This is a genomic window from Streptomyces sp. T39, from assembly GCF_008042045.1.
GTDB lineage: Bacteria > Actinomycetota > Actinomycetes > Streptomycetales > Streptomycetaceae > Streptomyces.
Window position 1 is genome coordinate 2,379,446 of sequence record NZ_RDBP01000012.1, and the last position, 41,346, is coordinate 2,420,791.

33 protein-coding genes and 4 pseudogenes are annotated in these 41,346 nt (G+C 72.3%); 24 read left to right on the forward strand and 13 right to left on the reverse strand.

The window, feature by feature from the left end; translation table 11 throughout:
* From EAO77_RS11865 to EAO77_RS11885, 5 genes are all read right to left on the reverse strand, one after another.
* A partial coding sequence (locus EAO77_RS11865; RefSeq protein WP_147989087.1) for a TPM domain-containing protein occupies positions 1 to 2,182 on the reverse strand: 2,182 nt, incomplete at its 3' end.
* Between the two features lie 45 nt (positions 2,183 to 2,227).
* The gene (locus tag EAO77_RS11870) at positions 2,228 to 3,013 is read right to left on the reverse strand and encodes a succinate dehydrogenase/fumarate reductase iron-sulfur subunit (RefSeq protein ID WP_147987973.1); all 786 of its coding nucleotides are present in this window, start codon (positions 3,011 to 3,013) and stop codon (positions 2,228 to 2,230) included.
* Positions 3,010 to 4,935, reverse strand: coding sequence for a fumarate reductase/succinate dehydrogenase flavoprotein subunit (locus EAO77_RS11875; protein ID WP_147987974.1), 1,926 nt, complete (start codon positions 4,933 to 4,935; stop codon positions 3,010 to 3,012). Before EAO77_RS11875 ends, EAO77_RS11870 begins: the two co-directional genes overlap by 4 nt.
* Positions 4,936 to 4,961: 26 nt before the next feature.
* Complete coding sequence (locus tag EAO77_RS11880) at positions 4,962 to 5,786, reverse strand: hypothetical protein (RefSeq protein WP_147987975.1); 825 nt, start codon at positions 5,784 to 5,786, stop codon at positions 4,962 to 4,964.
* 51 nt (positions 5,787 to 5,837) lie between these two features.
* Entirely contained in the window at positions 5,838 to 6,080 is a 243-nt protein-coding gene (locus EAO77_RS11885; protein ID WP_147987976.1) for a hypothetical protein, read from the reverse strand.
* Positions 6,081 to 6,377: 297 nt separating this feature from the next.
* Here EAO77_RS11885 and EAO77_RS11890 point away from each other — a divergent pair, with 297 nt between their 5' ends.
* From EAO77_RS11890 to EAO77_RS11955, 14 genes and pseudogenes are all read left to right on the forward strand, one after another.
* Positions 6,378 to 8,771 carry an ABC transporter family substrate-binding protein gene (locus EAO77_RS11890; protein ID WP_147987977.1) on the forward strand — a complete coding sequence of 798 codons (2,394 nt, stop codon included), beginning with the start codon at positions 6,378 to 6,380 and terminating at the stop codon, positions 8,769 to 8,771.
* A 275-nt stretch (positions 8,772 to 9,046) separates the two neighbouring features.
* Positions 9,047 to 10,954 (forward strand): translational GTPase TypA, encoded by a 1,908-nt coding sequence (gene typA / locus EAO77_RS11895; RefSeq protein ID WP_147987978.1) that lies wholly within the window; start codon positions 9,047 to 9,049, stop codon positions 10,952 to 10,954.
* Positions 10,955 to 11,440: 486 nt separating this feature from the next.
* Positions 11,441 to 13,063, forward strand: coding sequence for an ABC transporter substrate-binding protein (locus EAO77_RS11900; RefSeq protein WP_147987979.1), 1,623 nt, complete (start codon positions 11,441 to 11,443; stop codon positions 13,061 to 13,063).
* Between the two features lie 128 nt (positions 13,064 to 13,191).
* Entirely contained in the window at positions 13,192 to 14,121 is a 930-nt protein-coding gene (locus EAO77_RS11905; protein ID WP_187283189.1) for an ABC transporter permease, read from the forward strand.
* Positions 14,114 to 15,091 carry an ABC transporter permease gene (locus EAO77_RS11910; protein WP_147987980.1) on the forward strand — a complete coding sequence of 326 codons (978 nt, stop codon included), beginning with the start codon at positions 14,114 to 14,116 and terminating at the stop codon, positions 15,089 to 15,091. Before EAO77_RS11905 ends, EAO77_RS11910 begins: the two co-directional genes overlap by 8 nt.
* Before the next feature lie 11 nt (positions 15,092 to 15,102).
* Entirely contained in the window at positions 15,103 to 16,161 is a 1,059-nt protein-coding gene (locus tag EAO77_RS11915) for an ABC transporter ATP-binding protein (protein ID WP_147987981.1), read from the forward strand.
* Positions 16,154 to 16,687, forward strand: a pseudogene (locus tag EAO77_RS11920) (ATP-binding cassette domain-containing protein); the annotation flags it as partial. The gene EAO77_RS11915 and the pseudogene EAO77_RS11920, both read left to right, overlap by 8 nt.
* A pseudogene (locus EAO77_RS11925) lies at positions 16,687 to 17,601 on the forward strand (ABC transporter ATP-binding protein); the annotation flags it as partial. The pseudogenes EAO77_RS11920 and EAO77_RS11925, both read left to right, overlap by 1 nt.
* A 120-nt stretch (positions 17,602 to 17,721) precedes the next feature.
* Positions 17,722 to 18,678 carry a GNAT family N-acetyltransferase gene (locus EAO77_RS11930; protein WP_147987982.1) on the forward strand — a complete coding sequence of 319 codons (957 nt, stop codon included), beginning with the start codon at positions 17,722 to 17,724 and terminating at the stop codon, positions 18,676 to 18,678.
* Positions 18,679 to 18,746: 68 nt separating this feature from the next.
* Positions 18,747 to 20,378 carry an ABC transporter substrate-binding protein gene (locus EAO77_RS11935; RefSeq protein ID WP_147987983.1) on the forward strand — a complete coding sequence of 544 codons (1,632 nt, stop codon included), beginning with the start codon at positions 18,747 to 18,749 and terminating at the stop codon, positions 20,376 to 20,378.
* Between the two features lie 78 nt (positions 20,379 to 20,456).
* Positions 20,457 to 21,380, forward strand: a complete 924-nt coding sequence (locus EAO77_RS11940) for an ABC transporter permease (RefSeq protein WP_147987984.1) — start codon at positions 20,457 to 20,459, stop codon at positions 21,378 to 21,380.
* Positions 21,373 to 22,353: an ABC transporter permease gene (locus EAO77_RS11945; RefSeq protein WP_147987985.1), complete on the forward strand. Its 981-nt coding sequence runs from the start codon at positions 21,373 to 21,375 to the stop codon at positions 22,351 to 22,353. Before EAO77_RS11940 ends, EAO77_RS11945 begins: the two co-directional genes overlap by 8 nt.
* A gap of 9 nt (positions 22,354 to 22,362) precedes the next feature.
* Complete coding sequence (locus EAO77_RS11950; RefSeq protein ID WP_147987986.1) at positions 22,363 to 23,373, forward strand: ABC transporter ATP-binding protein; 1,011 nt, start codon at positions 22,363 to 22,365, stop codon at positions 23,371 to 23,373.
* Positions 23,366 to 24,736 (forward strand): ABC transporter ATP-binding protein, encoded by a 1,371-nt coding sequence (locus EAO77_RS11955; protein WP_261993872.1) that lies wholly within the window; start codon positions 23,366 to 23,368, stop codon positions 24,734 to 24,736. Before EAO77_RS11950 ends, EAO77_RS11955 begins: the two co-directional genes overlap by 8 nt.
* 40 nt (positions 24,737 to 24,776) lie before the next feature.
* On the opposite strand, the gene EAO77_RS11960 is transcribed toward EAO77_RS11955, so the two are convergent.
* Positions 24,777 to 26,939 (reverse strand): prolyl oligopeptidase family serine peptidase, encoded by a 2,163-nt coding sequence (locus EAO77_RS11960; RefSeq protein ID WP_147987987.1) that lies wholly within the window; start codon positions 26,937 to 26,939, stop codon positions 24,777 to 24,779.
* A 168-nt stretch (positions 26,940 to 27,107) separates the two neighbouring features.
* Here EAO77_RS11960 and EAO77_RS11965 point away from each other — a divergent pair, with 168 nt between their 5' ends.
* From EAO77_RS11965 to EAO77_RS11985, 4 genes are all read left to right on the forward strand, one after another.
* Entirely contained in the window at positions 27,108 to 27,302 is a 195-nt protein-coding gene (locus EAO77_RS11965) for a hypothetical protein (protein ID WP_018845651.1), read from the forward strand.
* Positions 27,303 to 27,453: 151 nt separating this feature from the next.
* Positions 27,454 to 28,434: an N-acetyl-1-D-myo-inositol-2-amino-2-deoxy-alpha-D-glucopyranoside deacetylase gene (gene mshB / locus EAO77_RS11970; RefSeq protein ID WP_147987988.1), complete on the forward strand. Its 981-nt coding sequence runs from the start codon at positions 27,454 to 27,456 to the stop codon at positions 28,432 to 28,434.
* On the forward strand, positions 28,431 to 28,841 hold the full coding sequence (locus EAO77_RS11975) for a DUF6113 family protein (RefSeq protein ID WP_147987989.1): 411 nt from the start codon (positions 28,431 to 28,433) through the stop codon (positions 28,839 to 28,841). Before mshB ends, EAO77_RS11975 begins: the two co-directional genes overlap by 4 nt.
* 267 nt (positions 28,842 to 29,108) lie before the next feature.
* Positions 29,109 to 31,184 carry a hypothetical protein gene (locus EAO77_RS11985; RefSeq protein WP_187283190.1) on the forward strand — a complete coding sequence of 692 codons (2,076 nt, stop codon included), beginning with the start codon at positions 29,109 to 29,111 and terminating at the stop codon, positions 31,182 to 31,184.
* A 75-nt stretch (positions 31,185 to 31,259) separates the two neighbouring features.
* On the opposite strand, the gene EAO77_RS11990 is transcribed toward EAO77_RS11985, so the two are convergent.
* Both EAO77_RS11990 and EAO77_RS11995 read right to left on the reverse strand, forming a co-directional pair.
* Positions 31,260 to 32,096 carry a transglutaminase-like domain-containing protein gene (locus tag EAO77_RS11990; RefSeq protein ID WP_147987990.1) on the reverse strand — a complete coding sequence of 279 codons (837 nt, stop codon included), beginning with the start codon at positions 32,094 to 32,096 and terminating at the stop codon, positions 31,260 to 31,262.
* Positions 32,097 to 32,113: 17 nt separating this feature from the next.
* Complete coding sequence (locus EAO77_RS11995; protein ID WP_147987991.1) at positions 32,114 to 33,154, reverse strand: GNAT family N-acetyltransferase; 1,041 nt, start codon at positions 33,152 to 33,154, stop codon at positions 32,114 to 32,116.
* Between the two features lie 114 nt (positions 33,155 to 33,268).
* Here EAO77_RS11995 and fdxA point away from each other — a divergent pair, with 114 nt between their 5' ends.
* Together fdxA and dapC are read left to right on the forward strand one after the other, a co-directional pair.
* Positions 33,269 to 33,589: a ferredoxin gene (gene fdxA, locus EAO77_RS12000; RefSeq protein ID WP_105869511.1), complete on the forward strand. Its 321-nt coding sequence runs from the start codon at positions 33,269 to 33,271 to the stop codon at positions 33,587 to 33,589.
* A gap of 107 nt (positions 33,590 to 33,696) precedes the next feature.
* A complete protein-coding gene (gene dapC / locus EAO77_RS12005) occupies positions 33,697 to 34,791 on the forward strand; it encodes a succinyldiaminopimelate transaminase (RefSeq protein ID WP_147987992.1) in 1,095 nt (364 codons plus the stop codon).
* 127 nt (positions 34,792 to 34,918) lie between these two features.
* On the opposite strand, the gene EAO77_RS12010 is transcribed toward dapC, so the two are convergent.
* Together EAO77_RS12010 and EAO77_RS12015 are read right to left on the reverse strand one after the other, a co-directional pair.
* Positions 34,919 to 35,341: an ATP-binding protein gene (locus tag EAO77_RS12010; RefSeq protein ID WP_147987993.1), complete on the reverse strand. Its 423-nt coding sequence runs from the start codon at positions 35,339 to 35,341 to the stop codon at positions 34,919 to 34,921.
* Between the two features lie 300 nt (positions 35,342 to 35,641).
* The gene (locus tag EAO77_RS12015) at positions 35,642 to 36,562 is read right to left on the reverse strand and encodes a hypothetical protein (protein WP_261993873.1); all 921 of its coding nucleotides are present in this window, start codon (positions 36,560 to 36,562) and stop codon (positions 35,642 to 35,644) included.
* A gap of 153 nt (positions 36,563 to 36,715) precedes the next feature.
* On the opposite strand from EAO77_RS12015, the gene dapE reads away from it, so the two are divergent.
* Together dapE and EAO77_RS12025 are read left to right on the forward strand one after the other, a co-directional pair.
* Entirely contained in the window at positions 36,716 to 37,795 is a 1,080-nt protein-coding gene (gene dapE, locus EAO77_RS12020; RefSeq protein ID WP_147987995.1) for a succinyl-diaminopimelate desuccinylase, read from the forward strand.
* A gap of 164 nt (positions 37,796 to 37,959) precedes the next feature.
* Positions 37,960 to 38,712: a TIGR00730 family Rossman fold protein gene (locus EAO77_RS12025; protein ID WP_147987996.1), complete on the forward strand. Its 753-nt coding sequence runs from the start codon at positions 37,960 to 37,962 to the stop codon at positions 38,710 to 38,712.
* Between the two features lie 56 nt (positions 38,713 to 38,768).
* Here EAO77_RS12025 and folP read toward each other — a convergent pair whose 3' ends face one another.
* A complete protein-coding gene (gene folP / locus EAO77_RS12030; RefSeq protein ID WP_147987997.1) occupies positions 38,769 to 39,629 on the reverse strand; it encodes a dihydropteroate synthase in 861 nt (286 codons plus the stop codon).
* Positions 39,630 to 39,748: 119 nt separating this feature from the next.
* Between folP and EAO77_RS12035 the strand changes: the two genes are divergently transcribed.
* Positions 39,749 to 40,102, forward strand: a complete 354-nt coding sequence (locus EAO77_RS12035; RefSeq protein ID WP_147987998.1) for a DivIVA domain-containing protein — start codon at positions 39,749 to 39,751, stop codon at positions 40,100 to 40,102.
* The gene (locus tag EAO77_RS12040; RefSeq protein WP_147987999.1) at positions 40,099 to 40,680 is read left to right on the forward strand and encodes a DNA-3-methyladenine glycosylase I; all 582 of its coding nucleotides are present in this window, start codon (positions 40,099 to 40,101) and stop codon (positions 40,678 to 40,680) included. The genes EAO77_RS12035 and EAO77_RS12040 overlap by 4 nt, the downstream gene beginning before the upstream one ends.
* A gap of 128 nt (positions 40,681 to 40,808) precedes the next feature.
* Here EAO77_RS12040 and EAO77_RS12045 read toward each other — a convergent pair.
* Together EAO77_RS12045 and EAO77_RS41285 are read right to left on the reverse strand one after the other, a co-directional pair.
* Positions 40,809 to 41,267 (reverse strand): annotated as a pseudogene (locus EAO77_RS12045) (enoyl-CoA hydratase/isomerase family protein); the annotation flags it as partial.
* A pseudogene (locus EAO77_RS41285) lies at positions 41,259 to 41,336 on the reverse strand (DNA-3-methyladenine glycosylase I); the annotation flags it as partial. The pseudogenes EAO77_RS12045 and EAO77_RS41285, both read right to left, overlap by 9 nt.
* Between the last annotated feature and the right edge of the window lie 10 nt (positions 41,337 to 41,346).

Sequence of the window (41,346 nt, forward strand, 5' to 3'; positions counted from 1 at the left end):
GCGCACCAGCCGGGAGGAACTCGGCTTCGCCGTGGCCCAGTTCGGCGAGGAGGCGGCGAAGCCGTTCACCTCGGCGGTCGACCACGCCCAGACGGAGCTCACCAGCGCCTTCCGTGTGCGCCAGCAGCTCGACGACGCGTACCCCGAGGACGAGGCGAGCCGCCGGGCCATGCTGGACGAGATCCTCGCCCGGTGCGCCGAGGATGATCCCGCCGAGGACCGCGCCGCCGAGTCCGCCGCCGCGCCGCCCGCCGGCGCCGCCGCCGAATCCGCCCGGTCCCCCGAACCCGCCGGGGCCGCCGAACCCGGAGCCGTAGCCGCGCACGTCGTTCTCGGCGAGGGTGCGCGCCTGCTGGGCCATCGCGTCCGCGTGCTGCGCCTCCACCAGCGCCGCCTGCGGATCCCCACCGGTCCCGCCGTCGCCCGACAGCGCCTGGGCCCGCTCCAGCCGGCGCTGCGCCTCGGCGAGCCGGGTGCGTGCCTCGCTGCCGACGGCGCCGCGGTGGGTGGCGACGTAGTCGGCGGCCGCGCCGACCGCCGCGCGGGCGCCGAGCAGGGCGCGCTCCAGCAGTGCCCTGGCCCGCCGGGTGCCCTGCTCGTCCTCACGGGCCGCTGCCAGTGCCTCGTCGAGCGCCGCGTCGGCCTCCTCCACCCGCCGCAGTGCGTCGATCGGGTCGTACGGCCCTGCCCCGATCTCCTGCCGCACCTCAGCGGCCACGGTCCGGGCCCGGGCGACGCGCCCCTGGAGCGCCGCGGTCGACACCCCCTGCCCGGTGCCGTCGAGGAGCCCGCGGGCCTCCGCGAGGTCGGTCTCCGTCTCGGTGAGCGCGCCGGGCAGCCGGCCCGCCGCCTCCGCGAGCTCCACCGCCCTGCGGTCGACGGCCTCGACCAGCAGCGCGGCCTGGGCGATCGCACCCTCGGCGGCGCGTACCTGGACGGCTGCCGTGCCGCGCTCGTCGGCACCGAGCGCCCTGCCCGCCTCGTCGAGGGAGCGGGAGGCGAACTCCAGTCGGTCCCCGGCCTCGTCCACGGCCCCTCCGACGGGCGCGGACGCGCTCGGCGCGTAGCGTTCGCGCAGCACGCCGAGGGCCGCCTCCGCGCTGATCATGCGTCCGTCGACGTCGTCGAAGGCCGCCCGGGCCGCGGCCAGGGCGTCCGGTGCGTTCCGCTCCAGGGCGCGCAGCCTGTCGAAGTCGGCGGACTCGGCGTCGAGGCGGCGGTTGGCCTCGGCGCACCGGGCGAGGATCTCGTCCAGCATGGCCCGGCGGCTCGCCTCGTCCTCGGGGTACGCGTCGTCGAGCTGCTGGCGCACACGGAAGGCGCTGGTGAGCTCCGTCTGGGCGTGGTCGACCGCCGAGGTGAACGGCTTCGCCGCCTCCTCGCCGAACTGGGCCACGGCGAAGCCGAGTTCCTCCCGGCTGGTGCGCAGCGCGTCGTCCGTGTCGACGAGGGCCTGCTTGGCGCGGGTGTCGAGCTCCGCGAGCGGGACGGGGGGCGGTTCGCCCCATCCCTCCCGGCCGCCCCGGGGGGTGGTGCGGGTCTCGGTGCGCCGCCGCCGTCGGAGCCACGCGTACGCGGCCAGTGCGCCGGCGCCGGCGACGACCGCGACGGGCAGCACCAGGTCGCCCGCCCCGGTGGCGGCGCCCCCGCCGCCGGGGTCCGCGTCACCGGGGGTGACGGCGACCTCGGGCACGGGGCGTCCGGCGAGGACGGCGTCGTAGCCGTCGGCCGCGCCGATCGCCGCGCCCGCCCAGTCGTTCTCGCGCAGCGCGGGCTCGATGCCGTCGCGTGCGACGTCGGCGAGCTGGGCGTCCGTCAGCCGGGAGGCATCGTCGACCCAGTAGGCGTAGCGGCGGTCGCCGGTGGCGACGGTGAGCAGCACGTCGCTCTCGCCGAGGCCGTTGCGTGCCGCGGTGCGGGCGGCCCACCGGGGGGCGTCGAGGCCGGAGAAGCCGTCGACGTAGACCACGAAGAGCTGGAGGCGCTGCGCGTCGTAGAGCCGGTCCAGGGCCGCGGCCACGGCGGGCTCCCGGTCGCCGAGCGCGCCGGTCCGGTCGGTGATCTGCCCCTGCCGGGAGAGCTCCACGGGGTCCTCGGCGCGCGCGTCGTCGGCGGCGGGCACGATCAGCCACCACGCCGCCACCAGTGCCGCGAGCAGGGCGTGCGTGGCTGTCCGTGTCACATACGGGAGGCTATGTCCGCCGATGGGAGCCCGCGACCGGACGTCCTACCCCTTCCGGTCCCCGTCCCCCCGCCGCCTGATCCGGCTCCCCAGCCACACCAGCGGGTCGTACCTGCGGTCCACGGCCCGCTCCTTCAGCGGGATCAGGGCGTTGTCGGTGATGGCGATGGACTCCGGGCACACCTCGGTGCAGCACTTGGTGATGTTGCAGTAGCCGAGGCCGTGCTCGTCCTGCGCGGCCGCCCGCCGGTCCAGTCCCCGCTCGGCCGCGGCGTCCAGCGGGTGCATGTCCAGCTCGGCCACCCGCATCAGGAAGCGCGGCCCCGCGAAGGCCTCCTTGTTCTCCTCGTGGTCGCGCACCACGTGGCAGGTGTCCTGGCACAGGAAGCACTCGATGCACTTGCGGAACTCCTGCGAGCGCTCCACGTCCATCTGCGCCATCCGGTACGCACCGGGCTCCAGCCCGGGCGGCGGCACGAACGAGGGGATCTCGCGGGCCTTGGCGTAGTTGAACGACACGTCCGTCACCAGGTCCCGCACGACGGGGAAGGCCCGCAGCGGGGTGATCGTGACCGTCTCGTCGCGGGTGAAGACCGACATGCGGGTCATGCACAGCAGCCGCGGACGGCCGTTGACCTCCGCGCTGCACGAGCCGCACTTGCCCGCCTTGCAGTTCCAGCGGACGGCCAGGTCGGGGGCCTGGGTGGCCTGGAGGCGGTGCACGATGTCGAGGACGACCTCGCCGTCGTTCACCTCCACCGTGAAGTCCTCCAGCCCGCCGCCCTCACGGTCGCCCCGCCACACCCGGAACCGCGCGTCGTACGTGCTCATGTGGTGAGCTCCTCTTCGGCGAGGTACTTGACCAGCTCCTCCTTCTCGAAGAGGGCGAGCAGGTCGGGGCGGATGGGCTCGGTCTCCCGGCGTTCGAGCACGACGGCGCCCTCGCCCGGGCCGGCCTGCGGCGGGGCGAGGCGGCACACGAGGTTCACCCGGCGCCAGGCCCGCTCCATGGCGGGGCGGTCCTCCCGGGTGTGGCCGCCGCGGCTCTCGGTGCGCTCCAGCGCGGAGCGGGCGATGCACTCGCTGACGAGCAGCATGTTGCGCAGGTCCAGGGCCAGGTGCCAGCCGGGGTTGAACTGGCGGTGCCCCTCCACCCCCGCGCGGGCGGCCCGCTCCCGCAGCACGGCCAGCCGTTCGAGTGCCTGCTCCATCTCGCCGGCCCGACGGATGATCCCGACCAGGTCGTTCATGGTCTGCTGGAGCTCCTGGTGGAGGGTGTACGGGTTCTCCGGGGGGCCCGCCGCGTCCGCGGCGGCGCCGAAGGGGCGCAGCGCCTCGGCGGCGGCCGCCGCCACGTCCGCCTCGTCCACCGACGGCCTCCGCGCCGGCCGCGCGGCGTGGGCGGCGGCGTGCAGGCCGGCCCGCCGGCCGAAGACCAGCAGGTCGGAGAGGGAGTTCCCGCCGAGACGGTTGGAGCCGTGCATGCCGCCCGCCACCTCGCCGGCGGCGAACAGACCCGGCACCCCGTCGGCCGCCGCGGTCTCGGAGTCGACGGCTATGCCGCCCATCACGTAGTGGCAGGTCGGCCCGACCTCCATCGCCTCCGCGGTGATGTCGACGTCCGCGAGCTCCTTGAACTGGTGGTACATGGACGGCAGGCGCCGGCGGACGACCTCGGCGGGCATCCGGGTGGAGACGTCCAGGAAGACACCGCCGTGCGGGGAGCCCCGGCCGGCCTTGACCTCGGCGTTGATCGCGCGGGCGACCTCGTCGCGGGGGAGCAGCTCGGGCGGGCGCCGGTTCGCGTCGGGGTCCTCGTACCAGCGGTCGCCCTCCTCCTCGGACTCGGCGTACTTCTCCTTGAAGACGTCCGGGACGTAGTCGAACATGAAGCGCCGGCCCTCGGAGTTGCGCAGCACCCCGCCGTCGCCGCGCACCGATTCGGTGACGAGGATCCCCTTCACGGACGGCGGCCAGACCATGCCCGTGGGGTGGAACTGCACGAACTCCATGTTGAGCAGCGGGGCGCCCGCGAGCAGCGCGAGCGCGTGGCCGTCGCCGGTGTACTCCCAGGAGTTGGAGGTCACCTTGAAGGACTTGCCGATGCCGCCGGTGGCCAGCACCACGGCCGGTGCCTGGAGGACGAAGAAGCGGCCCGTCTCGCGCTCGTAGCAGAACGCCCCGGCCACCGCGCCGTCCCGCCCGGCAGCCGGGTCCTTGAGGATCCGGGTGACCGTGCACTCCTGGAAGACCTTCAGCCGCGCCTCGGGGTCGCCGTACGCCTCGCGGTCCTCCTGCTGGAGCGAGACGATCTTCTGCTGGAGGGTGCGGATCAGCTCGAGCCCGGTCCGGTCGCCGACGTGGGCGAGGCGCGGGTACTCGTGGCCGCCGAAGTTCCGCTGGGAGATCCGCCCGTCCTCGGTCCGGTCGAAGAGCGCGCCCCAGGTCTCCAGTTCCCACACCCGCTCGGGCGCCTCGCGGGCGTGCAGCTCGGCCATCCGCCACTGGTTGAGGAACTTCCCGCCGCGCATGGTGTCGCGGAAGTGGACCTGCCAGGAGTCGTGGTCGTTGACGTTGCCCATGGAGGCGGCGATGCCGCCCTCGGCCATCACCGTGTGGGCCTTGCCGAAGAGGGACTTGCACACCACCGCGGTCCGCGCGCCCCTCTCGCGCGCCTCGATGGCGGCGCGCAGTCCGGCGCCGCCGGCGCCCACGACGACGACGTCCCACTGCTGGTGTTCGAGCTGAGTCATGCCGGAGGGCAACCTTCCGTAGGGGCCTAGAAGAAGCGCGGGTCGTCGAAGGCGCCACTGGCGAGGAGGTACACGTAGAGGTCCGCCAGCGCGACGCTGAACAGCGAGGCCCAGGCCAGCTGCATGTGACGGGCGTTGAGCCGGCCCGCCCAGCTCCACAGCCGGTAGCGCACCGGGTGCCGGGAGAAGTGCCGCAGCCGGCCGCCGACGATGTGCCGGCAGGAGTGGCAGGAGAGGGTGTACGCCCAGATCAGCACGGCGTTCACCAGCAGCACCACGGTGCCCAGGCCCATGTGGCCCCACGCGTAGTGCTCGTCGCGGAAGGCGAGCACGGTGTCCCAGGTGAGGATCGCGGCGACCGGCAGGGCGGCGTAGAAGAAGTACCGGTGGGCGTTCTGGAGGATCAGCGGGAAGCGGGTCTCGCCGCTGTAGGCCCGGTGCGGCTCGGCCACGGCGCAGGCCGGTGGCGACGCCCAGAAAGCCCGGTAGTAGGCCTTGCGGTAGTAGTAGCAGGTCAGCCGGAAGCCCAGCGGGAACACCAGGATCAGCAGCGCGGGCGACAGGCCCCACCAGCTCCCGACGATCTCCCAGTTCGGTCCGCCCCTCATCGGGACGCAGTTCTCGGCGAGGCAGGGCGAGTAGAACGGTGAGACGTACGGCGCCGCGTAGTAGTCGGCGTTCGCGAACGCGCGCCAGGACGAGTAGACGACGAACGCGAGGAGCCCCGCCGCGGTGAGGGCGGGTGCGAGCCACCAGCGGTCCGTGCGCAGATGGCGGGGGCGGATGGCGGCCCGGGTGGCTCCGCGCACTCCCGTGCCGGCGGGCGGTGGTGGTTCGGTACCTGTGGCCAACGGGGACTCCGGGTGGAGTGGGATCGGGTGAGGTCCGGGGATGTGCGCGGGTCAGGGGGCGTGACGGTCGCGGGCGCCGAGCCCTTCGTCGTCCGAGTCCGTCCACAGGGAGCGGTCGTACGGCGTGTCGGGGATGGTGACCAGGTCGCCGGGGACCGGGGGCTTCGGCACACCGGGCCGCGCCGGCGCGGCGCCCCGCAGGGCGGCCTCCAGGGCCTGCTCCAGTCTCCCGACGCGCCGGGTGAGCTCGTCGACGTGCTGCCGCATCGCCGTCAACTCGTCGTGCTGGGACATGACGTGTCCTCACTTCCGCGGAGTGCGGGTGGCATCGTTCATGCGCCTGAGAGTGTCGCGCGTCACATCCGGGGTTGTGAAGGGGACGTACGGGATTCCCGGTGTCCGCGCCGCCGGCGCGCCACTTTCCGGCCGTCCCGTCCGGCGGCTCCGGGGTGCGGGGGATTGGGCCGCCCGGGTGGCCTCGGGTGCCGCCGCCGCCGTGTCTGCGCCCGCCGGGCCGTCCCGTCCACTTCAGTGGAGGAATCGGTGTGATCATCTCCAAATTCGACAAAACAGGACTAAGAGGTACATGCCATGTCCCAGGTCGAGGCCCCCCGAGGGCGGACATGCTCCCGAAGGCTCCGCTCCGTGGCCCTGCTCACCAGCGGCGTACTGGCACTGCCCGCTCTCGCCGCCTGCAGCTCGGGCGACGAGGAGAGCAAGGCGAGGCCGCCGGCCCAGGACATCGCCCCCGCCGGCCGCGACGCCACCGCCGACGGCGGCACCGTGCGCTGGGCCGTGGACTCGGTGCCCGCCACGCTCAACGCCTTCCAGGCCGACGCCGACGCCACGACCGCCCGCATCGCGGGCGCCGTGCTGCCGGCGCTCTTCACCGTCGACGAACGCGGCCGACCCCAGCGCAACCCCGACTATCTGGAATCGGCCGAGGTCGTCGAGCGCGAACCGAAGCAGGTCGTCCTCTACAAGCTCAACCAGCAGGCCGTCTGGAGCGACGGCCGGGAGATCGGGGCGCCCGACTTCCTCTCCCAGTGGCGCGCGCTGAGCGGCAAGGACTCCGCGTTCTGGACCGCGCGCAACGCCGGGTACGAGCGGATCGACCGGATCGAGCGGGGCTCCAGCGACCTGGAGGTCAAGGTCACCTTCACCAAGCCGTACGCGGACTGGCGGTCGCTGTTCACCCCGCTCTACCCCAAGGAGATCACCGCCACCCCGGCCGCCTTCAACGAGCGGGCCCGCACCGCGCTCGCCGCCACGGCCGGGCCCTTCCGGGTCCAGAAGATCGACGCCAGGGCGAAGAGCACCACCCTGGTGCGCAATCCCCGCTGGTGGGGCCAGCGGGCCAAGCTGGACAGCCTGGTCCTCGCCGCGGTGCCGCGCGAGCAGCGGGTCGCCGCGCTGGCGGCGGGCACGCTGGACGTGGCCGAGATCGACCGGTCCGGCGCCGAGCGCATCGCCTACGCGGCGAAGGACGCCGGCCGCGGCGGCAAGCCCGTCGCGCACGGCCCGGGCTCCGGGATCACCCCGTCGGCCGCCCTCCGCTCCTGGGCCCTGGCGCACGGCTCCGACGAGAGCCTCGCCGACTCCGCCCGCGCGGCCCGCGAACGGACCGCGAAGGCGCGGCAGCGGTACGCCGAGGAGCAGTCGGCGCTGCGCGGCTTCCGCGTCCGCAAGTCGCTGGAGCCCGCATACACCCAGCTCGCCATGAACGGGGAGAGCGGACCGCTCGCCGACGAGCGGGTGCGCCGGGCCGTCGCCCGGGCGCTCGACCGGGAGGAGCTGGCCGAGACCGTGCTCGCCCCGCTCGGGCTGCCCGCCGAGCCTCCCGGCAGCCACCTCGCGCTCGCCGGCCAGCCGTTCTACAAGGACAGCAGCGGCGCGCTCGGCAAGCAGAGCACCCAGGAGGCCCAGGGGCTCCTCGCCGACGCCGGCTGGACCCCCGGCGGCGCCCGGCAGAAGCCCCGGCCGGCCGAGGCCGACGCCGGAGCGGGCGGCCCTTCGGGCAGTGCCTCGCCGTCCGGAGCGAAGGACGGCGGGAAGGACGGCGAGAAGGGCGGCAGGAAGGACAGCGGCAAGGACGGCGACGGTGGCGGCACGCCCGCCGCCCGGGCGTCGGGCAAGCCGGGCGCCTCGGACGCCGCCTCCGGCGACGGCCTCTACATCGTCGGCGACGACAAGCCCGCCGCCGACGCCCGGCTCCGCGACCGCGCCGCGGGAGCCATCCACGTCCTCGCCCCCGCCCCCGGGGCCGCCCTCCAGAGCCTGGCCCTGGAGCAGCAGGCCCGGACGGTCGCCGAGGGCCCGGTCTCCGCGGACACCGAGGCCGCAGGCGGACGGCACCGCGGCGACGGGGTGGCCGGTGCCTACGCCCCCCGCGGGTCCGCCGCCCCCGCCCCGGCCGGCGGTGCCGTCGGCAAGGACGGCAAGGCCCTGTCCCTGCGGTTCGTGCTCCCCTCGGGGCCGGGCTCGCAGGTGCTGCGCTCGGTCGGGGACCGGATCTCGGCGATGCTGCGGCGGGTCGGCATCCGCACCGAGATCGTCAAGGTCGAGGACGAGAACTACTTCAAGGACCACGTCGCCTCCGGCGACTACGACCTGGCCCTCTACTCCTGGCCGGCGAGCGCGTACCCGGCGACCGACGCGCGGCCGATCTACGCCAAGCCCAAGCCGGCGTCCGACGGATCGCTGCTGGTCGAGCAGAACTACACCCGGGTCGGCAGCGACTACATCGATCAGTTGTTCGATCAGGCCGCGGGTGAACTGGACGAGGACGCCGCACGCGATCTGATGCGCCGCGCCGACGCCAGGATCTGGGCGGCGGCGGGCTCCATCCCCCTCTACCAGAGGCCCGAGCTGGTGGCCGTGCGCAGCTCCCTGGTCAACGTCGGGGCCTTCGGTTTCAAGTCCCCGGCCCATCAGCACATCGGTTACAAGAAATCCCAGGTCAACGGGGGCCCGAAACCGCAGTAGCGCGCCGTTCGCACAAGCTCAGAAGTGGCTCAACTCTCTTGCCCGCCGGCCTCGCCGGCGGGCAAGGTCGTGATCACCCAGACCCGAGTCCCGTGGCGCCCCGCACCCCCGCGCCCGTGGCGTGATCCTCGTCCCGTTCGCCGGGCCCCGTCCGCTCCGGACGGCCCCCGCCGCGGCGGCCCCGTACCATGGACGGTAGCCGTGGCGCGTCCGCCCGGCGGGCGTAAGAGGAACCGACGCCGCATCCCACGATCCGAGAGAAGCGCTAGCAACCCATGCCCACGCGCCACGACATCCGCAACGTCGCCATCGTCGCCCACGTCGACCACGGCAAGACGACCATCGTCGACGCCATGCTCAAGCAGGCCGGAGCCTTCGCCGCCCACCAGCTCGAGTCCGTCGACGACCGTGTCATGGACTCGAACGACCTGGAGCGTGAGAAGGGCATCACGATCCTCGCCAAGAACACGGCGGTGAAGTATCACCCCAAGGCCGGCGGGGCCCCGATCACGATCAACATCATCGACACCCCCGGCCACGCCGACTTCGGCGGCGAGGTCGAGCGCGGTCTGTCGATGGTGGACGCCGTCGTGCTCCTCGTCGACGCCTCCGAGGGCCCGCTGCCGCAGACCCGCTTCGTGCTCCGCAAGGCCCTCCAGGCCCGGATGCCGGTCATCCTCTGCATCAACAAGACGGACCGCCCGGACTCCCGCATCGACGAGGTCGTCAACGAGACCTACGACCTCTTCCTCGACCTGGACGCCGACGAGGACCAGATCGAGTTCCCGATCGTCTACGCCTGCGGCCGTGACGGCGTCGCCTCGCTGACCAAGCCGGAGGACGGCACCGTCCCCGCCGACTCCACCAGCCTGGAGCCGTTCTTCACCACGATCCTGGAGCACGTCCCGGCTCCCACGTACGAGGAGGACGCGCCGCTCCAGGCCCACGTCACCAACCTCGACGCGGACAACTTCCTCGGCCGCATCGCGCTGCTCCGCGTCGAGCAGGGCGAGCTGCGCAAGGGCCAGACGGTCGCGTGGATCAAGCGGGACGGCACCGTCTCCAACGTCCGCATCTCCGAGCTGATGATGACCGAGGCGCTCACCCGCAAGCCCGCCGAGGTCGCGGGCCCCGGTGACATCTGCGCCGTGGCCGGCATCCCGGAGATCATGATCGGCGAGACGCTGGCCGACCCGGAGAACCCGGTCGCGCTGCCGCTGATCACCGTCGACGAGCCGGCGATCTCCATGACCATCGGCACCAACACCTCGCCGCTGGTCGGCCGGGGCGGCACCGGCAAGGGCGCCGACGCCAAGGCCGCGGTCAAGGACCGCAAGGTCACGGCCCGTCAGGTCAAGGACCGCCTGGACCGCGAGCTCGTCGGCAACGTCTCGCTGCGCGTCCTGGAGACCGCCCGTCCGGACGCCTGGGAGGTGCAGGGCCGCGGTGAGCTGGCGCTGGCCATCCTGGTCGAGCAGATGCGCCGCGAGGGCTTCGAGCTGACCATCGGCAAGCCGCAGGTCGTCACCAAGGAGGTCGACGGCAAGGTCCACGAGCCCGTCGAGCGCATGACGATCGACGTGCCCGAGGAGCACATGGGCGCCGTCACCCAGCTGATGGGCGTCCGCAAGGGCCGGATGGACAACATGTCGAACCACGGCTCCGGCTGGGTCCGCATGGAGTTCGTCGTCCCGTCCCGCGGCCTCATCGGCTTCCGGACCGAGTTCCTGACCAACACCCGCGGCACGGGCATCGCCCACTCCATCCACGAGGGCCACGAGCCGTGGTTCGGCCCGCTGCAGACCCGCAACAACGGTTCGCTGGTCGCCGACCGCTCCGGTGCCGTCACCGCGTTCGCGATGACCAACCTCCAGGAGCGCGGCGTGCTGTTCACCGACCCCGGCACCGAGGTGTACGAGGGCATGATCGTCGGCGAGAACTCCCGCTCCGACGACATGGACGTGAACATCACCAAGGAGAAGAAGCTCACGAACATGCGCTCCTCCTCCGCGGACTCGTTCGAGGCGATCGTGCCCCCGCGCAAGCTCTCGCTGGAGCAGTCGCTGGAGTTCTGCCGCGACGACGAGTGCGTCGAGGTGACCCCGGAGGCCGTCCGCATCCGCAAGGTCGTCCTCGACCAGCGCGAGCGCGCCCGCTCGGCCTCGCGCGCCAAGCACGGCTGACGCGCCTTCAGGCCCGTGGGCGCCCCTGTGGGGCCCCGCGGGCGCCGGGCGCCGTCCCGGTGGCCCACCGGGGTCGGCGACGGCCCGGGACAACCGCATACACCAGGCCCGGCCCCTCGCTGACACGGCGAGGGGCCGGGCCCGTTCGTCAAATCGTTTAGGCGACCCGAGTGTCCGTATATCGACCGTCGCTCTCCGGAACATGTGTTAACGGTCCGTTTCGCGGGTGTCTGTCTGTGCTCGCTTTGTCCGGATTTCGGTCTGACGCCCACCTCTGATGTTGTCAAAACGAGACCCTTTAAGTGTGGTTTACGGCCCGGACGTACTTAATAGTTGGCTCCATTGAGCTCGGGTCAATGGGTCATGCGCTGTGGGGAGCGCCGACTCACGAGCACACTCGGGGCATTGACACAGCGCCGTCAGGGGTGTCGGCGCGTCAGTAATGCCCCTCTTGTAGTGACAAAGTGGACTCATGAGGAGGAACCCATGCGTGGTGCCAAGAGCGCCAAGTGGGTCGCGGGTGCGATAGTCGTCGCCATGGCCGCGACTGCCTGTGGTGGCAGCGACAGTGGCTCGGACAAGGGCAAGGGCAACGCTTCGGGCAAGCCCGCGGGCTACGTCTCGATCGACGTCGGCGAGCCGCAGAAGCCGCTGATCCCGGCCGACACGAACGAGACCAACGGCTCGTACGTCATCCAGTCGCTCTTCACCCAGCTGCTGGACTTCGACGCTCAGGGCAACATCGTCTACACGAACGCCGAGTCCGTGGAGACGACCGACTCGAAGACGTGGACGGTCAAGCTCAAGGCCGGCTGGAAGTTCCACAACGGCGAGGCGGTGACCGCGCAGTCCTACGTCGACGCGTGGAACTGGTACGCCAACATCAAGAACAACCAGCAGAACTCCTTCTGGTTCGGCGACATCGCCGGCTACGCCGACGTGCACCCGGAGAAGGGTGACCCGAAGGCCGACAAGATGTCCGGTCTGAAGGTCGTCGACGAGACCACCTTCACGATCGAGCTCGCCGAGAAGGTCCCGTACTTCAACTACAAGCTGGGCTACGCCACCTTCGCCCCGCTGCCCAAGGTCTTCTACGACGACCCGAAGGCGTTCGGCCAGAAGCCCGTCGGCAACGGCCCGTACAAGTTCGAGAAGTGGACCCACAAGAAGCTGATCCAGGTTGCGGCCAACCCTGACTACCAGGGCCCCAACAAGGCGCAGAACAAGGGCATCCAGTTCAAGAACTACGCGACCCTCGAGGCCGCGTACCAGGACGTCGTCTCCGGCAACCTGGACATCATCCGCCAGGTCGGCCCGACGGACCTGCCGAAGTACAAGCAGGACCTGGGCGACGGCGCCATCGAGCAGCCGTACGCGGCCATCCAGTCGCTGGTCCCGGCGTTCTACTCCAAGACGTTCAAGGACATCGACCCCAAGGTCCTCCAGGGTCTGTCCATGGCGATCGACCGCGACACGATCACCAAGACCGTCCTGAACAACACCCGTACCCCCGCGACGAGCTTCACGCCGCCGCAGGTCAAGGGCAACCAGGACCTGGGCACGGACGTCTTCACGTACAACCCGGAGAAGGCCAAGCAGCTCATCACCGAGGGCGGCGGCGTCCCGGAGAACAAGCTGTTCATCCAGTACAACAGCGACGGCGGCCACAAGGAGTGGGTGACCGCGGTCTGCGAGTCCATCCGCAAGGCGACCGGTGTCGACTGCGTCGGCGACGCCAAGCCGGACTTCCCGACCGACCTCGAGGCTCGTGACAACGACCAGGTCAAGTCGATGTACCGCGGTGGCTGGGTGGCCGACTACCCGGTCAACGTGAACTTCATCAAGGAGCTCTACCACACCAACGCCGAGTCCAACAACGGTCGTTTCTCCGACAAGGAGATCGACGGTCTGATGGCGGCCGCGGACAAGGCGAACTCCCTGGAAGAGGCCGTGAAGGGCTACCAGGAGGTCGAGAAGAAGCTGCTCGAGAAGATGCCCGCTATCCCGCTGTGGTACTACCGCATCAACGGTGGCCACGGCAAGGCCGTCGACAACGTCAAGGTCGACTTCCACGGCGACCTCGAGCTGCCCGGTGTCACCGTCAAGTAACGCTTGACGGGCCCATCCCCACTCGGCCATCACCCGCCGCCGTCGGTCATCCGGCGGCGGCGGTGGTCCGGGGGCGTCGTGCTGCGCGCCGGCGCCCCCGGGTCTGAAATCCCCTCACGGAGGCACCTATGGGGCGCTACGTCGCACGACGACTGCTCCAGATGATCCCGGTGTTCATCGGGTCAACACTCTTGATCTTCGCCATGATGTACGCGCTCCCCGGAGACCCCGTCAGAGCGCTCATGGGAGAACAGCAGTTCGACCCGGCGATCCTCGAAGCGAAGCGGCACGAGCTCGGACTCGACCTGCCGCTGTGGCACCAGTACCTCAACTACCTCGGGGGGCTGGTACAGGGTGACTTCGGCACCGAGATCGCCAGCGGGCTCCCCATCGCCGACACCATCAGCCGCGCCTTCCCGGTGACGATCCGGCTGACGATCTTCGCGTTCACCTTCACGGTGGTCGTCGGCATCGGCCTGGGCATCGTCGCCGGACTCAAGCCCGAGTCGGTCCGCGACCGCGGTCTGCTCGGCCTCACGCTCGTGCTGATCTCGATGCCCTCCTTCGTGCTGGGCTACCTGCTGCAGTACCTGTTCGCCTTCCAGCTGCAGCTGATCACCCCGACGGTGCAGGACTCCGAGAGCTTCGGCGACCTCGCACTGCCGGCCATCGTCCTCGGCTCGCTCTCCCTGGCCTACGTGGCCCGTCTGACCCGCACGTCGATGGCGGAGAACCTGCGGGCCGACTACATGCGCACCGCGGTCGCCAAGGGCCTGCCGCGCCGCCGCATCGTCGGCGTGCACCTGATGCGCAACTCGCTGGTCCCCGTGGTCACCTTCCTCGGCACCGACATCGGCAACCTGATGACCGGCGCGATCGTCACCGAGGGCATCTTCAACGTGCAGGGCGTCGGCGACGCCATCTACGAGGCCCTGTTCCGCCGCGAGGGCGCCACGGTCGTCGGCATCGCCTCGCTGATCGTGCTCGTCTACCTGCTCTGCAGCCTGCTCGTCGACCTGCTCTACGCGGTCCTGGACCCGAGGATCCGGTATGCCTGAGAAGACCGCAGACACCGCGGCCGCCACCGAGACCGAGACCGGCAAGGTCACGATCACCGCCGCCGGGCCCGACGCCGCGCTCGCGGCCGGTGCGGCCAAGCCGGACAAGGCGCGCAGCCTCTGGTCCGACGCCTGGCGCGACCTGCGCCGCAAGCCCCTCTTCCTGATCTCGACGGGGCTGATCGTCCTCCTGCTGCTGATCGCGGCGTTCCCGGGCCTGTTCACGTCGGCCTCGCCGCGTGACGCCGACCTCGCCAAGCACTACCTGCAGCACCCGAACTGGGGCCACTTCTTCGCCCCCGACTGGTTCGGCTACGATGGCCAGGGCCGCTCGATCTACGCGCGTGTCATCTACGGCGCCCGCGCCTCGATCATCGTCGGCGTCGGCGTCACCGCGCTGGTGACCCTCCTCGGCACCGTCGTGGGCATGCTGGCCGGCTACTTCGGCGGCTTCACGGACACGATCCTGTCGCGCATCACCGACATCTTCATGGGCATCCCGTTCCTGCTCGGCGCGCTCGTCGTGCTGACCAGCTTCGAGAACCGCGCCATCTGGGTCGTCATCCTCGCCCTGGTGTTCCTCGGCTGGACCCAGATCGCCCGTGTCGCCCGCGGAGCCGTCATCACCATCAAGCAGGCCGACTACGTGGTGGCCGCCAAGGCACTCGGCGCCTCCACCACCCGCATCCTGCTCAAGCACGTGCTGCCCAACGCGCTCGCCCCGATCATCGTCGTCGCGACCATCGCGCTCGGCGGTTACATCGCGGCCGAGGCGACGCTGTCCTTCCTCGGTGTCGGCCTGGCCGAGCCGACCGTCTCCTGGGGCGTCGACGTCTCCAGCGGACGCGAGCAGCTCCGCAACGCCCCGTACGTCCTCATCGTCCCCTCGGTGATGGTGTCGATCACGGTGCTCGCGTTCCTCATGTTCGGCGATGCGGTCCGCAACGCCCTCGACCCGAAGATGCGCTGAGGGAGGCGTACGTGACCATCATCGACAAGACTTCTCCCGTCCCCGCGCCCCGGGGCGCCGGGGACAACGACGGTCCGCTGCTCGAAGTCCGCGACCTGCACGTGGAGTTCCACACCCGCGACGGCGTCGCCAAGGCCGTCAACGGCGTCAACTACACGGTCTCCGCCGGTGAGACGCTCGCCGTCCTCGGCGAGTCCGGCTCCGGCAAGTCCGTGACGGCGCAGGCCATCATGGGCATCCTCGACATGCCGCCCGGCCGCATCCCCAAGGGCGAGGTGCTCTTCCGCGGCCAGGACCTGCTGACCATGTCGAACGAGGAGCGCCGGAAGATCCGCGGCTCCAAGATCGCCATGATCTTCCAGGACGCGCTCTCCTCGCTCAACCCCGTGCTCTCGGTGGGCTACCAGCTCGGCGAGATGTTCCGGGTGCACCAGGGCCTCTCCAAGAAGGAGGCCAAGGCCAAGTCCATCGAGCTGATGGACCGGGTGAAGATCCCCGCCGCCAAGGCCCGGGTCAACGACTACCCGCACCAGTTCTCCGGCGGTATGCGCCAGCGCATCATGATCGCCATGGCGCTGGCCCTGGAGCCGGACCTGATCATCGCCGACGAGCCGACCACGGCCCTCGACGTGACGGTCCAGGCGCAGGTCATGGACCTGCTCGCCGAGCTCCAGCGCGAGTACAACATGGGTCTGATCCTGATCACCCACGACCTCGGCGTCGTCGCCGACGTCGCGGACAAGATCGCGGTCATGTACGCGGGCCGGATCGTCGAGACCGCCCCCGTGCACGAGCTCTACAAGCGCCCGGCCCACCCGTACACCCGGGGTCTGCTCGACTCGATCCCGCGCCTGGACCAGAAGGGCCAGGAGCTGTACGCGATCAAGGGTCTGCCGCCCAACCTGCTCAAGATCCCCACCGGCTGCGCCTTCAACCCGCGCTGCCCCAAGGCGGAGGACATCTGCCGCACCGAGGTCCCGCCGCTCGTGCCGGTGACCGAGCAGGACGGCAGCGATCTGCCCGGCCGCGGAAGCGCGTGCCACTTCTGGAAGGAGACGATCCATGGCTGAGCTCAAGAAGACGAACGAGGCCGTGGACGCGACTCCGAACGTCACCGACGTCGAGACCGTCTCGGCCCCGACCGAGGAGGCGGCCGTCGCCGCCCTGGGCGCCCGCGTCGAGCGCGGTGAGCCGATCCTGCAGGTCCGCAACCTGGTCAAGCACTTCCCGCTGACCCAGGGCATCCTCTTCAAGAAGCAGGTCGGCGCGGTCAAGGCCGTGGACGGGATCTCCTTCGACCTCTACCAGGGCGAGACCCTGGGCATCGTCGGGGAGTCCGGCTGCGGCAAGTCGACCGTCGCCAAGCTGCTGATGACGCTGGAGCAGGCGACCGCCGGCGAGGTCTTCTACAAGGGCCAGGACATCACCAAGCTGTCCGGGCGCGCGCTGAAGGCCGTGCGGCGCAACATCCAGATGGTGTTCCAGGACCCGTACACCTCGCTGAACCCGAGGATGACGGTCGGCGACATCATCGGGGAGCCGTACGAGATCCACCCCGAGGTCGCCCCGAAGGGCGACCGCCGCAAGAAGGTGCAGACCTCTACCAGGGCGAGACCCTGGGCATCGTCGGGGAGTCCGGCTGCGGCAAGTCGACCGTCGCCAAGCTGCTGATGACGCTGGAGCAGGCGACCGCCGGCGAGGTCTTCTACAAGGGCCAGGACATCACCAAGCTGTCCGGGCGCGCGCTGAAGGCCGTGCGGCGCAACATCCAGATGGTGTTCCAGGACCCGTACACCTCGCTGAACCCGAGGATGACGGTCGGCGACATCATCGGGGAGCCGTACGAGATCCACCCCGAGGTCGCCCCGAAGGGCGACCGCCGCAAGAAGGTGCAGGACCTGCTGGAGGTCGTGGGTCTCAACCCCGAGTACATCCACCGGTACCCGCACCAGTTCTCCGGCGGTCAGCGCCAGCGCATCGGCATCGCCCGCGGTCTCGCGCTCAACCCCGAGATCATCATCTGCGACGAGCCGGTCTCCGCGCTGGACGTGTCGGTCCAGGCGCAGGTCATCAACCTGATGGAGAAGCTCCAGGACGAGTTCAACCTCTCCTACCTCTTCATCGCCCACGACCTGTCGATCGTCCGGCACATCTCGGACCGGGTCGGTGTGATGTACCTCGGCAAGATGGCCGAGATCGGGACGGACGTCCAGATCTACGACCACCCGACGCACCCCTACACCCAGGCGCTGCTGTCGGCCGTGCCCGTCCCGGACCCGGCCGCCCGCGAGGGCCGCGAGCGGATCATCCTCACCGGCGACGTCCCGTCGCCGGCCAACCCGCCGTCGGGCTGCCGCTTCCGCACCCGCTGCTGGAAGGCCGAGGACCGCTGCGCCACCGAGGTCCCGCTGCTGGCCGTCCCGGAGCGCTTCGCGGGCCAGGACACCCCGGCGGCACACGAGTCGGCGTGCCACTTCGCCGAGGAGAAGGACGTCGTGCACGCCGGCTGACACCGGCTCTGTGCGTCCGGCCCCCGTTCCGCTGCCGCGGGACGGGGGCCGCTCCGTGTGCGCGGACCGGGCGGGGAAAACCGATTGCCCCGTCCGTCCGGCGCGGCCGAGAGTGTCCGCATGTCCCTCACCGTCCGTCCCGCGACGCCCGCCGACGCGCCCGCCGTCTGCGCCCTGCTGAACGCCGTCGACCTCGCCGAGATCGGCCGCCCCGAGACCGATCTGCACGCCGTCGAGGCCGATCTCGCCCACCCCGACGTCGACCTCGCCCAGGACACCTGGCTGGTGTCCGACGGGGCGGACCTCGTGGGCTACGGGCTGATCTACAGCGACTCGGGACGGGGGGACATCGGCGTCGACCACTACGTCCTGCCCGGCCGCTCCGACGCGGCGGTGCTGCTGCTGGAGCTGATCGAGGCCCGCGCCGCGCGGAAGGCGTCGGCGAACGGCGCGGAGCGCGCCGTGCTCCACCTCCATCTGAACGCCCGGCCCACCGTGGACACCGCGCTGCTGACCGCCCGGGGCTGGGCCACCGTGCGGCGCTACCAGATCATGACCCGCCCGCTGTCGGCGGACGCCGACCTCCCGCCGGCCCCGCCCGCCGGCCTGACCCTGCGCGACTGCCGCGAGGAGGCCGACCGGCGCCTCGCCCACGCACTGGTCGAGGAGACCTTCGCCGAGCACTTCGACCACCACGCCCGCACCTACGAGCAGTGGCTCGACGACGTCGACGGCGCGCGCCTGGACTGGTCGCTGGTGTGGATCGCCTCGCTGGACGGCGAGGGCGACGTCGCCGTGATGCTCAGCCGGGACGACCGCGAGGCCATGGGCTGGATCCGCAACCTCGGCGTCCGCCGCGCGGCCCGCGGCCGCGGCGTCGCGGGCCATCTGCTGCGCCACGCGTTCGCCGTGTACGCGGCCCGCGGCCGGGACACCATCGGCCTGGGCGTGGACACCGCCAACGAGTCACGGGCCCTGGCCCTGTACGAGGCGCACGGGATGAGCCTCCACTACGCGGTGGACACCTGGGAGGTCACCCGGCCGGCGGCACCGGTGGCCGCCACCCGGACGCCCTGAAAGTGCGTTAGTTCCGCAATGGGGTGATATTCGGTCCTAAGTCAGGCCTAGGACACGGGAGGAACCCCATGCGCGGAGCCACGCACGCCAAGTGGGCCGCATGCGCGGCAGCCGTCGCCCTCGCGGCGACCGGCTGCGGTGGTGGCGGGGACAGCGGGAGCGGGGGCGGCGCGGACGGGATCGTCAGCTCCTCCTGGACGGACCCGCAGAACCCGCTGGAGCCCGCCAACACCAACGAGGTCCAGGGCGGCAAGGTCCTCGACATGATCTTCCGGGGCCTGAAGCGGTACGACCCGAAGACCGGCGCCGCCACCGACATGATGGCCGAGAGCATCGAGACCACCGACTCGACGAACTTCACCATCAAGATCAAGAGCGGCTGGACCTTCAGCAACGGCGAGAAGGTCACCGCGAAGTCCTACGTGGACGCCTGGAACTACGGCGCCGATCTGAGGAACAACCAGAAGAACGCCTACTTCTTCGGCTACATCGAGGGTTACGAGGCCGTCCACCCCGAGAGCGGCGAACCCTCCGCAAAGAGCCTCTCCGGCCTGAAGGTCGTCGACGACCTCACCTTCACGGTGAAGCTCAGCCAGAAGTTCTCCACCTGGCCCGACACCCTCGGATACGCGGCCTTCGCCCCGCTGCCCCAGTCCTTCTTCGACGACCACGACGCCTGGATCGCCAAGCCCGTCGGCAACGGCCCGTACACCCTGAACTCGTACCAGAAGGGCTCCGAGGCGCAGCTGCGCCGCTGGGACGACTACCCCGGTCCCGACAAGGCGCAGAACGGCGGCATCGACCTCAAGGTCTACACCGACAACAACACCGCCTACACCGACCTGATCGCGGGCAACCTCGACCTCGTCGACGACGTGCCCGCCTCCCAGCTGAAGAACGTGCAGGCGGACCTCGGCGACCGGTACATCAACACCCCGGCCGGCATCATCCAGACCCTCGCGTTCCCGTTCTACGACGACGCGTGGAACACCCCCGACGGCGCCAAGGTGCGCACCGGGCTCTCCCGGGCCATCAACCGCGACCAGATCACCGAGACGATCTTCCAGAAGACCCGCACCCCCGCGAAGGACTGGACGTCCCCGGTGCTCGGCGAGGAGGGCGGCTTCGACGACACCCTCTGCGGCGACGCCTGCGTCTACGACCCCGCGGCGGCCAAGAAGCTGGTCGCGGAGGGCGGCGGCCTCCCCGGCGGGCAGGTCAAGATCACCTACAACGCCGACACCGGCTCCCACAAGGACTGGGTCGACGCGGTGTGCAACTCCATCAACAACGCCCTCGGCAACGAGAAGGCCTGCGTGGGCAACCCCGTCGGCACCTTCGCCGACTTCCGCAACCAGATCGGCGAGCAGAAGATGCCCGGGCCCTTCCGGGCCGGCTGGCAGATGGACTACCCGCTGATCCAGAACTTCCTCCAGCCGCTCTACTACACCAACGCCTCGTCCAACGACGGCAAGTGGACGAACAAGCAGTTCGACGACCTGGTGGACCGGGCCAACGCCGAGAGCGACACCGCGAAGGCGGTCGACCTCTTCAAGCAGGCCGAGGAGGTCGTCCGGGACCAGATGGCCGCGATCCCGCTCTGGTACCAGAACGGCAGCGCCGGCTACTCGGAGCGGATCTCCAACGTGACCCTGAACCCCTTCAGCGTCCCGGTCTACAACGAGATCAAGGTCAACTGACGGCGGAAGCCACCGGCCCGGCGACGCACCGCGAGCGCCGGGCCGTCCCCCTTCCCGCGACGACCCCCGGAGCGTGTCATGGGACGTTACGTGATCCGGCGTCTGCTGCAGATGATCCCGGTCTTCTTCGGCACCACGCTGCTGATCTTCCTGATGGTCAACATCATGGGAGACCCCGTCGCCGGCCTCTGCGGCGACCGGCAGTGCGACCCCGCGACCGCGGCGCAGCTGCGCAAGGAGTTCGGCCTCGACAAGCCCGTGTGGCAGCAGTACCTGACCTACATGGGCAACGTCTTCACCGGCGACTTCGGCACCGCGTTCAACGGGCAGGAGGTCACCGAACTGATGGCGGAGGCGTTCCCCGTCACCATCCGGCTGACGATCGTCGCCATCTTCTTCGAGATCGTCATCGGCATCACCCTCGGCGTCGTCACCGGCCTGCGCCGCGGGCGGCCCGTGGACACCGGGGTGCTGCTGCTGACCCTGGTCGTCATCGCGGTGCCGACCTTCGTCACCGGTCTCATCGTGCAACTGCTGCTCGGCATCAAGTGGGGCGTGATCGACCCGTCGGTGTCCTCGGACGCCCGTCTCGACGAACTGATCGTGCCCGGCCTGGTGCTCGCCTCGGTCTCCCTCGCGTACGTCACCCGGCTCACCCGGACGTCGATCGCCGAGAACTCCCGCTCCGACTACGTCCGCACCGCCAAGGCCAAGGGGCTGCCGCGCGGGCGGGTCATCCGGCGCCATCTGCTGCGCAACTCGCTGATCCCCGTCGTCACCTTCATCGGCACCGACATCGGCGCGCTCATGGGCGGCGCCATCGTCACCGAGCGGATCTTCAACATCCACGGCGTCGGCTACCAGCTCTACCAGGGCATTCTGCGGCAGAACACGCAGACCGTCGTCGGTTTCGTGACCGTGCTCGTCATCGTCTTCCTGCTCGCGAACCTGCTCGTCGACCTCCTGTACGCCGTTCTCGACCCGAGGATCCGGTATGCCTGAGCAGCAGCCCTTCGACGACAACGCCATCGCCTCCACCGGGGCGGGCGGCGGGACCGACCTCGCGATGAGCGAGGGGGAGACCCTGGAGAAGACCCCCGGCGGACCGCTCGGCACCGGACCGTCCGGCAAGCCCCGCAGCCTGTGGTCCGACGCCTGGCGCGACCTGCGGCGCAATCCGGTCTTCATCGTCTCCGCCCTGGTCATCCTCTTCCTGGTGGTCATCTCGATCTGGCCGTCGCTCATCGCCTCCGGCAGCCCGCTCGCCTGCGACCTGGCCAAGGCGCAGCAGGGCTCCCAGCCGGGGGCGCCGTTCGGCTACAACGGCCAGGGCTGCAACGTCTACACCCGCACCGTGTACGGCGCGCGGACCTCCGTCACCGTCGGCGTCTGCGCCACCCTCGGGGTCGCGATCCTCGGCTCGTTCTTCGGCGCGCTCGCCGGATTCTTCGGAGGCGGGTACGACGCGGTGCTCTCCCGGCTCACCGACATCTTCTTCGGCATCCCCGTGATCCTCGGCGGCCTGGTGCTGCTGTCCGTCGTGAACTCGACCACCGTGTGGCCCGTCGTCGGCTTCATGGTGCTGCTCGGCTGGCCGCAGATCTCCCGCATCGCCCGCGGCTCGGTCATCACCGCCAAGCAGAACGACTACGTCCAGGCCGCGCGGGCCCTCGGCGCCTCCAACACCCGGATGCTGCTGCGGCACATTGCGCCCAACGCGATCGCACCGGTCATCGTCGTCGCCACGATCGCGCTGGGCACCTACATCTCGCTGGAGGCGACCCTGTCGTACCTGGGCGCCGGGCTGAAGCCGCCGACGGTCTCCTGGGGCATCGACATCTCGTCCGCCTCGCCGTACATCCGCAACGCCCCGCACATGATGCTCTGGCCCGCCGGGGCGCTGGCCGTCACCGTCCTCGCGTTCATCATGCTCGGCGACGCCGTGCGCGACGCCCTCGACCCGAAGCTGCGATAGGAGCCGGCCATGTCCGTCACACCCGCCGGGCCCGCCGAGTCGGGGCCGCTGCTCGACGTCCGGGACCTGCACGTGGAGTTCCACACCCGCGACGGGGTCGCCAAGGCCGTCAACGGCGTCGACTACACCGTCTCCGCCGGGGAGACGCTCGCCGTCCTCGGCGAGTCCGGCTCCGGGAAGTCCGTGACGGCCCAGGCCGTGATGGGCATCCTCGACATGCCGCCCGGCAGGATCACGGGCGGCGAGATCCTCTTCAAGGGACGCGACCTGCTGAAACTGGGGGAGAACGAACGCCGCGGCATCCGGGGCGCCGAGATGGCCATGATCTTCCAGGACGCTCTCTCCTCCCTGAACCCCGTCCTCAGCGTGGGCGACCAGCTCGGCGAGATGTTCGTCGTCCACCAGGGCCTGTCCCGCAAGGACGCGAAGCGCAGGGCGGTCGAGCTGATGGACCGGGTGCGCATCCCGGCGGCGAAGGAGCGGGTCGGGCAGTACCCGCACCAGTTCTCCGGAGGCATGCGGCAGCGCATCATGATCGCGATGGCGCTGTCCCTGGAACCGGACCTCATCATCGCCGACGAGCCCACCACGGCCCTCGACGTGACCGTCCAGGCCCAGGTCATGGACCTGCTCGCCGAGCTCCAGCGGGAACTCGACATGGGTCTGATCCTGATCACCCACGACCTCGGGGTGGTCGCCGACGTCGCCGACAGGATCGCGGTCATGTACGCGGGCCGGATCGTCGAGACGGCCCCGGTCCACGACATCTACAAGGCGCCCGCCCACCCGTACACCAAGGGACTCCTGGAATCGATCCCGCGCCTGGACCAGAAGGGCCGCGAGCTGTACGCGATCAAGGGCCTGCCGCCCAATCTGCTGGCCATCCCGCCCGGCTGCGCGTTCAACCCCCGCTGCCCGATGGCCCGTGACGTGTGCCGGACCGACGAACCGCCGCTGTACGAGGTGAACGACGAGCGCCGCAGCGCGTGCCACTTCTGGGAGGCGACCCTCCATGGCTGAAGCGATCCTCGAAGTGCGCGACCTGGTCAAGCACTACCCGCTCACACAGGGCATCCTCTTCAAGAAGCAGGTCGGCGCGGTGAAGGCGGTCGACGGGGTCGACATCGACCTCATGGCCGGCGAGACCCTCGGCATCGTCGGGGAGTCGGGCTGCGGGAAGTCGACCCTCGCCAGGATGCTGGTCCACCTGGAGCGGCCGACGGCCGGCGCCATCCGCTACAAGGGCGAGGACATCACCAAGCTGTCCGGGCGGGCGCTGAAGGCCGTGCGGCGCAACATCCAGATGGTGTTCCAGGACCCGTACACCTCGCTGAACCCGAGGATGACGGTCGGCGACATCATCGGGGAGCCGTACGAGATCCACCCCGAGGTCGCCCCGAAGGGCAGCCGCCGCACGAAGGTGCAGGACCTGCTCGACGTGGTGGGGCTCAACCCCGAGTACATCAACCGCTATCCGCACCAGTTCTCCGGCGGTCAGCGCCAGCGCATCGGCATCGCCCGCGGGCTGGCCCTCCGGCCCGAGATCATCGTGGCCGACGAACCGGTGTCCGCGCTGGACGTCTCCGTGCAGGCACAGGTCGTCAACCTGCTGGACAGGCTGCAGGACGAGTTCTCGCTGAGCTACGTCTTCATCGCCCACGACCTGTCCATCGTCCGGCACATCTCGGACCGCGTCGGCGTGATGTACCTGGGGCGGGTGGTGGAGATCGGCAGGGACGCCGAGATCTACGACCACCCCACCCACCCCTACACCCAGGCCCTGCTGTCGGCCGTTCCCGTGCCCGACCCCGAGGCCCGTGAGCACCGGGAGCGGATCATCCTCACCGGTGACGTGCCGTCCCCGACGAACATCCCGTCCGGGTGCCGGTTCCGGACCCGGTGCTGGAAGGCCCAGGAGCGGTGCGCCCAGGAGGTCCCGCTGCTGGCCGTCCCGGCACATCTGCGGTCGGTGCCGGGGCCCGTCCAGCACCCCTCGGCCTGCCATTTCGCGGAGGAGCGGCACGTGGTGCCGGGTGGCGGCGACCAGCGCGGCGGCGGCCACCGGCAAGCGAAGGGCGGCCACGGCGACGGCGATGTGGACCAGCAGCAGTGCGGGGTCGACGATCGGGGCGACCCGGCCGCCCGGCCGGAGGTCTACACGGCCAACTCGCTGGTCGGGGACGACGGCCTGACGGCGGCGGAGACACCGCACCGGCCGATGATGATCGTCCACGGCCTCCCGCCGGACCGGCCGGCCCCGGGCTACGGCTACCCGCCGCCCCGGCCCGCCCCGGGCTACGGCTACCCGCCCGCGGATCCGTCCTCCGGCTTCGGCCCGCCGCCGTCACCGCCGCCGCCCGCGTCGCCGCCGCCGGGCTGGTAGCCGGCCGCGGCGCATCCGGGCCGGCGGCCGCCCGTGGGCGTCAGCCGCGGTCCATGCCCAGCGAGCGCTTCAGGAAGTCGACCTGGAGCAGCAGCAGGTTCTCCGCGATCTGCTCCTGCGGCGTCATGTGGGTCACCCCGGTCAGCGGCAGCACCTCGTGCGGACGGCCGGCGGACAGCAGGGCGGAGGACAGCCGCAGGGCGTGGGCCACGACCACGTTGTCGTCCGCGAGGCCGTGGACGATCATCATCGGCCGGTGCGGTGTCTCCGCCGCCGTCAGGCCGTCGTCCCCGACCAGCGAGTTGGCCGTGTAGACCTCCGGCCGGGCGGCCGGGTCGCCCAGATAGCGCTCGGTCCAGTGCGTGTCGTAGAGCCGCAGGTCCGTGACGGGCGCGCCGACGACCGCCGCGTGGAAGACGTCGGGGCGCCGCAGCACGGCCATGCCCGCCAGGTATCCGCCGTAGGACCAGCCGCGGATCGCGACCCGGTCCAGGTCGAGGGGAAAGGATCCGGCCAGCGCTCGGAGCGCCTCGACCTGGTCGTCGAGGGTGAGGCCGAAGTCGTCCCGGACCGCCTTCTCCCAGCCGGGGGAGCGCCCCGGTGTGCCCCTGCCGTCCGCGACGACCACCGCGAAGCCCTGGTCGGCGAACCACTGGGAGGTCAGATGCGCGTGGTGCGAGGCGAGCACCCGCTGGCCGTGCGGACCGCCGTACGGGTCCATCAGCACCGGGAGCGGGCGGCCGTCGTCCGCCGCCCGGTCCGAGGGCAGCAGCACCGCGCACGGGATGCGGTGGACGCCCGCCTCGACGAGCCGCGGGCGGGCGGTGATCGACGGCTGCTCCGCGTACGAGGGGACCTCGGCCACGACCCGGCCGCCGCGCAGGACCCGTACCGCCGTCCCGGCGGCGTCGAGTCCCGCCGAGGCGAGCACGGTCACCTCCCCGCAGCGGACCGCGGAGTGGATCCCCGGACCCTGCGAGAGGCGTTCCGCGCCCCTCGCGCCGACCCGGTACACGTGGATCTCGCCGGTCTCCGGCGCTTCGGCCGCCTCCCCCGCCGACGCCGACACCAGCACGTCGTCCGCGCCGATGCCGAGCACCGCGCGGATGTGCAGGTCCGCTCCGGTGAGCACCCGGTCGCCGACCGCCAGCACCCGGGCCCCGCCCTCGTCCGCGATGCGCACCAGGCGCCCGCCGCCCGCGCCGCCGGGCGCGGAGTCCGGGGCCCAGGCCGGGACGCCGGGGAAAAGTTCCAGCCAGACCGGGTCCTCGTCGAGGTGCACCGCCTGCGTCCCGCCGGTCTCCGGGTCGACCTCCAGGCAGACCTGGGTCCGCTGGTCCCGGGACTGCACGAGGAGCAGCGGCGGTCCGTCCGGCGACCAGTGCACCCGGGCGAGGTAGGGGTAGCGGTCCCGGTCCCAGCCGACCTCGGTGCGCTCACCCTCCAGGGTGATCAGCTGGAGGCGGACCTCGGCGTTGGGGGTGCCGGCCGCCGGGTAGGCGACCCGGGCCGGCTCACGGCCGGGGTGCGCCGGGTCGCTGATCCACCAGCCCTGCACCGCCCGGTCGTCGACCCGGGCGACCAGCAGACGGTCCGACTCCGGCGCCCACCAGTGTCCCCGCGAGCGCCCCATCTCCTCGGCGGCGACGAACTCGGCGAGCCCGAAGGAGACGTGCGCGTCCTCCGGTTCGGCGAGTGCCCGGTCGCCGTCGCCCTCGGCGCCCGTCACCCGCAGCGCCCCGCCGGCGACATAGGCGACGTACCGGCCGTCGGGGGAGGGCCGGGGGTCGATCACGGGGCCCGGGACGGCCAGTTCGCGTGCCGTGCCGGCGCGCAGCTCGGCGGTGAACAACCGCCCCGACAGGGTGAACGCGGCCAGCTCCACGGCCTGGTCGACGGCGTAGCCGACGATCCCCGCCGAGCCCTCGCGGCTCCGCTCGCGCCGCGCTCTCTCCTCGGCCGGCAGTTCCTCGTCCGCCCCGCCGAGCAGTTCACCCGGATCGGCGGCGACCCGTTCGCGGGGCGCGGGGCCGTCGAGGTCGAGCACCCGGAGCAGACCGGACCGTTCCGTGCCGGAGGACGAGCGCAGGAACACCACGCGTGCGCCGTCCGGCGAGACGGTGAAGGCGCGGGGCGCCCCCAGGGTGAAGCGCTGGGTCCGCGCCGACTGACGCGGGAAGGAGAGCTGCTGCGTCGCTGTCATGGGGCGAACCTATGGCACGGGCAAGGGCGTTGTGCGCCCCCGTGTGCTGCCGTGCACCGATCGATGCGTGGGTACGGATAGTTATGATCCGTAGCGCAAGGTGGGTATGAACCTACCGGCACATGCAACTGGACCGTCCCCGTCGAATATCTGTGGAGGTGAACCGCCGTGGCACTCTCGATTTCGGCGGTGGTGCTGCTGGCGATCGTCGTCTTCCTGCTGATCCGGAAATCCGGGTTGAAGGGCGGACATGCGGTGGTCTGCGTGCTGCTCGGGTTCTACCTCGCCAGTTCGTCGATCGCGCCGACGATCAGCGAGCTGACCACCAACGTGGCGGGCATGATCGGCGGCCTCAAGTTCTAGGGCGTGCGGTGGCGGCCCCGAGTTCCGGGGCGTGCGGTGGCGGAGCGCGCCCCGGGCCGGGATCGTCCCGCCCCGTCCGCGGGCCCGCCCCGCGGACGGAGGCCGGCACTTCGCGGACACCCGGGGGCCTGCGCGCTCTAGGCTGTGCCGTATGAAGGATCTACCCGCCCGTCGTCTGCTCCTGGTGCACGCACACCCGGACGACGAGTCGATCACCAACGGCGCCACGATGGCGCTGTACGCGGCAGCCGGCACCCACGTCACCCTGGTGACCTGCACGCTCGGGGAGGAGGGTGAGGTCATCCCCGCGGACCTCGCCCATCTGGCGCCCGACCGCGAGGACCGCCTGGGGGCGCACCGCGCCGGTGAACTGGCCGACGCGATGAAGGAGCTGGGCGTCACCGACCACCGCTTCCTCGGCGGGCAGGGCCGGTTCCGCGACTCCGGGATGATGGGCGTCCCGCAGAACCACCGCGAGGGCGCCTTCTGGGGCACCGACGTGGACGAGGCGGCCGCCGAGCTGGTCGAGGTCATCCGGTCCGTCCGCCCGCAGGTGCTCGTCACCTACGACCCCGACGGGGGATACGGGCACCCGGACCACATCCAGGCGCACCGGGTCGCCATGCGGGCCGCGGACCTCGCCGGCGAGCGCGCCTACCGCCGCGACCTCGGCGACCCGCACACCGTCGCCAAGATCTACTGGACGCGGGTCCCGCGTTCGCTGGCCGAGGAGGGCTTCGCCCGGCTGCGGGCCACGGCGGCGGGGGACTTCCCGGGAATCGCGGACATCGGCGACATCCCGGGCGTGGTGGACGACGAGCTGATCACCGCCGAGATCGACGGCACCGCGTATGCGGAGCAGAAGGCCGCCGCCATGCGGGCGCACGTCACCCAGATCGCCGTGAACGGCCCGTTCTTCGCACTCTCCAACGACCTGGGGCAGCCCCTCTTCACCACCGAGTGCTACCAGTTGGCCGTCGGCGTCTCCGGCGCGGCGCCCGGTGAGCGCGAGCACGACCTGTTCGCCGGGATCGTCCCGGCCGCCGGGCCGGCCGGCGCCGGGCGGCTCGCCGGACCCGCCGCGGGCGGGGCCCGTGAGGGAGTCGGGGAGATTTCGGGAGGGGCCGCATGAGCGGGTCGCCCGTGCCGGGCTCCTTCCTCACCGGGACGCCGAAGCCCGGCCGCATCGCCGTGTACGTCCTGCTCGCCGCCCTGGGGGCGCTCGTCGGCATCGCCGGCTCGCTCGTCCAAGCGGGCTTCTTCCCGGGCGGGTTGGCCCTGGCGCTGCTCGCCTCCGGGGCGCTGTTCGCCGCCGGCCGGCGGGCGACCGGCACCCAGCTCGGGGCCGCGGCCCCGGCCGCGGGATGGCTGCTGGCCGTCGTCGTGCTCAGCATCGGCAGACCCGAGGGCGACGCCGTGTTCGCCTCCGGGATCGGACCGCTGGTCTTCATGCTCGGGGGTACGGCGGTGGCTGTGATGTGTGCCACCATGTCGCGGCCGCGGCAACCGGACGGCACTACCGGCCGACTTGGCGGGTAGAAGGCGCCGGTACGGCCCGCCGGACCGCCGCGGTGCGGGCGTTCCGGCCGGTCCCCGGCGCCGGGTGGCCGCACGGCCGGCGGACGGGCCGGGTGCGCGGCCGAACTGACCGTGCCCGTACGGTGCGCCGGTGGGCCGAGGGGCCGCTTCCGGCGGTCCCGGGGTGTCGGTCCGTGGCGGACAGTATGGTGGTGCGCGCCGCCGAGCCGCCCGCAGCAGCAGCTGTCCAGTAAGAACGGGCGGCGACGCCAACCGGGAGAACCTGCTTTGAGTCGTGAAACTGACAGTTCGTCCGCCGGCCCCCAGGGGCGCGGTGGAGCCGCGTACCCCTCGGGCACACCGCCGTACGGATCCCGCCAGTATCCGTCGCTGCATCCGACGCAGGACGCTCCGGACGACGCCGCGGGAGCGGCGCCCGAGCGGCAGGCCGAGGAGCCGAAGACCGAGACCACACTGACGACCCGCATCCGGATCAACATCCCCGGTTCGCGGCCGATCCCGCCCGTCGTCATGCGCACGCCCATGAGCGACACCGACGCCGGGACCAGGCCCCCGGCGTCCGGCGGTCCGGCGTCCGGCGGACCCCCCGCCCCCGGCGGATCCGAGAGCGAGCGCACGGGTGGCGTGCCGCGTCCCGCGGCACCCGCCGAGGGCGACGGCCGGCCGCAGGCTCCCGCGGCCGAGGAGAAGCCCGCCGCGAGCGACTGGTTCGCGCCGCGCAAGGCCGCCGCGCCCGGCCCGGCTCCGGCCCCGACACCGCCCCCCGCCGCGGCCCCGCCGCAGCAGGGCCGGCCCGGCGGGCCCGGGCCCGGCCCGGGCGGCCCCGCGGGCCAGGGCGGTCCGGCCGCGGGCGGGTTCGCCCCCGGTGGCGCCCAGCAGACGTCCGGCCTCTCGGCGCTCGTCGACGAGACCCCGGCCGCCGGGCTGCCGACCCGGCCGCCGGGCGGCGGCCCCGACCGCTCCCGACAGGGCGACGGCTTCGCCCCCGGTCCCCGGACGCCGCCGACCGGTGTGCGCCCGCCCGGCCCGGACCGCGGCCCCGCGGGGCCGACGTCCGGCCCGGTCACCGGTGACATGCCGCTGGGCCCCGGCCCCGGCGGCCAGGCCGGCCCGCCCCGGATGTCCGACGACACCGCCGTCCTCACCCCGCAGAAGCCGGCTCCCGAGCCCGTCGGCGGCCATGTCTCCGGTGACACGCTCACCAGCGGCATCCCGGTCGTCCCGAGCGACGGCCGCTCGCCGTTCGCCCCGGGCGGGCCCGCCCGGTCCGGCCCGCCCGGGGGCCCCGGCGCCGACCAGGCCGACCCGGCGTTCCCGGGCGGCCCCGGCGCCGGTCCCACGGCGGCCGTGCCCGCGCCCGACCCGGCGCCCCGTCCGGCGGCGCCCCCGCGGGCCCGCAAGGGCCGCTCCAAGCTCGTGCTGGCGGGCGTCGGCGCGTTCGGCCTGCTCGCCGTCGCCTACGGCGCCGGGCTGCTCCTGAACCACTCCGACGTGCCGAAGAGCACCACCGTCCTCGGCGTCGACATCGGCGGCGGGACCCGCGACGAGGCCGTCAACAAGCTCGAAGCGGCCTTCGGCAAGCGGGCCGCGGCCCCCCTCCAGCTCGCGGTGGGCGGCCAGAAGGCCGAGCTCGCCCCCGACAAGGCCGGGCTCTCCCTGGACAGCCAGGCCACCGTCCGCGGGGCGGCCGGCAGCGACTACAACCCGGTCTCGGTGATCGGCTCCCTCTTCGGGGGCGAGCGGGTCGCGCAGCCGGTGATCGTCGTCGACGAGGAGAAGCTGGGCGTGGCCCTCTCCGACCTCGCGGGCACCGCGGGATCGGCCTCCGACGGCACGATCCGCTTCGAGCCGGGCAAGGCCGTCGCCGTCCCCGGCAAGCCGGGGGAGTCGCTGGACGTCGCCCGCTCGATGGTCACGGTCAAGGACGCCTACCGCGCCCAGGTCGAGACCGGCAAGCCGAACGTGGTCACCCTGCCGGTGGCGACACGTGAGCCGACGATCAGCCAGGCGGAGATCGACCGGGCGATGAAGGAGTTCGCCGAGCCCGCGATGTCCGGCCTGATCACGATCCGGGCGGGTGGCAAGGAGATCCAGTTCGGCCCGGCGAAGTCCCTGCCGAAGATCCTGTCGATGAAGCCGGTCGACGGGAAGCTGGTGGAGTACTACGACAAGGCCGCGATCGAGCAGCTCCTCGACGGCGTCTTCGACGGCATCATGATCACCAAGGGTGACGGCAAGCAGCACGAGGTCTCCGCCGACGACGTCGCCCAGGCCATGGGCCCGGCGCTGCGCGGCAAGACGCCCGCGGAGCGCACGGCGGTCATCCCGCTCGACCCGAGCTGACCCGCCCCCGCCGACGCCGAACCCCCGCCCGGGCACCCCGGGCGGGGGTTCGGCCGCTCCGTGGGCCGCGCCGGGTCAGTTCAGCATGGCGCGGGCGGCGCGGGCACGGCCGCGCACCAGGTCGGCGGTGGTGGGCTCGACCGCCGACACGACGTCGGCGTAGGCGTCCATCTCGGCGGCGCCCTCGGTGAAGGCACCGCGCTGGACGAGGAGCTGGGCGCGTTCGTAGCGCAGCCTGGCCGGGTGCGCGGGCAGCAGGAGCAGCAGGTCGAGGGCCCAGAGGGCCACGTCGGAGCGTTCGGGGCGCGGCGCGGCCCAGGCGCGGATGTTGTTCAGGACGCGCGAGACGACCGCGAGCGGATCCGCGGGCCGGAGCATCGACGGGCTCGGCGGGGACCCGGTCGCACCGGTCACCAGCAGTGCGGTGTCCTCGGCCGTGAGCAGCCGGCCCGCGCCGAACGGGTCCGCGAGGACGAGGGACTCCGGGTCGCCGAAGCCGACGACGAAGTGGCCGGGCAGCGCGACGCCGTACACCTGGCCGCCCGCCCGGCGGGCGACCTCCGTCCACAGGACGGAGAGGAGGATCGGCAGTCCGCGGCGGCGCCGCAGCACCTCGTGGAGCAGCGACGACTCCAGCCGCTGGTAGTCCCCCGGAGTGCCGTGGAAGCCCTCGCGGCCGCCCAGCAGGTCCCCGAGCGCCCGCGCCCACGCGTGCGGCCCGGACAGTCCGTAGGGGAGCATCCCCGCGAGCCGGTCCAGTTCGATCTGGGCGGAGTCGATGCCGGCCTGGTCCAGGGCGGGGTCCGCCTGGGTGCCGACGAGCAGGCAGAGCGTCGCCAGGTCGGGTCGCGGGGAGCGGGCCTCGTCGGCGAACCGCTGCCGCCATGCGGGCCGCGGGGGCTCGTGGTGCATGTCCTTCTCGTACCCGTCTATACGGCGCGGAAATGGTGGTAGTGGTGATGGACCGCGAAGCCCATGCGCGTGTACAGCTCGCGCGCCGGTGCGTTGTCCGACTCCACCTGGAGCCAGGCCGCCGACGCGCCCTCGTCCAGCGCCCGGCGGGCGAGGGCGGCCATCACGGCCGTGGCGAGCCCCTGACGCCGGTGCGCGGGGTCCACCTCGACGGCCATGAAGCCCGCCCAGCGGCCGTCCACCACGCACCGCCCGATCGCCGCGGGCGCCTCCTCCGGCGCGCCGGGCGCCGGGCCCGCCGCCGCGTCCGGGTCCTGCGACGGCGCGGGCACGGTCGCGAACGACACGGACGGGCCCGCGGTCAGGACCGCCCGCACCTGGGGGCCCGGCTCGGAGAAGCGCTGGTAGCGGCGGGTCCAGGTGTCGCCGAGCGCCCGCTCGACGCGCACCCGGGCGTCGTCGACCGCCAGGTCGGCCACGGGGGCGAGACCTCCGGTCCACACTTCGGCCGAGACCTCGCGCCGCCAGCCGCGCCCGGCCAGCGCCGCGCCCAGTTCCTCCTGGGTGCCCGCCGCGCCGGTCGCGACCTGGACGTAGGCGGGCAGTCCGCGCTCCGCGTACCACCCGCGCACGCGGCTCAGCGCCTCGTCGAGCGGCATCCCCGGATCGCCCAGCGGGAGCACCGAGTTGGCACGCCGGGTGAAGCCGCCCGCCGCGCGCAGCTCCCAGTCGCCGAGCCGCTCGCTCTCGACCGGCTGCCAGGCGCGCGCCGTCACCCGCGCCAGTTCGGCGAAGCCCGCCGAGGGGCCGCGCCGACGCGCCGGCTCGGCCGGCACCTCCTTCCCGGCGACCAGCGAGGTTTCCGGGATGCGGACGATCTCCCCGGTGCGGCGTGTGATCAGTAGCACACCACCCGTCCAGGATGTGAGAACGCCGACCGTGTCGGTGAACTTCGAGCCGGGCGCCCCCGACGGGACCGCCGCGCGGACCGACACCCGTTTGCCCACGTCAGCCGGTGTCACTCGGACCTCCAGCCGTGCTGCGACAGTGAATTCCACGGTTCTGCCCGCCCCTCCTGTTCGGATCGTCCCCGAGAACGGAGATACTAGGGGCGGGCATCGACGACGCCGCGCTCCCGCGCAAGCCAGCCCTTACCGAGGAGGAACGACAGCGTGACCTACGTCATCGCGCAGCCTTGTGTCGACGTCAAGGACAAGGCGTGCATCGAGGAGTGCCCCGTCGACTGCATCTACGAGGGCTCCCGGTCCTTGTACATCCACCCGGACGAATGCGTCGACTGCGGTGCTTGTGAGCCGGTCTGCCCGGTGGAGGCCATCTTCTACGAGGACGACACCCCGGACGAGTGGAAGGACTACTACAAGGCGAACGTCGAGTTCTTCGACGAGCTCGGCTCGCCCGGCGGCGCCTCCAAGCTGGGCCTGATCGAGCGGGACCACCCGTTCGTGGCCGCCCTGCCGCCGCAGAACGGCTGATCCGGCCCGGCCGGTCCCGTCATCCGCGTTTCCCCGGTCCCGTACGGCTCGTCGTCCGTACGGGACCGCGGTGTTCAGCACGACGTACGCAGAAAGTGAGCCCCGCAGTGGCCGCAGTCTCATCGCGCCTTCCCGTCTTCCCCTGGGACAAGCTCGAGCCGTACAAGGCGACGGCCGCCGCCCACGCCGACGGCATCGTCGACCTCTCCGTCGGCACGCCCGTCGACCCGGTGCCCGCGCTGATCCGGCAGGCCCTGGTCGAGGCGGCGGACTCGCCCGGCTACCCGACCGTGTGGGGCACGCCCGCGCTGCGGGACGCGCTCACCGGCTGGATCGCGCGCCGGCTCGGGGCGGTGGACGTCGGTCACCGCAACGTGCTGCCCGTCGTCGGCTCCAAGGAGTTCGTGGCGTGGCTGCCGACGCAGCTCGGCCTGGGGGCGGGCGACCGGGTCGCGTACCCCCGCCTCGCCTACCCGACGTACGAGGTGGGCGCCCGGCTGGCCGGCGCGGAGGCCGTGGTCTACGACGACCCGACGGAGCTCGACCCGGCCGGGCTGAAGCTGCTGTGGCTCAACTCGCCCTCCAACCCGACCGGGAAGGTGCTCCCCAAGGACGAGCTCGTCCGGATCGTGGCCTGGGCCCGCGAGCACGGGGTGCTGGTCCTCAGCGACGAGTGCTACCTGGAGCTGGGCTGGGAGGCCGAGCCCGTCTCCGTGCTGCATCCCGACGTGTGCGGGGGATCCTACGAGGGCGTCGTCGCGGTGCACTCCCTCTCCAAGCGCTCGAACCTGGCCGGCTACCGCGCCGCGTTCGTCGCCGGCGACGAGGCGGTGCTGGGCGAGCTGCTCCTGATCCGCAAGCACGGCGGCATGATGACGCCCGCGCCGGTGCAGGCCGCCACGGTGGCCGCCCTCGGCGACGACGCGCACGTCGGCGAGCAGCGGGCCCGGTACGCGGCGCGCAGGGCGGCGCTGCGCACCGCCCTCGAGGCGCACGGCTTCCGGATCGAGCACAGCGAGGCGAGCCTGTACCTGTGGGCGACCCGGGACGAGCCCTGCTGGGAGACGGTGGCGTACCTCGCGGAGCTCGGCATCCTGGTGGCGCCCGGCGACTTCTACGGCGAGGCCGGCGCCCGCTTCGTCCGGGTGGCGTTCACGGCCACCGACGAGCGGGTCGAGGCGGCGGTCAAGCGCCTGGGCTGACCGCCGGGGCCGCGGCCCCCGCGCGACGGGGGCCGGGAGCCGGTGGCCGCCGCGCCGCCGGACGGCGACGGACGCACAGGGCCCGGGAGCGGACGCTCCCGGGCCCTGTGCGTGTGCGGGGGTGCCGTCAGCCGCCGAGCGGGAGGCCGCCGCCGAGCGCCCCGGTGGCGCCGCCGGTCAGGGAGTCGGTCGGCAGGCCGCCCTTGGTCGCGCCGCCGACCAGGCCGCCGGCCTCGCCCGCCGTGTCGCCCGCGGCCTGCTTGGCCACGGGGGTGGCCTTCTTGGCCGTCTTCCCGACGGTCTGGGCGGCGGCGGGGGTGGCCTTCTCGGCGGTCTTGCCGCCGACCTGTCCGGCCACCTTGGTGGTCTCCTTCGAGACGCCGTCGACCGTGCCGTCGACGTTCGCGGTGTCGAGGGCGGTGAGGCCGTCGACGGGGGCCTGGGGGAGGGCCACGGCGCCCGCGGAGCCGGCCGCTCCGACCACAGGAGCTGCTCCCGCCGCGATGATCAGCGCGGCACGGGCGATCCGACGGGTCAGGGGGAGGGACATGATGCTCCTTGAAGCGAGAGGACGTTCGGGCTGTGCGTGAGGTGCTGCCCGGTGTGCGGACGTCCTGACAACCGGCCGGAGGGCGGGGGAAGTTGCGGTGCGACGAGGTAAAGAATTGGTAACGCGTCGCATTATCGGTTTCATCCGAAAAGGGGCGGACGGGGCAACGCGTCACTCCCTGATGAACCGTCACTTCGCTGCTGCCGGAACGAAGTTGCCGCTCCGCCGGGAGGCCGGCGGGGGCCTGCGGGAGCGGTCGCCCGAGGCGACCGGAGCAACACGTTCGAGTGTGTGGGCGCCCTAGTGTGCGATCCGGATGCGGACGTTGCCGGCGTCACCGGGCTCGGCCTCCCTGGTCCGCCAGCCCTCGGCGGACCGCTCCACGCTCCACACCCGGTCCCCGTACGCGACCTCCGTGATGCGCAGCGCCTCCGCGCGCGCCAGCGCCCAGTGCGCCAGCTCCCAGCCGCGCCTGTCCGCCCTGCCGCCGCCCGACTCCCGCGCCGACGCGACCGGCACCGTGAGGACCGACGACGCGACCCCGCCCGCGGTGCCCGGGCCCACGCCGCCGGGCAGGGCCTCGGCACCGAAGGCGCGCACCAGTTCCGCCCGCACCTTCGCCGGATCGCCCGCGCTGCCCCCGGCCCGTACCGAGCAGGTCAGCGTCGCCGGCGCGCCGCCGGTGAGTGCCGCCGCCAGCAGGGTGGCGTCCGGCTCGTGCTTCGCGTACGCCTGGGGGAAGCCGCTGCGCTGCACCTTCTGGGCGGCGACCGTCAGCGGCATCCGGGAGTAGCCGGGGACCTCGGCGAGGTGCTCGTAGAACTTCCCGGCCGAGTAGACCGGGTCCAGGACCTCCTTCGGTGTGCCCCAGCCCTGCGAGGGCCGCTGCTGGAAGAGTCCGAGCGAGTCGCGGTCGCCGTAGTCGATGTTGCGCAGCGCGGACTCCTGGAGGGCGGTCGCCAGGGCGATGGTGACCGCGCGCTGCGGCATGCCGCGGGTGGTGCCCACCGCGGAGATCGTGGCCGCGTTGTCCGCCTGCTCGGGCGTCAGCTCGTACGCCGAGCCGCCCTCCTCCGAGGTCCGCACCACGCACCGCGGAGCGCCGCCGCCCCCGGTGACGTACTGCACGACGACGTACCCGGCGATACCCAGCAGCACGAGCAGCGCGGCCGTGAAACGCAGGAAGCGGCCGCGCCGGACGGGGGAGGCGTTCTCGGACACGCCCCACACGGTACTGGAGGGCCGGTCCGGCCCCCTTCCCGGACCCGGGGCCCGCTCGAACCGGACCCGGTCCCTGCCCAAACGGCTCCCCGTCCCGCGTCCCTCGGACGCCCGGCGGCCCGGCCCCGGACGGGAAGCCATAGGGTCGAGGCCATGTCCGACACCGTGCTCGACCTCACCCTCGACGGCCCGGCCCTGACCGCCGCGCTGGTCGACTTCCGCTCGGTCAGCGGCGAGGAGAAGCCCCTCGCCGACGCCATCGAGCAGGCCCTGCGGGCCCTTCCCCACCTCACCGTCGACCGTCACGGCAACAACGTGGTCGCGCGCACCCGGCTCGGGCGCGCCGAGCGGGTCGTCCTCGCCGGTCACATCGACACGGTCCCGATCGCGGACAACGTGCCCTCGCGGCTGGACGACGACGGCGTCCTGTGGGGCTGCGGCACCAGCGACATGAAGTCCGGGGTCGCCGTCCAGCTGCGCATCGCGGCCACCGTCCCCGAGCCCAACCGCGACCTCACGTTCGCCTTCTACGACAACGAGGAGGTCGCCGCCCACCTCAACGGCCTCGGGCATGTCGCCGAGGCCCACCCCGACTGGCTCGACGGCGACTTCGCCGTGCTGCTGGAGCCGTCGAACGGCCAGGTGGAGGGCGGTTGCCAGGGCACCCTGAGGGTCCATCTGAAGCTGACCGGGGAGCGTGCGCACTCCGCGCGGAGCTGGATGGGGTCCAACGCCGTCCACGCCGCCGGGCCTCTCCTGGCGCGTCTCGCCGCGTACGAACCGCGCCGGCCCGTCATCGACGGCCTGGAGTACCGGGAGGGCCTCAACGCGGTCGGCATCGAGGGCGGCGTGGCGACCAACGTCATCCCCGACGCGTGCACGGTCGTCGTCAACTACCGCTACGCCCCCGACCGCAGCATGGCCGAGGCCGAGGCCCATGTGCGCGAGGTCTTCGCGGACTGCGGGGTGAGCGAGATCGTGGTGGACGACCACACGGGCGGAGCCCTGCCCGGCCTGTCGCACCCGGCGGCCGCCGCGTTCATGGCCGCGGTCGGCGGCACCGCGCAGCCGAAGTTCGGCTGGACCGACGTCTCGCGGTTCAGCGCCCTCGGCGTCCCGGCCGTCAACTACGGTCCGGGCGACCCCCTCTACGCGCACAAGCGGGACGAGCACGTCCACGTGGACCTGATCACCCGGTGCGAGGAGCGTCTGCGCGACTGGCTCACCGCCTGAGACCGGCCCGCGGCGCGGACCCCGGCACGCGGCCCGAGCGTGCCGGGGACGGTGACGGACGACACAACGGCACTCCGTCGATCGCCCGGATTTCGCCATTCGTCACCTTCACCGACCTACCCTTGCACCGGATACGTGATGTTGTACGGCGGAGGGAGTGGGTCATGAGCAGCAACTCCGAGGGTCTGCGCGCGTTGGAGGAGCAGCGACTGGGACCGGTACTGCGCCGCAGGGATCAGGTGCAGCCGGGCACGACGGACCAGCGACTGCTGGACAGCGAGGGCGACTCGCAGTGGGTGCACACCGACCCCTGGCGGGTCATGCGCATCCAGTCGGAGTTCGTGGAGGGTTTCGGCGCGCTCGCCGAACTCCCCAGCGCCATCAGCGTCTTCGGCTCGGCGCGCACCAAGCCGGGCAGCCCCGAGTACGAGACGGGCGTACGGCTCGGCCGCGCCCTCGTCGACGCCGGCTTCGCCGTCATCACCGGCGGCGGGCCCGGCGCGATGGAGGCGGCGAACAAGGGGGCGCGGGAGGCCAAGGGCATCTCGGTCGGCCTCGGCATCGAACTGCCCTTCGAGCAGGGCATCAACCAGCACGTCGACATCGGCGTGAACTTCCGCTACTTCTTCGTCCGCAAGACGATGTTCGTGAAGTACGCGCAGGGCTTCGTCGTGCTGCCCGGCGGGCTCGGCACCCTGGACGAGCTCTTCGAGGCGCTCACCCTCGTCCAGACGCGCAAGGTCACCCGCTTCCCGATCGTGCTCTTCGGCACCGCGTACTGGAGCGGTCTCGTGGACTGGCTGCGGGACACCGTGGTCGCCCAGGGCAAGGCGTCGGAGCACGATCTCCTGCTCTTCCACGTCACCGACGACGTGGAGGAGGCGGTGGCCATGGTCTCCAAGGAGACGGGCCGGTAGGGCCCGTCCGGCGGCCGCACCGTCCGGCGGCCGCAAGCCCCCGCCGGGGCCGGCCCTCAGGCCAGGCCCCGGCGGGCGACCGCCGGCGGGCGGTGGCCCGCGATCGAGGCCACCATGTCCAGCACCTGCCGGGTCTCCGCCACCTCGTGGACCCGGTAGACCCGCGCGCCCAGCCAGGCGGAGACCACGGTGGTCGCCAGTGTCCCGAGGACCCGCTCCTTGACCGGCCGGTCCAGGGTCTCGCCGACGAAGTCCTTGTTCGACAGGGACACCAGCACCGGCCACCCCGTCCGGGTCATCTCGTCCAGGCGGCGGGTGGCCTCCAGACTGTGGCGGGTGTTCTTGCCGAAGTCGTGACCGGGGTCGATCATGATCGCGTCACGGCGCACGCCGAGTTCCACCGCCCGCTCGGCCAGCCCCGTCGTCACCCGCAGGATGTCCGCCATCACGTCCTCGTAGACGACCCGGTGCGGACGGGTACGCGGTTCGGCGCCTCCCGCGTGGGTGCACACCAGCCCCGCCCCGTACCGTGCGGCCACCTCCGCGAGCTTCGGGTCCACCCCGCCCCAGGCGTCGTTGAGCACATCCGCCCCCGCCTCGCAGACCGCCTCCCCGACCTCGTGCCGCCAGGTGTCGACGCTGATCACCACGTCCGGGTGGCGCCGGCGGACCTCGGCCACGAAACCGACCGTGCGGCGCGTCTCCTCCTCGGCGCTCACCTCGTCCCCGGGCCCCGCCTTCACACCGCCGATGTCGATGATCGCCGCGCCCTCGGCGACGGCCTGCTCGACCCGGTCCAGCGCCGGCTCGTCGAGGAACGTCGCCCCCTGGTCGTAGAAGGAATCGGGGGTCCGGTTCACGATCGCCATGATCACCGGTTCATGCGTGGCGAACTCACGCCGTCCCAGCCGCAGCATCCGCAGTTTCCTCCTCGGGTCGTCCGCCTGCGACCCTACTGTCCGTCGTCCGTGGCACGATCGGCACGGGACGGTTTCCACCCGGGTGCGTCCCGGGGCCTGTGGGGAGAGGGTCGCTCGTGTTCTTTTTCTTGCTGATCACGATGGTCGTGGTGGTCGCCGCGGTCACGCTCGCCGTGATCGGGGGCACCGACAGCACGGCCCTGCCCGACGCGGCGCCCGAGCGGCTCGTCGACCCGCTGCCCGCGCACCGGCCCGTCGCCCGGGCCGACATCGACGCGCTGCGCCTTCCCGTCACCCCCCGCGGATACCGCATGGAGGACGTGGACGACGTGCTCGACCGGCTGAGCGCGGAGCTCGCCGAGCGGGACGCCCGGATCGCCGAGCTGGAGTCGGCGCTCGCCGGCGCGCAGGCCACCGCGGTGGCACGGCCGGACCTGTTCACCAAGCCCGGCGAGGAGCAGGACCGGTGAGCAGCGGTCCCGTACCCGGCCCTGACGGCCGCCTGCGCTGCCCCTGGGGCCTGTCCACCGAGGACTACGTGGCCTACCACGACGAGGAGTGGGGCCGTCCCGTCCACGGCGACGACGCGCTCTTCGAGCGGCTGTGCCTGGAGGCCTTCCAGTCCGGGCTGTCGTGGATCACCATCCTGCGCCGCCGGGAGGGCTTCCGCAGCGCCTTCGCGGGCTTCGAGATCGCCGCCGTCGCCCGGTACACGGAGGCCGACGCGGCCCGTCTGCTCGCCGACGAGGGCATCATCCGCAACCGCGCCAAGATCGACGCCACGCTGGCGAACGCCCGGGTGCTCGCCGGGTGGCGGGCCGGCGAGCTCGACGCCCTGATCTGGTCGTACGCCCCGGACGCCGACGGCCGCCCCGTCCCGAAGACGCTCGCCGACGTGCCGGCCGTCACCGACGCGTCGACGGCGCTGTCCAAGGCCCTGAAGAAGCGCGGCCTGCGCTTCATCGGGCCGACCACGGCCTACGCGCTGATGCAGGCCTGCGGTCTGGTCGACGACCACCTCGCGGGCTGCGTCGCCCGCAGGACCTGACCTCCGGCCGGCGCGCGTCCCGCCCCGCCACGGGGCGTGAGCCTCCCGCCGGCGCGCGTCCGCCCGCAGACCCGTGATCCGGACGGGGCCCGTCCCGCCCGGAGCGGCCGCGGCCCGTGCGGCGGGCGTCAGCGGCCCAGGTAGCGCGGCGGCTCCTTCGCCAGGAAGGCCTTCACCGCGATGGTGTGGTCCTCGGAGGAGCCGGCCCTCGCCTGGAGCTCCTCCTCCTTGTCGAGCGCCTCGTCCAGCGAGTGGTCCGCCCCGTACGCCAGGGACTCCTTCAGCGCCGCGTAGGCGACGGTCGGCCCCTCGGCCAGTGCCCGGGCGACCTTGAGCGCCTCGGCCGCCAGTTCCGCGGCGGGTACGACCCGGTTCGCGATGCCCCAGTCGTACGCCTCCTGTGCGGAGAAGGAGCGCGGGAAGAGCAGCAGGTCGGCCGCCCTGCTGGGCCCGACCAGCCGCGGGAGCGTCCAGGAGACGCCCGAGTCGGCGGTCAGGGCCACACCGGCGAACGACGTCGTGAACGTGGCCGYGTCGGCCTCCGTGTACCGGGCGACGGCGGCGATCTCGAAGCCCGCGAAGGCGCTGCGGAAGCCCTCCCGGCGGCGCAGGATGGTGATCCACGACAGCCCGGACTGGAAGGCCTCCAGGCACAGCCGCTCGAAG

Excerpts from the sequence above, each read along its gene's own strand:
- EAO77_RS11870 (WP_147987973.1), bottom strand. The coding sequence starts at position 3,013 with ATGAGCACGTACGACGCGCGGTTCCGGGTGTGGCGGGGCGACCGTGAG.
- EAO77_RS11875 (WP_147987974.1), bottom strand. The coding sequence starts at position 4,935 with ATGACTCAGCTCGAACACCAGCAGTGGGACGTCGTCGTCGTGGGCGCC.
- EAO77_RS11885 (WP_147987976.1), bottom strand. The coding sequence starts at position 6,080 with ATGTCCCAGCACGACGAGTTGACGGCGATGCGGCAGCACGTCGACGAG.
- EAO77_RS11890 (WP_147987977.1), top strand. The coding sequence starts at position 6,378 with ATGTCCCAGGTCGAGGCCCCCCGAGGGCGGACATGCTCCCGAAGGCTC.
- typA (WP_147987978.1), top strand. The coding sequence starts at position 9,047 with ATGCCCACGCGCCACGACATCCGCAACGTCGCCATCGTCGCCCACGTC.
- EAO77_RS11900 (WP_147987979.1), top strand. The coding sequence starts at position 11,441 with ATGCGTGGTGCCAAGAGCGCCAAGTGGGTCGCGGGTGCGATAGTCGTC.
- EAO77_RS11905 (WP_187283189.1), top strand. The coding sequence starts at position 13,192 with ATGGGGCGCTACGTCGCACGACGACTGCTCCAGATGATCCCGGTGTTC.
- EAO77_RS11910 (WP_147987980.1), top strand. The coding sequence starts at position 14,114 with ATGCCTGAGAAGACCGCAGACACCGCGGCCGCCACCGAGACCGAGACC.
- EAO77_RS11930 (WP_147987982.1), top strand. The coding sequence starts at position 17,722 with ATGTCCCTCACCGTCCGTCCCGCGACGCCCGCCGACGCGCCCGCCGTC.
- EAO77_RS11935 (WP_147987983.1), top strand. The coding sequence starts at position 18,747 with ATGCGCGGAGCCACGCACGCCAAGTGGGCCGCATGCGCGGCAGCCGTC.
- EAO77_RS11940 (WP_147987984.1), top strand. The coding sequence starts at position 20,457 with ATGGGACGTTACGTGATCCGGCGTCTGCTGCAGATGATCCCGGTCTTC.
- EAO77_RS11945 (WP_147987985.1), top strand. The coding sequence starts at position 21,373 with ATGCCTGAGCAGCAGCCCTTCGACGACAACGCCATCGCCTCCACCGGG.
- EAO77_RS11950 (WP_147987986.1), top strand. The coding sequence starts at position 22,363 with ATGTCCGTCACACCCGCCGGGCCCGCCGAGTCGGGGCCGCTGCTCGAC.
- EAO77_RS11955 (WP_261993872.1), top strand. The coding sequence starts at position 23,366 with ATGGCTGAAGCGATCCTCGAAGTGCGCGACCTGGTCAAGCACTACCCG.
- EAO77_RS11960 (WP_147987987.1), bottom strand. The coding sequence starts at position 26,939 with ATGACAGCGACGCAGCAGCTCTCCTTCCCGCGTCAGTCGGCGCGGACC.
- mshB (WP_147987988.1), top strand. The coding sequence starts at position 27,454 with ATGAAGGATCTACCCGCCCGTCGTCTGCTCCTGGTGCACGCACACCCG.
- EAO77_RS11975 (WP_147987989.1), top strand. The coding sequence starts at position 28,431 with ATGAGCGGGTCGCCCGTGCCGGGCTCCTTCCTCACCGGGACGCCGAAG.
- EAO77_RS11990 (WP_147987990.1), bottom strand. The coding sequence starts at position 32,096 with ATGCACCACGAGCCCCCGCGGCCCGCATGGCGGCAGCGGTTCGCCGAC.
- EAO77_RS12010 (WP_147987993.1), bottom strand. The coding sequence starts at position 35,341 with ATGTCCCTCCCCCTGACCCGTCGGATCGCCCGTGCCGCGCTGATCATC.
- dapE (WP_147987995.1), top strand. The coding sequence starts at position 36,716 with ATGTCCGACACCGTGCTCGACCTCACCCTCGACGGCCCGGCCCTGACC.
- EAO77_RS12025 (WP_147987996.1), top strand. The coding sequence starts at position 37,960 with ATGAGCAGCAACTCCGAGGGTCTGCGCGCGTTGGAGGAGCAGCGACTG.
- folP (WP_147987997.1), bottom strand. The coding sequence starts at position 39,629 with ATGCTGCGGCTGGGACGGCGTGAGTTCGCCACGCATGAACCGGTGATC.